This window comes from Stenotrophomonas sp. YJH_SMC_17, from assembly GCF_059371655.1.
In genome coordinates, this window is the sequence record NZ_JCAFUU010000008.1 from 57,263 (window position 1) to 113,141 (window position 55,879).

Sequence of the window (55,879 nt, forward strand, 5' to 3'; positions counted from 1 at the left end):
CGTGACCTGAGTCACATTCCTGGCTTGACAAGGGACGTCGATTCGTCCCGAATGTTCACTTAGCTGAACAGCGAAGGGTTGAGGCCGGAAAAGTTCAGACCGGATTCACTGCCCCAAACCAAGAATTTGCAAAGGAATTGTAAAGCGCCGGGTCCCGAACCCGGTTCCCGGATTTACGACTTTTGAACGAATCGCCGAGCTCGGCTAGGATCGCATCGATGTCTTCCGCTCCCTTCCATCGCCGCATTGCCCTGGCCACCTGCGTGGCGCTGTCGGCTGTGCCGCTGTCGTCGGCGCTGGCGCAGCAGCCGCCGCGCGGCGAGCAGGGGCGGGCGGAAATGCTGGAGCGGGGCGAGCGCGGCAACCGTGGCGACGAGCGTTCGCTGTCCGATGCCGTGCGCCGTGTGCAGCGCACTACCGGCGGCCACATCCTCGGCGCCGAGCGCGTGCCATTCGATGGTCGTGACATCAACCGGGTGAAGTACATGGACGACCGGGGCCGGGTCCGCTACATGGACGACCCCGCCCCGTCGCGTTCACAGCCGCGCACGCCGCGGTCGGATATGTCATCACTACGCGGCGATAACCCCTGAACAGGGATAGTTGTCGCTATCAACCCGTACCCCACAGGCCTCCGGGCCACACCCAGGACACTAGGGAGAGTTCATGCGTATCCTTCTGGTCGAAGACGAAGCCCCGCTGCGTGAGACCCTGGCAGCCCGGCTCAAGCGCGAAGGCTTTGCCGTCGATGCTGCGCAGGACGGCGAGGAAGGCCTCTACATGGGCCGTGAAGTTCCGTTCGATGTCGGCATCATCGACCTCGGCCTGCCCAAGATGTCGGGCATGGAGCTGATCAAGGCCCTGCGTGACGAAGGCAAGAAGTTCCCGGTGCTGATCCTGACCGCGCGTTCGAGCTGGCAGGACAAGGTCGAGGGCCTGAAGCAGGGCGCCGACGATTACCTGGTCAAGCCGTTCCATGTGGAAGAGCTGCTGGCCCGCGTCAACGCGCTGCTGCGCCGCGCCGCCGGCTGGAGCAAGCCGACCCTGGAATGCGGCCCGGTCGCCCTGGACCTCGCCGCGCAGACCGTCAGCGTGGCCGGCAGCAATGTCGACCTCACCAGCTACGAGTACAAAGTGCTGGAGTACCTGATGATGCATGCCGGTGAACTGGTCTCCAAGGCCGACCTCACCGAGCACATCTACCAGCAGGACTTCGACCGCGACTCGAACGTGCTGGAAGTCTTCATTGGCCGCCTGCGCAAGAAGCTGGACCCGGATGGCGAACTGAAGCCGATCGAGACCGTGCGCGGCCGCGGTTACCGTTTCGCGATCCCGCGCAACGAGGGCTGAGCCGGCTCACCCTGGCGATAGCACGATGTCCGGCCGTCTGTGGTTCTTCCGACGCTGGCGGCCGCGCTCACTGCAGGCGCGCCAGATGTTCGCCGCGTCCGTGGGCCTGGTCGCGTTCCTGGCGCTGGCCGGTTACGCGCTCGACGCCGCCTTCGCCGATACGGCGAAGGCGAACCTGCGCGAGCGCCTGAAGAACTACGCCACCGCCTACGCGGCCGGCATCGACTTCACCCGCGACCGCTCGCTGTACATCCGCGAGCAGCCGCCGGATTCGCGCTTCGACGTTCCGGGCAGTGGCCTGTACCTGCAGGTGGTGATGCCGCACGGCAAGGGCAATTCGATGTCCGCCGAAGGCCCGATGCTGCCCACCGTGGGCGGTGGCCTGCTGGCGCCGCGCCAGGAAGTGTTCGAAGGCCCGCTGCCGATGATCCAGATCGACGGCAGCCAAGGCTCGGTGTACCGCTATGGCCTGGGCCTGGTGTGGGACGCCGACGCCGATCCCGCCACCGAATTCCCGTACACCATCTACGTGATGGAAGACTCGCGCGCGCTGGGCGCGCAGCTGCGCGTGTTCCGCAGCCGGGTCTGGTTCTACCTGGGCGGCATCGGCCTGATCCTGCTGCTGCTGCAGACCGTCATCCTGCAGTGGAGCCTGCGCCCGCTGCGCCGCGTGATCACCGAGCTGACCAAGGTGCAGCGCGGCGAGACCGAGCGCATGAGCGAGCGCCACCCGCGCGAGCTGGAACCGCTGACCGACAGCATCAACGCCTTCATTGAAAGCGAGCGCGAGAACCTCGAGCGCCAGCGCAATACCCTGGCCGACCTGGCGCACAGCCTGAAGACGCCCATCGCCGTGCTGCGCACGCAGATGGACAGCGGTGCCGGCGATGGCGCCCTGCGCGAGGAGCTGGACGTGCAGCTGCAGCGCATGAACAACCTGGTTTCGTACCAGCTGGCGCGTGCTGCATCGTCGGGCCACAAACTGTTCTCCGCGCCGCTGCCGATCGAATCCAACGCCGAGGAAATCGTGCGTGGCCTGGAGAAGGTCTACGCCTCGAAGGGTGTGCTGTGCGAATTCGACATCGACCCGGCCGCGCGCTTCCACGGCGAACCGGGTGACCTGCAGGAACTGCTCGGCAACCTGCTGGAGAACGCCTTCAAGTGGGCCAACCGCCGCGTGCTGCTGACCGCGCAGCCGCTGCCGGCACCGAACGCGCGACGTGCCGGCCTGATGCTGGCCGTGGACGACGATGGCCCGGGCATTGCCCCGGACGACATCGGCAAGGTGCTGCAGCGTGGCGTGCGCGGCGACGAGCGCGTGCAGGGCCACGGCATCGGCCTGTCGATCGTGCAGGACCTGATCAAGGATTACCGCGGCGAACTGGCCGTCGGCCGTTCCAGCGAACTGGGCGGCGCCCGCTTCGAAGTGCGCCTGCCGCCGGGGCCGTGATCCACGCCGCCGGGCCATGCCCGGCGGACCCGCGAATCACCCCACCATCTTCGGCGGCTCGCCATACAACCGCCGCAGCTGCTCCGCCACCGCCGGCAACGCCTGCTGCAGCAGGTCCGGCGCCGAGAAGTGGTACTCGCTGGCCACCGCGAAGAATTCTTCCGGCGCCTCGGCCGCATACGGGTCGATCAGCGTTTCCTCGCCCGCGTCCACCTGCACGCAGAACGCATCGTAGGCGCGCTGGAAAATACCCGCCCATTCGCGCTGCCAGTCGCGCGGCAGCGGCGGCGTGCCATCCATTGCACCATCCAGCGCATCCAGCTTGTGCACCATCTCGTGCACCGCCACGCAGTAGCCCTCGTGCGGCGCGGCCAGCTCGGCCTGCACATCGGCCCAGGACAGGATCAACGGACCGCTGTCCCACGACTCGCCGATCAGCTCGTCGTCCCATTCGTGCAGTACGCCGGCCGCATCCATATGGCTGCGGTGCACGCGGAACGCATCGGGGTAGACCACCAGCTGCGACCAGCCTTCCAGCCCCACCTCGCCGAATTCCAGCAGCGGCAGGCAGCACAGCGCGGCCAGCAGCACGCCATCGCCGGTATGCAGCTGCAGATCGCCGATCGGGGTAATGGTCTTCTCGTGCAGGAAGCGCATGGCCAGCACGCGCAGGCGTGCGCGGCGTTCCTCGTCCAAGCCGTGCAGCAAGGCCGCGCGGCGGCAGGCCTCATCCCACAGTGCATCGTCGATCGGCCGCGGCGCAGGCCGCAGCCACTGCAGCAACGACTTGATCAGCGGAACATTCCCGGCAGGTAGCTGTGCCACTTCGGTGCGCGGATGCGTTGCAGCACGTCGTCATCGCTGCCACCGCCGCCAGTGCTGGTGTTGGCCGCCGGGCGGACCGGTGCCGGCTTGGTGGTGGCGGCCGAAGCGGTGGCGGTCGGTGCACGCTGTGAGGCGGCATCACCGTTGGAGGACACGCAGGCCCCACGGTTGTCGTCCAGCGCTGCTGTGGCAGACGCCGCGAAGGGCATCATCAGCAGAATCAGGCAATGGGCATAACGGCGCATTGACGACATCCACGTTAAGGGGAGGTGAGTTCCCGATTCTAGCCCGAACTCGGCGCCCCGTTGGAAGCCCCGGCGGAACCCAGCGTGGCGGGCGTCGCTGGCGGCTTTCCCGCATAATTCCTTCCTGACTTCGTGGAAGCTGCCGTGGACGATCGCCAATTGCTGGCCAAACTCGCTGCCGGTCGCCTGTCCGGCGACGCCCTGGCCCGTGAGCTGGGCCAGACCCGGGCGGCCATTTGGAAGCGTATTCAAGGACTTAGGGCCGCTGGCGTGGACGTCGAGGGCCGTGCCGGTGAGGGCTACGGCCTGACCCGTCCGGTGGACCTGCTGGACCCGGACGCGATCCGGGCCGGCCTGCCGGCCGACGTCCTGCCGCTGCTGCACGACCTGCAGGTGGCTTGGACGGTGGACTCGACCAACGCCGAATTGCTGCGTTGCAGCGCGCCCCAGCGCGGCGTTTGCGTCCTGCTGGCCGAGCGCCAGACCGGTGGCCGCGGCCGCCGGGGCCGCAGCTGGGCCTCACCGCTGGCTGCCCACGTCTACTTGTCGGTGCTGCGCCTGTTCTCCGGTGGCCTCGGCCGTCTGGCCGGGCTGAGCCTGGTGGCCGGCATCGCCGTGGCCGAAGCCCTGCACGACCTGGGCTACACCCAGGCGCAGCTGAAGTGGCCGAACGATCTGCTGGTCGACGGCCGCAAGCTGGTCGGCCTGCTCGCCGAGGGCGGTGGCGAATACGCCGGCCCGGCACGCGCCGTGATCGGCATCGGCATCAACACGCACATGCCGCCGTCGTTCGGCGAGCAGATCACCCAGCCGTGGGTGGACCTGGATACGTTGGCCGGCAAGCCGGTGGATCGCAACGTGGTTGTTGCTGCCGTGCTGACGCGCCTGCTGCCGGCGCTGGAAGAATTCGACCGCGAAGGTCTCGCGCCGTTCCTGCCGCGCTACGCCGCTTTCGACATGCTGGCCGGCCGCGAAGTGCGGGTGGAACTGGACGGGCAGTGGCAGCACGGCACCGCGCTCGGCCTGGCCGATGACGGCGCGCTGCGCGTGCGCATCGATGGCCGCGAGCGCCTGCTGCACGCCGGCGAAGTCAGCGTGAGGGCGGCATGAGCGATTGGTTGTTCGACCTGGGCAACTCGCGCTTCAAGTTCGCGCCGTTGCAGGGTGACCGTGCCGGCGACGTGCAGGCCTGGGCGCATGGCGCCGAAGGCATGGCCGGGCAGCCGCCACACAGCCTGCCCAGCGGCCGCACCGCATTCGTCGCCAGCGTGGCCGCACCGTCGCTGACCAGCGCCATGCTGGACCAGCTGCAGCGCCGCTTCGAAAACGTGCATGTCGTGCGCACCAGCGCCGAATGCGCCGGCGTGCGCATTGCCTATGCCAAGCCGGAAAAATTCGGTGTCGATCGCTTCCTGGCGCTGCTGGCCGCCGCCAAGGCGCAGCGCACGGTGCTGGTGGTTGGCGTGGGCACCGCACTGACGATTGACCTGCTCGACGCCGACGGCCAGCACCACGGCGGCCGCATTTCCGCATCGCCCACCACCATGCGCGAAGCACTGCACGCCCGCGCGGTGCAGCTGCCGGCTACCGGTGGTGACTACAGCGAGTTCGCCAATGACACCGTCGACGCGCTGGCCTCCGGCTGCGATGGTGCGGCCGTATCGCTGATCGAACGCAGCGCCCAGCAGGCGAACGCGCTACTGGGCCTGGCGCCCTCGCTGCTGGTGCATGGCGGTGGCGCACCAGCGCTGATGCCGTTGCTGCCCGGTGCCGATTACCACCCGTCGCTGGTGCTGGATGGTCTCGCCCGCTGGGCGGTGCACCAGCCCGCAGGCTAGTATCCGCGCATGCTGACCCGTGCCCTGATCGTCGTACTGGCCATCCTCAATCTTGGCGTCGCCTGCTGGTGGCTGCTGCGCGATGCACCGCAGAAGCCTGCGCCGCCGCCGCAACCGGCCGGTGTGGCCGAGCTGCGCTGGGTGCCCGGTGGTGGGGATGCCGCTGCGGCTGCCGAAGCCACGGCCGCCGCGCCGACTGCGCCGCTGGTGGAGCGCGAATCGGCCGAGAAGACGGCTGTGGCTTCGACGCCTGCGCCCGTTGCGCCGGCCAAGCCGGAGATCGCCAAGCCGCAGGTGGCCGAGGCTGCGCCGGTTGCTGCCGCCGCCAAGCCGGTGACGCCGCCCGCACCCGTTCCGGCGTCGGAAAAGCCCGCGACCCCGCCCGCAGCAGCCGCCGAGCCGCCGCGATGCGTCGCGTTGGGTCCGTTCGCCGACCGCGCCGCCGCGACCAGTGCGCAGGGCAAGGCCGGCAACGTGATCAGCCAGGTGCGTCTGCGCGAACAGCCCGCCGCCAGCGGCAGTGCCCGCTACCGGGTGATGTTGCCGGCCGCCGCTAACCGCGAAGACGCGCAGGCCACGGTAAAGCGCATCGTCGCCGCCGGCCTGAGCGACTACTACATCATCAGCCAGGGCGAGGACGCCAACGCCGTGGCGCTCGGCCAGTACCGTAACCGCGAAGGCGCCGAGCGGCGCATGGCGGCGGTGCAGGCCGCCGGCTTCCAGCCGCGCCTGGTGGCCAGCGGCGATGCCGGCCAGTGGTGGCTGGAAGGGCAGCTGGCGGCGGGCACGCAGCCGGCCCAGGCCCAGCAGCGCAGCGGCGCGGCACAGGGCCGGTCGCTGGAATGCACGCGGTTGCGCTAGAATCCCCGGACCGCGGCACTGCCGCCGGTGATGCACCCATGCCGCTTTAGCTCAGTTGGTAGAGCAACTGTCTTGTAAACAGTAGGTCATCCGTTCGATTCGGATAAGCGGCACCATCCTCCGATCCACTGGCATCCACGGATGTCCACGGTGCACAATCAACCCGCTGAAATAGCGGGTTTTTTTGTGCTTTTTTGTCCCCGGCCGTCCATGAGCATCCACCCAGACTGGGGGTGCAATTGGGGGTACATGGGGAATCAAGCAAGAGAGATAGGAGGATGTACCCCCAATGGCCCATAAGTCGTTGACGGATATGGCTGCAAGGAACGCAAAGGGCAAAGAGAAGCCCTACAAGCTTGCAGCAGGAGCAGGGCTCTACCTGCAGGTCATGCCCAATGGGAATCGCTACTGGCGAATGAAGTACCGCCATGCGGGCAAGGAGAAGTTGCTCTCCATCGGGGTCTACCCAGAGGTGACCCTGAAGGAGGCGTGTGACAAGCGCGACGCCGCGCGCGCGCAGCTGAGAGACGGCAAGGATCCGTCCGAGGAGAAGCAGCTGGGCAAGCTCAAGGCCCAGCTGTCCGCAGATGGTCGCTTCGGAGCTGTGGCCCTTGAGTGGCTTGAGACAAGAGGTGACCTGGCAGAAAGCACGCGGTCCAAGGCCAAGTGGATGCTTGAGACATACGCATTCCCATGGCTGGGCAAGCGCTCAATCGAGGACATCAGCACTGCAGAGGTTCTGGCAGTTCTGCGCCGGCTTGAAGCCCAGGACAAGATTGAGTCGACCCAACGACTGCGGCAGATCTGCGGCCAGGTGTTTCGATACGCAGTGGCCACCGGTCGGCTTGATCGGGATCCTACTGCCGCCCTGCGAGGGGCTTTGAAGACCGCGAAGAACCGTCACTATGCCTCGATCACGGATCCAGCAAAGATTGGAGAGCTACTGCGGGCGATTGACGGGTATACGGGACAGCTCACTACCCTCTGTGCCCTCAGGTTCGCGCCGTTGGTGTTCGCCCGCCCAGGCGAACTGAGGAAGGCGGAGTGGTCCGAGATTGACTTCGAGACTGGCCAATGGTGTATCCCGGCAGAGAAGATGAAGATGGGCGTTGCACACATCGTCCCTCTATCAAAGCAGGCCATGGCGGTTCTCCGTGAGCTTCACCCGGTGACCAGCAGGAGTCGTTACGTCTTTCCTTCAGTGCGCAGTTTGCGGGATCCCATGAGCGAGAACACTGTCAACGCGGCACTGCGTAGGCTGGGCTACGGTACTGACGACATGACAGGTCATGGATTCCGGAGCATGGCGTCCACCCTCCTGCACGAGATGGGTTGGACCTCAGATGCAATTGAGCGGCAATTGGCTCATGCGGAGCGAAATCCAATCAAAGCAGCCTACAACCGCGCTGAGCATCTTCCAGAACGACGTCGGATGATGCAGGCATGGGCTGACTACTTGGACAAGCTGAAGACTGGAGCGAAGAAGCCGCAGCTGCTCGCGGTTGCGTAAGCCTGACATCTGGTTGATAGCCCTCAGCCAAGAATGTCGATAGTGCATAGCCGCCGCCCTAGCAGCGGCTATGCCAAATCGGAGTTCCGCTTCCGGCCGTAAGCGCACATCCGGCCTACCCTCGATGAACAAATTTAACCTACTTTCCAGTGGATGATTGCCTACGGGCTAATCTCAGTGGTAGGCCGAGCAACGACCCGCGCGAGGGACGGATGTGACTGACGGCGGATATACTGCGCTTATCAGTGGCGCGCGATGTGCTGCCGGCAAATCCACTCGTGCTGGACGCACTCTGTGTTGCTGGCGGGATCTACCTTCCCTATCCAGTCCATTCTCATGGCCTCTAAAGTGCGCAAAAACTCAAGGACGTTTGCCGTTGCAGCTCCCGCAGTGGCACCGGCGGAAGGCGAACGCCGAGCTCTTCGTGGATTTATCGGACAATTCGAGCGCTCTGGGGCTGCAATCTACGCTGCGCTTGAGCGCGACGAGCTACGTTGGATTGGCGTCGCCGATCGCAATGCCGGAATTGCAGACGACCTGGTGCTTGGATTCGACGGATTGGTTGTCGGTCACCAGTTCAAGACGTCCAAGTTCCCTAAAGCTTTCACTGTTGAGACGTTACTTACTGGTGCCAATGGCCTCTTGCAGCCATTGGTCTATGCTTGGCAATCTTTGCGCAATGACAATCTGGGAAGTCGTGTTGAGATTCACTTGGTTGTCAATGACTTTCCATCGACCACTGACAAGCCAGGTGACGGTACCCCATCACACAGCGCGGCATTCCTTGAAGAGTTTCAACTGCATCCAGATCGGTCGCTGTCGGATTGGTGCAAGTCAAAATGGGGACGACTAATCGACCACCTGCGTCGCGAAGCCGGCTTGGACGATGACAACTTCGAAAAGTTCTTGCACAGCCTCCGTGTGGTTTGCGGAGCTGCGGCGAATTTTGTCATGTCCCATAAGCTGAACTCTGAGCAGGCGCGACAGGCATCGGAGATCGCCAGCGTACTGCCAAAGCTAGTCGCCGATGAACGCGACAAGGATAGGTGGACGCGTGACGAGCTACTCCGTGAGCTTGGATGGGGCGATCCCGCCAAGACGCTGCTCATCCATCGTTTCCCAATCGGCGCTTATGTCCAGCGAAACCGTGACACTGAGGTCAAGCTTCTGTCCGCGCTGCATGCCGCCGACCAGGGCTACATCTCACTCATAGGGCCGCCCGGCTCCGGAAAATCCACTCTCCTGCAGGTCGCACTGGCCACTGAGGCAGGTGTACGGCTCGTTCGTTATTTGGCGTACGTGCCGGGCGCTGCTCAAGGCGTGGGCCGTGGGGAGGCCGACTGCTTTCTGGCCGACGTAGGTACCCAACTGCGAAACAGCGGTTTGGTTGGACTTCGTCTTCGCGATGACTCACTGTCAGAGCGTCGCGAACAATTCGGCGTCTTGGTGCGGCAGGCTGGCGAGCGCTTTGCTCGCGACGGGATCCGTACAATCATCGTTGTCGACGGGCTCGACCATGTGCCTCGCGAAGAACGGCCGACCAATTCGTTCCTGGGAGAGCTGCCTCTTCCTGCAGCCATCCCCAATGGGGTTGTGTTCGTACTTGGCACGCAGCGGCTGGATCTCGCGAATCTGAAGCCCGCCGTAAAAGCGCAGGCGGAAAAGACTGAGCGACAGGTCCTGATGGCGCCTCTCGGCCGCGAAGAGATCGCCCGGATGGCAGATGCGCTAGGCGTTCCAGCGGCGATTCCGAGGTTGGATCTGAGCAATCTCACGCACGGCCACCCGCTCGCAACGCGATACCTGATTCAGGCCTTGTTGCACGCTGATGAAGCCGGCCGCAAAGACCTTCTCAGCGGCGGGATGGCATTCGACGGCGATATCGAGACCGTATACGCGGCCGCGTGGCGGGAGATCGCATACGATGCTGATGCAATGGACGTGCTGGGCTTTATCGCTCGGGCCGAGGCACCCATAGACCTGCGACTGCTGGCCATGATAGTCAAGGAGCCCGCGATTGAACGCGCCCTGATCATTGCACGACACCTGCTCGTCAGTTCATCTCAAGGGTGGAGCGTCTTCCACAACAGCTTTAGGCTGTTCGTCATCGCTCAGCCGCGAGCCCGCCTCGGGAGCGTCGATGCCGAATACTCGCAGCGCGTATACCGCGACCTCGCCAAGTTGGCGAAGAGCGCGCCGCCTGAATCGGCGCAGTACTGGCTTGAGCTGCGCTACCGCGCCCGTGCCGGCGACGGTGCCGATGTACTTGCATTGGCGATACCCGCTCGCTTCAGGCAGCAACTAGCTGAAGGGCGCTCCATCGCCGAGATCCACGCCGATATCCACCTGGCCCTGCTGGCAGTGCGTGCAACGCACGACGCGACTGCATTTGTAAGACTGCTGCTGTGTCGTGACGAAGTGGGGCGGCGCGAGTCAGCCCTTGAGTACGCCAACCAGCTTCCGCTGGCAATGCTGGCGGTCGGGAACATTGATGCAGCACTCTCCTTCGTGAAGGACTTCCCCGGCCAGGGCTACGAGGTCGTCGACGCCCTGCTTGCGCGAGGCGACTTCGAGCGAGCGAAGGAGCTGTTCGAAGGCCTCGATCCGCTATCGCAGCTCCATACGCCCAAGTTCCAGAACCACGGGTTGAACCATAACGTTAATGAGTTCGAAAGATGGGCAAGACGCGTCTTCCACTTCCGAGACGCCGAGCAGATCCAGGCAGCGATTGATCACGTCGCCACATATGGGCTGCGCGATACCGAGCCGATGGATCCGGCAACTGTCGCCGCGCTGCGGCTACATCTGAGGAGGGAAGTCGCAAAGGCGATGCTCGTGCAGAAAGCAGACTCCGATCCAGAGGAACTGTGCAGCAAGCTTGGAGTAGCCGACGAAGACAAGCCGTCGGTAATGGTTCACGCGGGGCTCGCGGCCAGTCGGCGCGGCGACATTGCGCAAGCGCTTGCGCTGTTTGATGCTGCCACTGCCCTTCCAGGTTTCGGGGAGGTGCCCAACCACTACCGCCGTCGGATGGCGCTGATTGCATTCGCAGCTGACCGCCGTCACCTAGCCGAGGCCCTGTTCGACAAGCTGGTTGCACCGATGATCTCCATGTCCGATGACAAAGCGGACTTGGCTGGGCTGGGTGGTCTGGTCGGCGCAGTGATGGATCACGCACGGCTTTGTACATTGCTCAATAGGCCGCTGCCGAGTCCGGCACCGTCGAAGTACACCTTCCTTCATCCATTCCAACAGCACGCCGCAACGATAGGTGTGCTCCTGGGCCGCAGCGCCCACGATAACGGCTCCTTGCCTGCAGGCGGCATCCAGGACGCAGCCCGCGCCTGCCTTGGGTATGTCCTACGTCTGGCACCAGAGGACGGCATCGACGCATACCGCATTCAGCAGGCCTTGAAAGCAGCCCCCGTGTTTGTGAAGGCGCTACTGAGGCTTGGCGCCGAGCGAGGCGAGACTGAGTATCGCGCAGTACTACGGGAAACTGAAGCAGCCATTGCCTCATCGACGTTGAGTGGTACTGACTACCTTCGACGCAGATTGGCTGTCGATGCGTATCGGGTTGACGGTGACCGGGCGGCTGCAGTTGTTCGGCTCAACGCGCTCCTAGTGGAGCTTCAGGAGAGTACACCGAGCGAGCAGATCGACGGGTTAGCTAATCTGGCCATCGGATTGGCTTCGGTCGGAGACGTGGAGCGGGCGAAACAGTTGCTGGCGACAGTTCCCGATCAATGCCTTGGCTACGCGCTGGCCCCCAAGAAGGACCCGCAGTACGCAGTCTGGCGAGACATCCTAGTCCTTGCGAATGCAGCTGACCCTGAGGGCCGTGTCAAACGTGTCTCAAACTTGTTGCGCCAGGTCGACGGCATGACGGAAACGGAAGGTTCCTCGGCCGCGCATCGCCTAACAATGTCGCTGATAGAGGAAGCGATGCAGGTCGGGCCCGGCTTCGGCTTCGAGGTGTCAGAGACACTGGCGGATTGGCATTTGATTGGCTGGCCGAACCGCGTCGACCTGCTCATGAAAGGGATGGTCCGGCGAAGCCCTGAACTCGTCCTGGTTTGCGCGACCGTCTGGTGCGGTCTGTGTTTGCCTTTCTATATGGAACCTCACTACCGGGACCCGTACCACGTCGGTGACTTCATCAACGTCGCCGCTGACGCAGCCGGCCCTGATCAGATTGAGGCGCTTGCGCTGATGCTATTGGACGCCGTTGAGGTGACCAGCAGAGCGCATGAACGGGTAGCGCTGCTCCAGCGCATCCGCACGGCTTCCGGAAAGCATGGGTTCTCGTCGGCCGATCTCGAAGCTGCGGTCGCCCGGTGGAAGTCAGAAGCACCGGAACCTCGACACTCGTATACGCCCAGTAAGTACGACGCGGAAGCCACTCTCGAGGACCTTGAGCACGCATTTGAAGCGGATGGCGCCGATCTGAACTACAACGCTCCTTACCGCTTCAGAGAGCTGGCTGACACCGCTCCACTTCATCTAGCGAAGAGGATGTTTGAGCGTTGGCAGAAATTGCAAGACAGTGCGCCCTGCCGCTTCCTGATGGTGAAGCGGTTTGCTGCGGCGGGTGAGGTCGAGTACGCCAGGAAGCTGATGCAAGGCTACGAGACAGGCAAAGACCCTTGGAGCTCGTGGAGCCAGTGGATGGGCGGCGGCAAGTTTTTCTACTTTGAGGCGAAGAAGATTTTGCAGGGAGCATCTACGTGCCCTGCCGCCTTTGAGAACATCGTCGACTCGGTGACAGCGGGCCAGGAAAACACCCAGTCGCTGCTTGCAGAGCTAGACTCGATACTGCCGGTAATCAGCGCGATGCCAGATTGGCCGGCCATCTGGTCGCTGCTTGAGGAGCAGATGACCTACACTCGCGAGTTCCAGTTGGGACGGCCCTTCCAGTCCAGCGAGCTACCGCTCAACGACACCGAGCTTCTGGAGGATTTGCTGCATTTTGCCTACCGGCTTCCGGTTGCAGAACTTCAGCGCCATGCACGCAACACGACGCTGACCCTGGGAGAGCAAGGTGGGCTTGGTCAAACTCTGTTTACGTCTGTCAGTCGGCGACTCATGGACGGTGTGTTGGACGCTCCGTTGCAGGCGCTCGGAACGCTGTTGTCTACTGACAGCGAGCACCTTAAACCCGAGTTGGGCAGCGCCGTAGCTACGCTGGTCAGTCACCCTGACATCGCGGTAGCAGAGTCAGCCGCGCTATTGTCGCATCGGTGGGGGCTGACTGTTTCTGTAGATTCGACTCAGTTGCCGCTCTTCTATCGCCTCGAGCTCGGCCATCTGCCAGAGGGCGACCAGGCATTCACCGATGAGAGAACTGGCGCAATGCGCGTCGAGTCGCTGCTTGGCTGGACCGATATGTTGCGCTCGACGGCACGTCACATTGCGAAGGCAGCTGACATTGAGGAAGTGACTGTCCGCCGCCGGGCCGCGATGTTCATCCAGAACTGGGGAGGGCTTGATGCATTTGGGCCCTCTGGCGTCGATAGGCTTGAAGCTCAGCTTCGCGTCCTTGATATGAAGATCACTTACCTGAAGCCCCATGCCTACATCGCCATTGCTGCCCTCCGCCACGTCGCGGGAGAGCTGCGGCTTGCCGGCAGGCTCAACGACCGCGACAAACTGGTGCTGTTGGAACAGTTGGGCTGCCCGCTTCCGCCGCGACAGTGGACGCTTCCGCGAGTTCGCCCCGAATGGATTCGACTGCCGCTGATTGACCCCAGTGCAGGCTGGTCCGAGCGAGCGCGGAAGTGGGTTGACGAGGTTGAAGGAGACGTTGCCCCTTTCCCAGTCCACCGTGACGGCCAAGTTGTGGCCGAAGTGTCCCGCTTCCATATCCTCAAGGCGCGGCTGTCAGAGCATCGCCTCTACCGCTTTAGAGCGCCCTCGGCAGAAACTGATGGTGAAGACTTCGGCAATTGCTATGCCAAGCTGCCCATAGTTGTTTGGGTAGGCCAGTACGTCGCACTTGACCATGATCTGGCGCCGACGCTGATAAGGCGAGTTGTCTGCTCCGTGGACATGGGGTGCGACACAGCGGCTTACCCATTCGCCCTGTGCCCGAATTGGGCGGAGCGACTTCGCTGGCGCTCTCAAGAAGAGAATCTGAGCGTTTTCCTGGATGCAAACGGAATTGTGGTCGCGAAGCTTTACTGGTGGCGCGATGCGGGTCCGGTTGATATCGATTCGGATTCTTTGTGGGGGGAGGGCTGCTACCTCGTTGTGACGCCGTCAGGCCTCAAACAGCTCAATTCTGCACGTGGCGGGCGGTCCTTGGGAATCAATGTATTCGCAAGCAGGCAGATAAGGGAGCCAGGTGGCTTCGGGCAAACCCTTCTAAGAACAGCGAAGAGCGGATACTCGGTCTAAAGCCATCCGTGTTCCGCTTCGACGTGGGGTGTTCAAGTAACCGCCTCGATCGCCGTTGGCTTTAGTTCTGGGACGAAATTTGAAGGGACTGCTGCGGTAGCGGCAACCGTTTCTCATTCCTGCGACAGAAATGGCTAGCCGCTTACTAGGTTCGATGTCTACCTATGGCGGGTAGACATTGAACATTGGAACTAGGCTGACCAGCAAAGCAGCTTCGGCCTGAACAAATTGCTGGTGACTACTCTGCGGCCAAATACGGAAGGCCCTGGCATAGCACTTCTAGAGGGATGATTGAGCTGGGTATAGATCTAAAGAACTCAGGCTCATTGTTGATGTGGTTTCGAAGCCTGACTGCATCTTTGGTCGTCTGGACGAGAACGGCAATCGGCTTGGATGGAAGTGTAAAGCTGCCCTCGCAGCGCCACTCCCGTTCGTGAACCCAATTTATGCCTGTTCCATCGACGGCTTCAAGTCTTACGACACGCCACAGCTCACTTTTTGGAATGCCAAGGAGGCCTAGTTCCTCGTCTGAAAGGTACAGAACAGGCCTGCAGCCATCTTTGTACGCGCGTCTCTTTGTTATGACCACCCCGTACGCTTCATATCGAGGCTTCTTGGGATCTGTATTGGACTCATTGAGCACATACTTGAGTGAGCCCAGCGGGACATCCATGAAGCAAGCAGCGGATGACCCGCCCTTGATGTAGCCAGACTTGGTTGTGCTACCAAATATCTCACCAGTGCCAAGAATGCTAACCAGATTCTCATAGGCAGTGAATTTGTCGGTCTTTACCGTATTTCTTGTGAGGTGAACCAAAAACGGGGAAAGATCAGGGCGCTCGAAGAATGGAAGATCATTGTCAGCAGTTGCCATACTCTCTCTCGCAGTGTCTAGATATCCAATTGCCAGGGTCCCTGGTCACGGGTATGCGAAATAACCACAGCGGGTCACATGGTGAACGTTTCTCCACCGTGCTGCTCGATTCTACGGCGGTGGGTTTCAGCTCACAAGTCAATGCAAAACAGAGAGGCGCGATATCAAAACCTCTGGCTCTTCTGGGGAGGCAAGTGTTGAGTATCGGTCGGCTACTGCGCTCGTCCATCTCCGATAGAGGGCTCGGCAACAGCAAGGTGCACGGCATCTTGGCCAGCCGAGAAAGCAGCCCGTAGGGCTGAATCACTTTGAGCAATCACCAGCCAAACGTCTTGCCACGGACCTTCGTGCTCAGGCTTGCCTGGTCCAGCAACCAGTTATAGCCCACATCGTTGGGGTCTGGGTCAGACCAAGGATCGATTTAATGGTGCGGTGCATGCTCGCGGACTTGCACGCCAACTCTGAAGGGCGTCCGTCATCCTTCGCGCAGCGCCGGGTTTTGGCTGTCGTAATAGGCTTTATTTTGCCGGCAGAGATGCGCTTGAATCCCCTTCCTTGAAATAGACTCGTGGCCTTGACGACTCTTAAATCAATTGACGCTGAGATCAAGCAGCTCGAAGCGCAGAAGAAGCTTGTTGAGAATCGTGACAGTGAGCTGCCACAGGCAATCGCTGTTCTCCAGAAGTACTCGGGGAGTTCTCACGGCCGCTCAGCGGCGCCAGCTTGCGAAGCTCGTGGGAAGCGCTGGCGATGACGACGCAGCCGCACCCATGCGAGCGGCGAAGCCTTCGAAGTCTTCAGCTAAGGGACGCACGCTCGGCAAGGTAGCCCCGAAGTACCGTTTGCCCAGCGGCGAGACTTGGACGGGCAGGGGGCTGACGCCGAAGGTCTTCACCGCTTGGGCTAAGTCCGCTGAAGGCAAGGCCTGGAGTGCCGCGAACGTCGGCGAGAAGTATCCTGCCGCAAGTTCAACCAAGCCGCAGGCTAAGGTCGGCAAGGCCGTGCTGAAGAAGGCGCGCAAGGTCGGCGCTAAGGGTAAGGCGGCAAGTGCTCCGGCCAAAAAGGGCGCCGAGAAGATCGCTCGAAAGGCCGTTCGCAAGGCAAAGTCTGCCTGATTTGAAGGCGAGGGCCCCTCTCGACTGGAATCAAAGAAATTTCAAACCTGTACTACGACCTTGAGGACGCTACCGAGAGTCCTTGCGGATAGGGCTCCGCTGGCAGCCCTAGAGGAAGTACACGTGATGTCGAACAGCAAGATCGAGTTGATCTACTGCGTGATGGTGGTCGCCACAGCAGTACTGGCGGGGGTGGTGAAGTGCACCGCCCCAAACAACTGCATCAACTGCAGCTTCATGGATCCCTGATCCCAACTAGCGACATACAGAACGCACAAGGCCCGGCTAGTCCGGGCCTTGTGCGCTTCTGCTGCCAATTACAAAGGAAATGACGATGGTGAACTCAGTTGAAGGTCTGGCCCAGCGCATCCGGGGCCTCTGGATGGCGGCCTTTGCCTCAAGGCTTGGCCGTTGCGACACCGCGAAAACTGGCGACACACAATTAGGAAGCGGAAAAGTGAAGATGCCGCGTGAGCCCCTGACGAGGACGACCACCCGTGCGAGGACTGCCGGCGGTCGCAAGACAGGAGACCGGTGATGCAACTCCAGGCCCGAGTGGATCCCCTAGATCGTAGCCAGTGCGCTGCGATGGAGGCAGCCTCGAAGCTTCGCGATGACCGGGCAATCGCCCGAGCCCTGCGGATACTGCAGCGCCGAGCCTGTAAGCCAGGTCAGGCCATGAGTGACGTCGCCACCTGTGGCGCGTTCTTCCGCCTTCGATTGGCTCATGAGACGCGAGAGCACTTTGAAGTGGCCTTTCTTGACGCTCAACACCGGCTGCTGGCGGTTGAACGGCTGTTCTCCGGAACGATAGGCGGTGTCAATGTCTATCCGCGGATCGTGCTTCAACGGGCACTGGTCCTGAACTCAGGAGCTGTGATCCTGGCCCACAACCACCCCAGTGGGAACCCAGACCCGTCGGCTGCAGATCGAGCTATTACGACACGCCTCAAAGAGGCTCTTGGCCTGGTCGATGTCAGGCTGCTGGATCACTTCGTTGTGACAGCGGACAAGGCGCTATCGATGGCTGCGCGGGGAATGCTTTAACGAAGCAGCTGCCGCTTCATTGATACCTGGCAAGAGAACTTGGTGCAGTGGTCCCGCAGTAAGCGTGGCGCGGCAGTTATAGGGCGGTCCCGGAGTTCTCAATCTTGTCTATGAACTCCTGGCGTCTCTCGGGCGGTAGCTTGGCCAGAGAAGCAAGTGCCATAGCAAGTTCTGCCTGCTGCTTCTCGCCGAGTGTTCCCAGGCACAAGATCGCATCAGCCATCGCTGAGCTGCCTGCAACAAGGTAGGCGGGTGGAACCTCAAGGGCAGCTGCCAGCACGAAAAGCGAATCAAGGCTGACGGCCATTGATTCGCTTTCATATCGGCTTACTCGTGCCGACGCTGTGTCTTTATCCAAGCCCATGCGAACTCCAACTTCACGTTGACTAAGCCCCCGTAAAGCACGGGCTTGTCGCAAGCGTGCAGCAACCACGCCGCGAGGAACGGGCGTATGGCTGTTCATGAACGGTTGGAGGGCTTGGGCCGCATGCCAACAGGATGACGCCACTTCTACGCACGGGGTAGACTCTACGTGGCACGTAAGTTCGGCGCAACCTCAAGGCCAATCAATTGATCGCATGCAGCGGCTTACGTGTCGCTAGCTGCGGGAAACAGTCAAACGGGCAATTCAATTAACAAGGAACAACACACCATGGGCGTCATCCTCTACAACCTTCTGATGATCTTCTTCCTGGTCCCCCTGACGATCAGGGCATACCTGAGCCTCAAGAAAAATAGTCTTCCGTTGCCGCACTTCCAGAACAACGTGGTGGTCAACCGAGTCAAGCTGCGGAAGGCAATCGGGATCTGGTCCCCGATTCTCTTTTGGGCCTTCCACGGCGGCTGGCTGATGTTCAACCTGTCCATTGATGCCTGGATCGGCGTACTGGCGACCATTGCCTACATGGTCTCAAGCGCCTTGCTCTCCAGCCAGATCAAGGCCAAGCAGATCGGGGTCATCCCAGAGCAGGCTGCCAGTGGCAACGACCCAGCCTGATCGGCTTCAAACGGCCAGCTATCGGCTGGCCGCTTCGTGTGACCGGAGTACAAATGAAAAAAAACGATAGACGAGCGGAAAGCTACCTGGGCTAGGGAGCGAGCTTCGGAGCTGTGGGCTCGGGCGACAGCGCTTGATGCAAATCCAAGTGGCGGCTGGAGGGATCGTGCCCGCCGGCGGCGGGCTGCCGATAGGCTGATCAGAGAAGCGGCCTACTACGAGCGGCTGGCGTCTCGGCTTGACGGGCTGATCGCCAGTGAGGATTGGCTGCCGTTCTAGCTCACGGTCTGACTCGGGAGATGGACTGGCAGGGGGCCTTGCGCCCCCTGCCCGGACTCGACGTCATTTTTTCTTTGTACCTTGCGCCGGGCCATTGCGCGACCATTCGGCGCAGAAGATCGGCCGCTTAAGGTCAGCGGCCGATCAGGATCTGGTCCGCTAGTTCAGAACCGCATGCCCTGGATCGGGTGCCAGGTCTGAATTCCCAGCTTTTCTTTCTGGTAGTACGCATAGTTAGTCACTGCAAGCGAAGGCGGCTCTGGCATAGCGGATTCTGCGGTAGGCGCTAGCTGGCCTGTCCGCCTTGGAATCTACAATTCTTCGCCCTGATCGTCCTCTGCGCTAACATTTGGGAGTGGCTCTGGAGTGAACGGAGAGCCTGGTGGGCGAATAGTCCATGGCGCTGTTTCCGTCAGAGGGACATGGCGATCTTATCGATCTTCACTGCGGGCACAGTTATAAGGATGAGGATGTCATGCGGAACCCGGATATTGCGTTGACGGATGAAGAGCAAGCTTTGTTCTTGTCCATCAAGTTCGATTGGACAGATCACGATGATTTGCGTGGATCGCTTGAGCCGATGAGGCTACTTGCAAAGAGTGTCCTTGGGCGAGGTGCGGTACCGGAGGTTCGAATCGCCTTCTTTACGGATCCTGACTTCAACCCCGGTGGGCGAGGTAAGTCGCGCAAACAGGTGTTCGAGGGCAACGGTACTTGTGGTGATGAAATTCTTGGTCACCCAAGCTTCCTCAAGCATCTTGAGTATTTCATTTGCGGCCCAGAGCTTCCTGCTGTTGTGATTGAAAGGTTCAAGAGCGAAGCAACTGGCTCCGGCTATCTTACGGGCGGGGACATAAACGACCTAACGCCCTTCGCGAGATCCTGTGTTCGCTCAAACGGCTTGGACCCTCATCGTGCTGCGGAGGAGTTCTTCAAGCTTGCTGTTGAGTGCGGTGCAATGCCGTCTTCCGCAGAGTCCGTGCGAAGTTCGGTTCGTGCGGTGAAGTTGCGATAGCAAATTGCGATGGTGTCGCAAGTATGCCGAAGGGCCATAGCACTAGAGCTCTACCTTTGGATGCTGCGACTCGAAGAGCTGAGAAGGCAAGCGGGCCGCCCTGTTCGGGGCGGCCCGGGCTACGATCAAGTTTGATCAGATTTCATCGTCGCGCCAGGTGTCGTCCGGGCTTGCGCCATCCTCGCACTCTATATAGATCAGGCCGGCACGTCCGGCTTTAAAGAACAGGAGCTTGCCCCAGACGTCCATGGAGTGTCCGTTGTACGTGCGATCACTATCGGGGTCGTACTCGCCGCTCATGGTGCCGGTCGCCTCGATACTCCACTCCGTTGGAGCTTCCCATAGGTCGCCACTGGTCGTTGCCTCGTCTTCCATGTAGGGGCCTTCTTCGAAGGAGGCATTGCTCTCCGCAGTTGCCATCGCTGTTGAATCGCCCTCGGCGATGGCCAGTTCCAGCATCTCTCGCGCGTATCCATCGTAGAGATCGGATATGCCACTGTGAACGGGAACGGTGGCCACTACCTTCAGCGCTTCGACACAACTATGTACGGCTATCTCGGACAGGCCAATGCTACTGGCCCGGACTACCCCAGCGGAATATTCAGTATCAGCCGCTCGGCGTCGTCGAGATGGTAATCCAGGTTCTGGTCAGACTCTTCGACGTATAGAGCGGCCAAGGTCCTGTAGCCGAGCAATGCGGCGACAACTTCTGATAGATGTGAGCGGGAGATGTTCACGCCCCGCCGGCACATAGCTTGAGATGCCGCATATGCGGCGCTACTGACAAGTTTCATAGGAAATGCCTCTTACTGCTCGAGACGTCGGACGTTTTGTCGTCCTCGGGCAGCCGGCTTTCCGGTCGTCGAAAACGGAGGGGTGCGGTCCTGCAGGTCAATCGGCCTGTTTCAAGCTGTCCGAAGCTTAGGCGGGCGCCCAGCCACTACCATAGCCCCGGAACTTGGGAGACGCAACCAACATGACAATCTGGTCAGATCGGGACGTAGAAGTGGCTTACGACGTGGTCGCCCGTTGGAGGACGCAGCCTGCGGGAACACCTCTGCGATCCGTGACATTCTCCGCAGCGCAGAGGTCGAGGTGTCACGAGAATGTTGCGCTCTATGTAGCTGAACACGGGGGTGAAGTGGTCGGAGGGTTCTTGGTCGAACGCGCCGCCAATGCGCCTTGGGTCTACATTCGTGCGCATTCGGTTGTCCATATGGGCGACGAGCTGATTGATCCAACACTGAGCGCTGAGGACCTAGAGGCACAAGCGTTCTTCGTGCACCTCGGGCCGGTGCAAGAGTTTCGCGAGAGAGCTCAGCGTTGGGCGCAGATGCCGGTCCAAATCCCGCAGCCGGAGGCTACGGATGAGTCGTACCTGTAAGAGTGGTTGCCCGCCGTGCGGCATCGATAGGCATACCTTGATCAATGCGATAGAGCAGGGCGCTCAGTCATGCGGTTGCGATTCCGAGACGAGGCCGATTGTCGGGGGCTGATCTAGAGAGCCAGAAGGACTCGATCACTGCGACCTGTTCGCACCGGAATGACTCCAGAACCGAATCCTTGAATTTTTGAGCATGTTGTTCCAGGCCGCACACGGATCAAATGGAACCCGACAGGCACACGGCCTGTCGGGAATCCGGCCGGACTCCTTCACATCAACACCCGAAGGTTTCCAACATGAACACGATCCAGACGCGTTCGGCGCTGATGCCGGACTGTGGCACCGTTTTGCCCGCCGACTCAGCATTCGCTCTTATCCCCGAAGGCCTGCGTGACCGCCCGGCCTTGAGCCTGAAGGAGCTGCTCCGGGTGATCCCGGTTGGCCGCAGCAAGGCCTATATGCTGATGAAGGAGGACCCGACCTTCCCCAGGGGGGTGCCGCTCTACGACGGCGAGAACTCCCCCAAGTTCTACTGGACCCACGAGGCCATCGCCTGGCTGCAGGGCCGTGCCGCCAAGATTGGCGCCAACAAGGGAGGGCTGTGAGCATGAACAGTCTCGCCGACGCCCTGGCTGGCATCCACACTCCTCTGGACCGCCTCCAGCACGCCTTGGATCAGGATCTGAGCCTGGGCAAGAGCAAGCTGGAGATGGATTTCCGCCAGGCTTACCCCGTGCTGGAGCAGTACCTGATGCAGCGGACGCGCAAGCGCTTGGCGATGGAGCGCTTCAATGCCGCCTACGACCACCAGCTGAGTCTGCCCCAGTTCCGTAAGCTGCTGAACGCGGAGCGGGTGCGCCGGCAGGAGACGGGCGACATCGTGGTCTGCTCCGGTTGCGGGCAGCCCGTCCTGAGCTCACCCGCGGCCGAACAGGTGGAGTCCGAATGACCACCACCTTTGGCCGTGTTGCCCCCCGCTATCCACTGAACGCCTTCCTGGTGGTGGCGCGCGAAGCGGGTTACGAGATCTCCCGCAACGTTCAGGCACCGGAGGCGCTGATCGGGATGAGCTTGATCAACGCCATCTCCATGGCGTGCCAGGGACTGATCGACGTCAAGCTGCCCACGGGCCTGATCAGGCCCGTATCGCAGAACCTGCTGATCATTGCCGAATCGGGCGAGCGCAAGTCGACCGTGGCCTCGCTGCTGTTTGCGCCGTTTCGCGACGCTGACACGAAGGCACTGGCAACCCATAAGGAGAAGAAGAGGGCGTACCAGGCCGAACTGGGTGCGTGGGAGGCCAAGCTGAAAGGTCTGCGCAGCGCAGTTGCGCGGGCGGTCAGTCGCGGCCAGGTCAGCGACGAGCTGGAGGCTCGCCTACTGGAACACGGCCGCTGCAAGCCGACCGAACCCCGACTGCGCTACTTCATGCGGCAGGAGATCACCGGCAAAGCAATCACCGAGGCGCTGGTGGGGGACGGGGAGTCGATCGCCATCAGCACCGACGAAGGCCATGTCCTGTTCCGAAGCGAGGCGATGTCTCATCTCGGGCTGTTGAACCGGTTGTGGGATTCCCCGGGCGTGCTGATGCGCGACCGCGCGGACGAGAATCTGCTGGCCATGAATCCCCGGGTGTCGGTCAGCATCATGACCCAGCACGAACCGCTCAAGGCCTTCCTGGATCGAAAGGGGTCGGTTGCAAAAGGCAGCGGCCACTGGGCGCGCTACCTGGTGGGCTGGCCGCAATCGAACATGGGCTTCCGCCAGGTGAGCGGAGAGGAACCGACCTGGGAGCATCTGCCGGCGTTCCAGAAGCGGATTGGGGTGCTGCTGGAGCGTTACCGGACCCAGATCGAATCGGGATCGATCGAGCGCGAACTGATCGAGTTCAGTCTCGATGCGAAGAGCCGCTGGGTTGAACTGGCGCAGGAGACCGAGCGTCTGCTTCGCCAGGGTGAGTACCTGAGCGACATCAACGACTTTGCCGCCAAGGTAATGGAGATCCTGGCACGGCTGGCGGCTGCGATGCACTACTTTGCTGAGGAGGCCGGCCCGATTTCAGTCGATACCCTCAATCGAGCGTTCGAGATCGTCAAGTGGCACGAGAGCGAGTACAAGCACTTGTTCTCGCCTGACTCGGTAGTGCCCCAGGATCTTGTCGATGCCCGGGCCCTGGCGCACTACCTCAAGACCCGGATCTGGCGCGGCCCCTTCTCTGATACCTGGGTTCCGCGTAACCACGTGCTTCGCAATGGTCCCGTCAGGAACCGTAGCCGTCTTACTGCAGCTTTGGACCTGCTCCAGGCGCGTGGTGCTCTATGGATCATGACCGGGGCGATGGACCGGAAGTGCTACCTGCGGCTGGCCGACAACTTCTTTGGCCAGATGCAGATGTCCCTGTAGGATGGGGCAGGGATCGGTGAAGGCGAGGGCGTTGGCCTTCACTCGATCCCTGCTAAGGCCGCTTCTTCCTCTGCAGGCCGGCTGAGGCCCGAGCGACTCTGCGACAAAATCGCAAAGTCGCCCTTGTTCAACAGGGCGCCAGCGGGGTGGCGGCATCATGGCCAGCCCGATACGCCACGTACTGGGCCTTCTCCCCGTCGGCCATCCCCTTGACCAACAACGGACCCAAGTGGCGCTCTGCCCGTCGTTCCAGTCCCTGGTCCCGAAGGCTGCGGTGGTCCACCCTGGCACTGTAGCCGCACTCGGCCAGCATCTCGTTCTGAGTATCGGCCACCAGCTGGCGTCTGGCCGTGACGTCCTGCCGCAGTTCCAACGGACTCTTGCCCCCGCTGTCCTTCCTGCAGCCGCCTTCACTCGGACGGGTCGGGTTGTAGCGCGAGAAGGTTCGATCTGGAGTACGTTCGATTCCATCCGGAACGCGGTCCGAGCACATCAAGTGGACGTGGGGGTTCTCGATACCGCCAAGCGCGCCCTCTGGCGCATGGAGTGCGTACTGGTACGGTTTGGTTCCGGCCAAACGCTGAGCGAGTCGCTCAGCCAGCTCAATCAGTTGGGGTTGGGTCAGCTCGCTGGGCAGTGCGATCTCATGCTCGCGATAGGCCGCGCCGTTGGCACGCTCATGGCGGTCGGCCATGCTCCAGAATGCTTTGGGATCCTCCTGGGCCCATGCCGGTAGGTTGCCGTGACTGGCGTGGACCAAATCCTCTCGCTCGCTGTGCGAGCCCTCCCGCTGGATGTAGCTGCTGTGTCTGCGAGCGGTGCCCCTCTTGCCGCTCTTGATGCTGTAATGGAAGCTTGCCATTGCTGTATCACCCTTTCTCTATGCGTAAACAAAAAAGGCCGACAAGATTGCTCTTGTCGGCCTGTGTGGAGTGGAGTGATTCGTTGTCGAATGCGGTGTGATCAAGAAACGGTAAGTGCGCGTGCTACCGCCCCCTGTATGCATCGCTATGTGGAGGCCTGCCGCACCCTCAAGTACCAGTTCGTAAGCAGAGGCGCTGCTCTACAGCGCCTTCTACTACCTGCGTCGCTCTATCCTGCCGGCTACGAACCCATCACTTCCATATACATAGAGCTGGTGGTGTAAAAAATTACTGATCCAGTAGGTAGTGGTCGGTGACCACTGCATGAGGGAGGGCAAGAGGCCATATCATCGTTCATTGCGGGGTGATCGTGGAATGCACTTGTGGTGTTGATAGGCACACCTTTTCACGGTTCCATCCACCAATAGCTCCGTACCGGCTCGGAATTGGCGGACACGTCAATTACTCTAATTTCCTCGCCGGTCAAAACGATGGCGCGACGATCCATTAGTCGAACTCGTGCCATAGAAGGCTCTGAACCAATCAGCTTGCAGCCTGGAATGAGTGCTCCTCAGCGCCAGCGGAACAACGAGGATAGACAAGTGAAGTTGAATAGTTCCGAGTTGCTTTGGGACAAGTAGCGTGCACCGAAGTCGTTCTTCAGATCGTGGGAGGCTTGACGGGTTGTGAAAGACTTCGGAGGGCTTCGCTCGCCGGCATGGCTCCTCAAGCTATGGCGACGCACTGGTCATCGCATGCACCTCGTGTTTGATCACTAGTGCACATAGCTCCTGCATCCTCGAGAAAGTCAACTTCTCGTCGTGGGTGAGAATGCTGGCGCCTGCATGAACAATTCGACCGCGAATTCGGTATCCCATCTGCATGTCGTTGATAATTTTTTCGCGATCGCGAGCATCGTTACCGATCATGTAGGCGCAGCGATTGGCCATAAGGGTTCCGATTCCTGTGTCTTTGGACATTTTCTCATCGCCCAGGAGTATCTCGAATGCGATTACGACCTGCACAAACTTGACCTGAGCATTGTTGCCTGTGTGGCTATCTAAGAACCAACGCGCTGCGCTCTGCAGTCGGCTGGCTACCCCACTGCTCAAGGCGCTCCGTATCCTCTCTAGTATGATGCTGAGCCTGTCCTCCGAATCAATCTTCCCCAAGAACTCTTCCGAGTAGCCGAGTTCGTTGAAGAAGCCCTGATAGTGGACGTCAAGATCGGAGGTGAAATGCAGGAGTACTTGAACGCCGCCGCTTCGAACTGTGGATATCCTTGTTACACCACTTGTCCCGTATAGCCATGCATTTTTGGCATCTACCACATTGAATGCCAGGAATAGTCCAACAAGCGAATAAAACTGTTCTGTCGCACGTAGAAAGCTGTCCGATTGAAGATCTCGCGATACGTATCCGGCGACTTTTATCTGCGCGTAAACGCGTCTGTCGAATAATTCAGCAGGGGTATCGTGCATCAGGTCAGCGGCGGCCACTCGGTGGTCAGTGTGGTCGCGTAGAGTGGCTCCGGTTATGAGCTGCGTGCAACTGGAAAGATCGATTATGCCATCAACACGGGATAGCGCGTTTGGCCCCAGGCCAGGCATCTGAATCGTGAACTTGTAGTCCCAGGGAAGTGTGCCCAGCAGGTCTATCAGGTGCCGTGATAGCTCCTGAGCTTCCGTTGGAGTGAAAAGCTCGCTAAATGAAGTTGGCCGACGCCACTTGCTCTGCTCTGCAAGTAAAATCGACTCAATTTCACTCCTGATGAAGACAGTAACATGCTGCTCACCTAGGAAGGAGGTCAGCATCTTGTCCAGAGGTGAGCCCCGCGCGATGCAGGCTTGAACGTCATCGAGCCGTAGTGAGGCCGGATCGATTCGATGGCCTCCAAGGACCCGAGATGAGTAGATCGCTGTTGACAGCGTATCGATCAAACTGTCCTTCGTTCCGGATGGTAGTGGGAGTACGACTGGCCTATCCTTTGCGTCTCGGAGATCCTGCAAGTTTTAGTCCTCTATCCGAATTACTCGGGCGCGCCGAGTTGAGTGTGAGCTACGTACTGAGTAATCTGGTGTCGGTGGTATCGCCCAGCGCGTACTGCTTCAATCGCCATCGATCTACGAGCCACAGTTGGGAGCAGGCATCTCAAATGGCGAGCGCAGCTCTGGCGAAAGGATGGCTCGTTCAGGGGCTTGGTTTAGATGCCAGGTTTGATGTAATCGCAGACCAAAGGCACTGGCTGCTCCTTCCAGTCGTACTCATACTCCAGCTGATCCAGGTCGCTGCACTTCAGGAGCATTTGGCTTCCAGTTGGGTTGGTCACAACCTTTCGTGCGAAGTAGCGCCACTTCCAGCTGTTCTCGCCAGGAACCATTCGGGAAACATTGATAAGCCCACAATCCCCCGAAGGTGTGCTGTCCGCAACGATCCACGATTGGAAGATGCCCTGCGAGTACTGTGCCTTGAAAGTTTGCTTGAACGGATTTGTGCCTATGCGGCAGGTCCGTTCCTCTTGTCCGAGGCTCAGCGCAACTGCCTCCTTTAGTCCATCCAGTGTACGGCTAGCGCAGGACCGGCCCAAGGCCGCAGCCCATAGGTGCATGTCCTCCCTCTGCCGCGAACTCATTCTGGACATCGAGCGCACAGCTTCTGGCGGGGTGTCAGCTCCGGGCCTTCCGTTGGCAAGGTCGGTGATCTGGCTGCCGAGCGCACAAAGCTCCTGCCATTTGGTGGAATCAAAAATCCCCGCAGGACGAGTTCCATAGTCTTTGGCAAGTGAGGCTGCCAAGTCAGCAGTCTCTCTGGTAAGGCGAGCTTGGGTGTCGGCAGGTTTGAGCTGCTGTCTAATGCTAGTTTGAACGAACGAGCAGGTCAGTAAACCTTGGGTAGGCGGGTCACATTCATACGTCAGCCAGCCATTATCGACCGTGTTGTAGACCATGCCGCTCGTTGGGACAGGGGCCTCTGCTGATTGGGCTTGGCCGGCAGCTACCCCAAGAACTAGGACCGACGCATATACGCCCCTCATCACCTTTTCCATTGCCGTCCCCTGTCTGACGGCCGAACGCTAGCAGCCTCTTTCAGTTGCCGCAAGGACGCAGCTCTGCCTCGCCCGATGGACATGAGCCTGGTCTAGCTCTCCTAGATAGGCCCGGCAATCTACGGACCAGTGACGTCAGCTACCTTGGCGAGTTTCGCTTCCTTACGCGTGGGCATGACGAAACCACCTTTGGGAAGCCATGTCCCCCCCCAATGCCATTACAGCTTGGAGGCATTGCTCCAGCCTTCATCGGCGTCGTCTGGTTTGCAGCAGATGCTGTGACGCCGCGCATGAGGCTTTCACTTTCCGGAGCAGTCGCCGAGCATTGCCCGGCGCTGCTTTGTGGCTTGGCGTTCCGCAGGACAGCGGATGCCCGCATCAGTGCAGTCGGTTGCTATTATCCACCAGTTCGTTGTAGGCCTTCATGAAGTCCCCCTGCGGACGTATTCCACTGACCTTAGGAGTAGCGCCAAGTGGCTCGCACATAAAGGTTGGGCGCACGGCTCCCATTCGCGATGTGCTGTGCTGGACGGTCGCGGGCAGTAAGATTCACCGACGACATGCCTAATGGCAGGGCAGCACACTGCCACTGCCTGGATCCTTCGATGGGGAGGAGGTCGTTGGTTACACGTTTTCAACAGCCCTGCTCCCGCCGTCACAACAGGCTTTTGATGAACCGACGAAAAAGGCCGACAAGACTGCTCTTGCCGACCTCAATGTGTCAGGACGATTCGTTGGCTAGCGCGGTGCGATGGAGTAAGACCAAACGACAGCAGTTGATCCTACGTGGAGTTCACGATTCACGGGCTAGCGTTCCATCTGGTAGTGTTTGATGGCCACGTCCCTGGCCAGGTTCACACTGTAGAAGTTCAGCGTGTTCAGCCCAGTCGTGATCGCCGTGATGCTCTTCAGATCCAGCACTGAGCGGTACGCGCCCAGTACCGCGATCTGGTATCGCATCCATGCCTAATGGGAACTGGGTAGTGACGGGCTTGAGAGCGCCCAGGTAGAGCATGGTGGGAAGTGGGCGCCAGTCAAGATCCATAGAAAGGTCTTCTCAGGAATGACCGGATCCAACTGGGCGCTTCAGGCCAGCATGATGCGACGGGCAAATGAGCCACCGGCAACTACGCCGATGCGCGCAGTAATTATCGTCACCTTGCGCTCGCACGATGAGAACGCTGACATCTATAACGAGGGGGCTCGAGCGCTCGCGACAGCCAACTGGGTCACACAGACGCTGCCCCTCACTGTACCGATCAACGTTTCCACCTGACCAGGATAGGGCGCCAACTCCTCAGCAAGTAGCAGGGGCTCTGGACTTCTGTCCCCGCATTGTCGATCCGGTGAAGTTGCTGGACTCTCCTTGGTTCACCTTTTAGAAAGATCGAGGTTTAGAACTAATGATAAATATGGAAGTTGCTCTGGAGATCCTCACGGTCTCTGGCGTTGCCGCTGTTGGCGGCGGATTCTTGGTTAGAACTCTTGTGAAGAGCGGGATTGAGGAGGCGGTGAAGCTGAACTTCTCGCGCCACCTTGAAGACTACAAGTCTGAGCTCAGCAGTGAGTTGGAGAAGTTGAAGGTCTCTCTTAGGAATTCCGAGACGTTCTTCTCTCATCAATTGGCAGCTCTGACGGATCTGCGAAGTCTTTTCCGGAGGATCATGCCCAAAAAGTCTGTGCCGGATATGGACTGGCATGAGGCATGTGAGGAGATGGCGCACTCGTTCTCAAAGCATGCTGACGCAATTGGCGAATTTCTATGCAAACATGAGGCGGTTCTGCCCAGCGATGTAATAAAAAAGCTGGATAGCGCTGCGTCTATCGCCACCGACGGGACTTTCGAGTTCACATGGAATCGCCATGACGGTCTTGAGACTACGAAGGATGCCCCTGACATGGCGAACGAGATGTGGCATCTGATCAAGGAGTCAGTGAATCTTCTGCAGACTGCTGTCGATGCTCAGGTGGATCGTCGGGGAGTCTAGCTATCTTCAGGGCCTAGCTTTGGTGGTGTTGCCGGATGTGTGGAGGGGCGTTGGGTGATCCTTCGCGTTCCGGTGTCCGGCGGCACCTTCTCGTGGTTCCTGATACTGCGGGGTGTCCGGATGAGTCCAGTGGCATCCACACTCGCTGGGGGTGCAAATGGGGGTATATTCAGCAATAATTTCTGAATAAAAGCTTTTGTTTCAGTGTTATGAATGATCTTTGTGGTTCGGATAAGCCCATCCCTCCATGTGTCGGCGCCTCTTTGCGCTGCCCGAGGTGCTTGCCCGGTGGTTCGAAAGAAGGTCCAGCCGACGCCTCGGCAGTCTCACCTTGAGAACGATGGCCCGTCCTGTGCATGAACCTGCTGCGCTGGCGGCTGTTCAAGATGTGCTGCCAACGCTTCAGCGCGATGAAGGGACTCTGCTTCAGGCGCGCGAAGCGCGTCCATCGTATTCATGGTTCCACGGCGTTGGGCAGGATCGTCCATCGCTCCCTCGACGATGAATACTTTCTCGCCACGTGCAAGGGACTCTGTCGGGTTGTTCAATACAACGTGGTCAATTCTTGAAAGCCCTTGCGCCTTCGCGAGCACCAACAGACTCGCAGACATGCGCTGGCTCGACTCATCCCACTGCTTCCCGCTCTCGGCGTCCAGGCGTTCCACACCCGCTCTTATCTGCATGTAGAGGGAGCGGTCAGCGTCGCCGAGTTCAGCTACTGAGGAAGCTGTTCGGTGCACTGAGAGTGAGTCGTCGGCGACCACGGCCACTCTTCCCGCAGCCGAAGTGCGCTCGGCGTCAAATTCCGGCTCGGGCCTACGTCGACGCTGCGTGGGTGCTATGTGCTGATCATAGTGCGCGCCATAGTAAAGCTCGTATGTCGCATGAGGACCAACAGAAGGTGCCTCCGTTTTGAACACCTCAGCGATCTGTCCAAGCGCCTGGTTTCGATTGATCCGCCCGGCCTGGAGTTCAACGGCAATGGCTCCATACTGTTGCGGTCGATTACCCGTACCCGACACGCCAATGTCCGGTCCACCGGCCGCAATGATTTCACGCTGGACCTGGACATTACTGAGCGTCGCAGCCGCTTCTCCGCGTAGCAGGGTGTTTACATAGGATTGCTTCGACGTCGGATCGGGACGTTCGGTAAAGAGATGGTGCCCCAGCTCGTGCGAAAGAGAGCGCGCGATTCTGGAGCCTTGCCCAACCGCGTTCTCGTCAATAACGATCTTCTCACCGGGAACAAGATAGGTGCCCCTACCGGCTTGTCCCCAGACAACATCCAGATCGTCGCGCTCGGCCTGTGCAAGACCCGCCCGAAGTGTCGGGGATTTCGCTAGAAGCGGCGCCAACGAAGGGTCAGTCAACGGGGAGTCCGGCCGACGTACGGGTCCTGGGCGAGCCCCCCCCTGCGGCTGCGGCAGTACAGAGTCTTCAGTACGTTCCATGTTGGAGCTCCCGCCCTGGGGGTCAACGCTGACTGATCAATACGTGGGTCAATGTCGCATTGTCAGGGGCGAGAGTGAGTACAACCTCAGCACCGTTCACTGGCGCGGTCCAGTAAGGGCGGGAGTCAGGGGCATCAGGCCGAGGTGGATATTGCGCCGTTCCCTCCCAGATGACTTCTTTGAGCGCGATGCTCGGTGGGGCGATATCAAAGGTCAGCTTCGCCTGCGCAGGATTATCGACGGCACTTCTCAGCGTGATGTTCCGAACTTCAAGGCCACCCAACATTCCACGTTCCGCGGTTCGCTCGTCTCTCAGGCCCTGCCGAGTCGGTTTTCCAAGATGCGTGTGAAGATGTTCGTTCAATGCATCCACATCGCCAAAACGCACACTGGACAATCGCTCGATGCTGTTCTTGAATCGCTCCATACCAATTTCACTCCCTGATTCGACGGGTTGTCTTTGATTCAGATGAACTGATGGGTTCAGCGGCGCGGCACTTGAACATGCTGTCAGTAAAAGCGCCGGAATAGCGATCGCGAGGCGACGACGCGCAGCGATGGGCAGCGCGACCATGAAAAAGCGTGGCCAGGCGGTGTTGATGAAGGGCGACATCGCAATCTTCCATGAAGGGCGGTTGGGTCTGCGCGGCATCATGCCATGCCAATGCCCTGCTGCACCGCCGCGAGTGGTGTCACACAGCTCTGGCTAGACTGTGCTTCTTTTTCCGCGCAGGAGGCACCCATGGCCCATCCCATCTCCGTATCCCTGATTGGCGTTCCCACCGATGTCGGTGCGGGCCATCGCGGTGCCCGGCTGGGGCCGGAGGCGCTGCGTGTGGCGGGCCTGCCGGAGGCGCTGGAAGCGCGCGGCGTGGACGTGCGCGATCTGGGCAACCTGGATGGCCCGCGCAACCCGTGGACCGCACCGGTGGAGGGCTATCGCCACCTCGATGAAGTGGTGGCGTGGAACCATGCACTGATGGAAGCCAGCTATGCCGAACTGCAGGCCGGGCGCATGCCGATCATGCTCGGCGGCGACCACTGCCTGGGCATCGGTTCGATCACCGCCGTGGCGCGCTGGTGCCGCGAGCAGGGCAAGACCCTGCGCGTGCTGTGGCTGGACGCGCATTCGGATTTCAACACCAGCGATGTCACGCCGTCGGGCAACATCCACGGTATGCCGGTGGCCTGCCTGTGCGGCCTCGGCCCGGATGCGCTGACCCGGCTGGGCGGCACGTCGCCCGCGATCACCCCGGCGCAGATGCACCAGATCGGCATCCGCTCGGTGGACCCGGAAGAGAAGCGCCTGATCAAGACCCACAAGGTGGATGTCTATGACATGCGCTACATCGACGAGAACGGCATGAAGCGTGCGGTGGAAGCGGCACTGGCCGGCATCGACGGGAACACCCACCTGCATGTCAGCTTCGATGTCGACTTCCTCGACCCGAGCATCGCGCCGGGCGTCGGCACCACCGTGCCGGGTGGGGTGAACTACCGCGAGGCGCAGCTGGTGATGGAAATGATCGCCGACACCGGGCGCATGGGATCGCTGGACATCGTGGAGCTCAACCCCTTGCTGGACAAGCAGAATGCCACCGCCGAGCTGGCCGTGGACCTGGTCGAAAGCCTGTTCGGCAAGTCCACCCTGATGCGCGATTGAAGGCTTCCCCTGAACGGAATCTCGAACCGTTCACATCCGCTCCACGCCCCTGCCGCCAGATTGCACTTCACGCGGCGGCAGTGGGCATTGGTGCCCTCCCGCCGAGCGAAAGAATCCCATCCGCGAATGAAGCGGTATAGCGGCGAACCCAAGGAGAAGCCCATGAAGCGCGTAGTTGCCCTGATGCTGTTGTCGATGTTCTCGGTGGCCCTGCTGGCCGGTTGCAACACCGTGGCCGGTGCTGGCAAGGACGTGCAGAAGGCCGGTGAAAAGGTTGAGGACGCCGCCAAGGGCAAGTGAGCCCGGCGCGGAACGGAAAGAGAAAGGGCCGGGGACATCCCCGGCCTTTTTTGAGCCTGCTTTTCACTGCCTGCTGTCGAAGCGTAGTGAACCATTCAAGCAGGTGAGCATTGTTTTCATTGTCGGTTGACCGGCACTCAACAGCCGCTGCGCGAAGCTGGAGCCACGGTAAGAACGCCGTTGCAACCAAGGACTCCCAGCAATGAACAAAGACATCATTTCCGGCAAGTGGTCGCAGCTGAAGGGCAAGGCCCAGGCCAAGTGGGGCGATCTGACCAACGACGATTTCGATGTGGCCGAAGGCAATGCCGAGTATCTGGCCGGTCGCCTGCAGGAACGTTATGGCTGGGCCAAGGACCGCGCCGAGAAGGAAGTCCGTGACTTCCAGGATGCGGTGAGCAAGGACTACCCGGACTACAAGTAAGCGCGACTAAGCGCGACAGTTTCCCCCACAGCACAACGCCCGCACCGAGAGGTTGCGGGCGTTGTGTTGTCTGCGCTCAGCGCGCCGGCGGGTCCGGCACGTAGCGGTTCGGGAACGCCTGCGGCTCGCGCGGCAGGCGCGATGGCGAATCCATCAGGATGCCGCGCGCACGCAGGTTGCGGGCGCTGTCGTAGCGCAGCTGCAGCACCTGCGCGGGGCTGCGGCTGGCGCGTTCGAAGTCGGTATCGCGCACGGACGACTGTTCGCGTGCACCGTGGCCGGTGCCCAGCGCGGGGGCCTGCGACTTGCTGGCGTAGCCCTCGATGCGGCTGGCGCTGGCGCTGGCATCAGCGGCAGCCTCTGCCTGCGCGGCCGGAGCGGGCAGCGGCAGGCCACGGCGCAGGATCGGCTCGGGGCGCCAGCGACGCGCCTCTTCGAATACGGCCACGCCGACCACGCCGATGTTGTCCGGGCGCCCGGTGCGGCTGGCGTAGCTGCCGCTGGGGCTGCTGAACACGAACTGTGCCACTTCGTCCTGGCTCTTGCGCCAGCCGGTGATGTCGGCGCGCTGGCCGGGGTTGAGTACGTAACCGGTCTGCGAGGGATCGGCATCCTCGCCGGAAATGGCGTTGATGCCGTCCACCGACAGCACCACCAGCACCCGGCGCGGGCTGTCGTTGTACAGGCGCACCGCATAGCGGTGCCCGCGCTCGCCGGCCACCCAACGCTGGCCTTCGGCGGGGTAGCTGCGCAGTTCAGTGCCACGGTCGCGGTCGACCAGGGCCATGCGCACAGGGCCGCCTTCATACACCGGCGGCGGGGGCGGGACGGGGCGGAAGCCGGCCAGGGGCAGGATCAGCAGCAGGGGCAGCAGGCGTTTCATCGGGCATCTCCAGCGGGGTTGCGTGAATGAACGCGCCGCAGGCCCTGACGGGGTTGGCCGCCGGCACGGTAAACTGGACCCGTTCATCGAAGGTTTCCCCACGCAGTCATGACGACCCGAGTCCTTACCGGCATCACCCCCTCCGGCACGCCCCACCTGGGCAACTACGTTGGCGCCATCCGTCCGGCGATCGCGGCCAGCCGCGCCCCGGGGATCGAGAGCTTCTTCTTCCTGGCCGACCTGCACAGCCTGATCAAGTCGCAGGACCCGCAGCGCACCCAGCGCGCGACCCTGGAAATCGCAGCCAGCTGGCTGGCCTGCGGCCTGGACCCGGAACATGTGTGGTTCTACCGCCAGAGCGACATCCGCGAGACCACCGAGCTGATGTGGTTCCTCACGGCCATCGCCAGCAAGGGCATCCTCAACCGTGCGCACGCTTACAAGGCGGCGGTGGACAAGAACCGCGAGGAAGGCGTGGACGAGGACGCGGGCGTCAGCGCTGGCCTGTTCATGTACCCGGTGCTGATGGCCGCCGATATCCTGATCTTCAAGGCCAACCAGGTGCCGGTGGGCCGCGACCAGATCCAGCACATCGAGATGGCGCGCGACTTCGCCCAGCGCTTCAACCACGTGTACGGCAAGGAATACTTCCCGCTGCCGGACGTGGTGATCGACGAGCAGGTGGCGACGTTGGCCGGCCTGGATGGCCGCAAGATGAGCAAGAGCTACCACAACACCATTCCGCTGTTCGTGCCGCGCGAGGAGCTGAAGAAGCTGGTGTTCTCGATCCTGACTGACTCGCGCGTACCGGGCGAGCCGAAGGACACCGAGGGCTCGGCGCTGTTCCAGATGTACCAGGCGTTCGCTACCCCGGAACAGACCGCCGAATTCGCCAAGGCCTTTGCCGCCGGCATCAGCTGGGGCGATGCCAAGCAGCAGCTGTTCGAGCGCATCGACAGCGAGCTGTCGCCGCTGCGCGAGCGCTACAACGCGCTGATGGCCGAGCCGGAAAAGATTGAAGCGCTGCTCAAGCGCCGTGGCCAGCAGCTGCGCGAGCAGCTGGCGGCTCCGTTGCTGGATGAACTGCGCCATGCCGTGGGCCTGCGCGACCTGTCCACTGCCGGCGACATCGCCAGTGAAGACGCAGGCGTGGCCCGCGTGGCACCGCCGCTGTTCAAGCAGTACCGCGAAAAGGACGGCCGTTTCTACTTCAAGCTGACTGCCGGTGACGGCACGCTGCTGATCCAGAGCGAAGGCTTCGACTCGCCGCGCGATGCGGGCCAGTTGATCGCGGTGATCAAGCAGGCCGAGCAGGGCGACCAGCTGCAGAGCGAGCTGTTCAAGCTGGAATCCGAAGTGGATGCGGTGCTGGCTGCGCTGGCGGCGCTGCGCGAAGCGGCCTGACCTGCTCGCCCTTGTAGAGCCGAGCCCACGCTCGGCTTGGCGGAAAAGCAGCCGAGCATCGGCTCGGCTCTACACGGCATTGCACCCATGGCATGATGCCCACGCGCCCCCGGCGCGATGACATGGAGTCTGTGATGGCCTGGTTGTCGCTGCTGCTGTTCCTGCCCTGGTTCCTGCTGCTGGGCAGCCTGTACTGGCTGTTCCCGCGCCAGCCGCGCACTGCGCGGCGGCGCCTGTTTGACAGCGCCACTCTGATGCTGGCTTTCGCCCTGAGTATCGTCTCAATGCTGTGGGGGTACCGCCTGGGCATGGCGCAGCCCGGCGCTGGCCCGATCTGGCCGCAGGTACTGGCGGTGCTGTACGCCTACGGCGCGTTCCTGGCGGTGCTGGTGCTGGCCCTGCTGCTGCGGCCGAGGTACCTGGCCCGGTAACCATGCTCAACTGCACGCGCCCTCTGTAGAGCCGAGCCCATGCTCGGCTGAGGTCTGGCAGAAAGGCAGCCGAGCGTGGGCTCGGCTCTACAGAATTGCCCACTCCGACCAAAGCCGCATCGAACCAGCCCCACGCCCACACCTACCATGGGCATCTGTTCCCGATCCTGCCAGGTGCGTGCCGATGACCGCCGACCCCAGCATCCATACCATCGATACCGGCTTCCAACGCCCCGGCTTCGATGCGGCCTACCTGATCGTTGAACGCGGCCGCGCGGCCTTCGTCGATTGCGGCACCGGCCTTTCCGTGCCGGCGATGCTGCAGGCGCTGGCCAACGCCGGCCTGGGCGCTGACGCGGTGGACTGGCTGCTGCTGACCCACGTGCACCTGGACCACGCCGGTGGCGCAGGCCTGCTGATGCAACAGCTGCCCAACGCAAAGGCGGTGCTGCACCCGCGCGGTGCACCGCACATGATCGACCCGACCCGGCTGATTGCCGGTGCCACGGCGGTGTACGGTGCTGAAGAGATCGCGCGCAGCTACGGTCGTATCGAGCCGATTCCCGAACACCGTGTGGTGGTGGCCGAAGACGGGCACCGCATCGATCTCGCTGGCCGCGAGCTGCTGCTGCTGCACACGCCGGGCCACGCGCTGCACCACTACTGCGTGTGGGATGCGCGCAGCCGCAGCTGGTTCACCGGCGATACGTTCGGCATCTCCTACCGCGAACTGGACAGTGCGCAGGGCGCTTTCATCTTCCCCACCTCGTCGCCCGTGCAGTTCGATCCCGAGGCGATGAAGATGTCGATACAGCGCATGCTGGGCTACGCGCCGCAGGCGATGTACCTGACCCACTATGGCCGCGTCGAGCAGGTGCAGAAACTGGCCGACGACTTGTTCGAACAGATCGATGCGATGGCCACCATCGGCCGCCAGTGCGATGGCCGCCCGGACCGTCACCGCTGCCTGCTGGCCGCGTTGCAGGCGTTGTATCTGGAACGTGCCCAGCTGCATGGCTGTGCGCTGGACGATGCGGCGGTGACCGCCGTGCTGGCAATGGACATCGAACTCAACGCGCAGGGGCTGGCGTGCTGGCTGGACCGCATCAGCAGGTAGATCCACGCCACGCGTGGATGACGTGGGCCCAGGCTGCGCCGTGATGTCACGACCACGTTACACTCTGGTGACTTCCAAGCTAGCCGTGGTACTGCCGTGAATCCGATGCGCGTGTTGCTGCTGTCGTCCTGCCTGTTCGTCGGGGGCCTGGCCCATGCGGCCAATGACCTGCCCGGCGGCGGCATCGATCCGCAGGCACTGTCGCGTCACGTGCGTGTGCTGGCGTCGGACGAGTTCGAGGGCCGCGCGCCGGCCACCGAAGGCGAAGAGCGCACCGTGCAGTACCTGATCGAGCAGTTCCGCAGCTATGGCCTGCAGCCGGGCGGTGTGGACGGCAGCTGGGTGCAGCCGGTGCCGCTGGTGCGCGCGCAGCTGGATGGCCCGGCCAAGGCCAGCCTGTCGCTGAAGCAGGGCAAGCGCGCGCTGGCCAATGGCGTGGACGTGACCCTGCAGAGCCTGCAGCCGCGCAAGCGCGTGCAGATCAAGGATGCACCGCTGGTGTTCGTCGGCTACGGCATCGACGCGCCGGAACGCCACTGGAATGACTACAAGGACGTGGACCTGCACGGCAAGATCGCCGTGGTGCTGATCAACGACGCCGATTTCGAGGCCGATGCGCCGGGGGCGTTCGATGGCAAGGCCGTGACCTATTACGGCCGCTGGACCTACAAGTTCGAGGAAGCCGCACGCCGCGGCGCCGAAGGCGTGCTGATCGTGCACGAGACCGCGCCGGCCGCTTACGGTTGGGCGACAGTGAAGAGCTCAGGCACTTCGCCGCTGTTCGACATCGAGCGCGGCCAGGCCGAAGCCATGGCCCAGCACACGCCGCTGCGCGGCTGGATGCAGCGCGAACTGGCCGAGGCGATCTTCGCCGACGCCGGCCTCGATTTCGACGCCGAGAAGCGCAAGGCGATGCGCGCCGACTTCCGGCCGGTGGCGCTGGACAATGCCAGGCTGAGCGTGGATTTCGCGCTGAAGCGCGAACAGGTGGTGACCCGCAACGTGGTGGCCAAGCTGCCCGGCGGTGCGCATGGCGACGAGGCGGTGATCTTCTCCGCGCACTGGGATGCGTTCGGCATCGGCCAGCCGGACGCCAAGGGTGACCGCATCCGCCGCGGCGCGATCGACAACGCCACCGGCGTGGCCACCGTGCTGGAGCTGGGCCGCGTATTTGCCGCCGGCCCGCAGCCGCAGCGTACGCTGTACTTCGTGGCGCTCACTGCCGAAGAGAAGGGCCTGCTGGGCGCCAGCTACTACGCCGCGCACCCGCTGGCGCCGCTGGACAAGACCGCCGCGGTGCTCAACATCGAGATGTTCAGCCCGGATGGCCCGACCCGCGATATCGCCTCGTGGGGCAAGGGCCGTGTCTCGCTGGAAAGGGACCTGGAGCGCGTGGCCAAGGCCCGTGGCCGCAGCTACAGCCCGGACCCGAACCTGGAAGCCGGCTTCTTCTACCGCGCCGACCACTTCGCCTTCGCCCGTCTGGGCGTGCCGGCGATCACCATCGGCCCGGGCCTGGACAAGCTGGACGGCGGTGTCGAGGCCGGCCGCGCGCTGCGCGAGAAGTACTTCGCTGATTGCTACCACCAGGCCTGCGATGCCTGGACCCCGAGCTGGGACCCGAGCGGCCACGCCGCCGACACCCTGCTGGTCTACGACCTGGGCGCCGAGCTGGCCAACAGCCGCCGCTGGCCGACGTGGGAAAAGGAATCGGAGTTCCGCGGCGCGCGCGACAAGAGCGAAGCGGCCCGCCGTTGAGGATCGGAATCGGCGGAGTGTCATGTCATTTCGCCGGGGGTAGAGTCGACTGATAGTCGACTATCGCGCGCAGCGCGGGTTTTTCGGTGCCGACAGAGAGAGCAGTCGACTAACAGTCGACTCTACCGATTACCGATTACCGATTACCGATTACCGATTGCCGATTGCCGATCAGCGGCCGGCACTACCCGCGCTGGCGCAGCAGCGTCCATGCGCCCCAGCCGCCGGCGGCTAGCGCTGCCAGATAGCATGCCACCATCGTACGCAGGCCAACCGATGATCCTGCATTGATGCCCCGATGCAGGCGCAGTTGCAGCGAGCTGTGGCCGCTGCCCAGGTCCACCGCCAGCTGCAGCGCCAGTGCGCCGCAGAACACCAGCAGGGCGATCCCGAATCCGATGCGTGGCCACGCGGCCTGTGCGTTGGGGCGACGAAGCAGCCAGGCCAGTGCCGTGGCTGCAGCCAGCGTCGCCGCGATCCACATCAGTGGCGTGGTGGGAGACGCAGCGGCCACCGGCAGTGCACCGGTGGCCGCGATCACTACAGCGCCCTTATTTGCGGGTGCCGTCGAGCCAGTTCGGGCCCTTGTTGGTGAGGAAGAACACATAGACCACCAACGATACCGCGATCGTGGCGGTGACGTAGATGGCGAACCAGTCCACATGACCCGTCTTCAGTGCGCCCTGGTACAGCAGCGGGGCGGTGCCGCCGAACAGCGAGTTGGCCAGCGCATAGCCCAGGCCCACGCCCAGTGCACGCACGTGGGTGGGGAACAGTTCGGCCTTCACTACCGCGTTGATCGAGGTGTAGCCGGTGAGGATGACGAAGCCCAGGGCCAGGGTCAGGAAGGCCAGGGTGGCGTCATGCTGGTGCGGAAGCTGGGTGATCAGGTACCAGCTGTACAGCACGCCGCCCGCGCCGAAGAACACCAGCAGGGTCTTGCGGCCGATGATGTCCGACAGCCAGCCGCCGACCGGCTGCAGCACCATCAGGAAGGCCAGCACGCCCAGGTTGATCAGGGTGCCGGTCATCGGGTCGTTACCCGCGAAGGCGCTCTGGATCATCTTCGGGCCGTTCACCGAATAGGTGTAGAAGGCCACAGTGCCACCGGCGGTGATCAGGAAGCACAGCAGCAGCGGCCGCCACTGGTGCACGAACAGCTCGTACATCGAGCCGGACTTCTGTGCCTTGCCCTCGCGGGCGGCTTCGATCGACGACTCCGACAGCGACTCGTCCATGCCCCGGCGCAGCCAGAACACCACCACTGCGGCGATGCCACCGATGCCAAAGGCGATGCGCCAACCCCATTCGGAGATTTCCGGCTTGCCCCAGAAGGTCAGCATCAGCAGCAGGGTCAGTTGGGCCAGCACGTGGCCGCCGACCAGGGTGACGTAGTGGAACGAGGACAGGAAGCCGCGGCGGCCGGGAATGGCGGCCTCGGACATGTAGGTGGCGCTGGCACCGTATTCGCCACCGGTCGCGAAGCCCTGCAGCAGGCGCGCGAACAGCAGGATGACCGCGGCCCAGATGCCGATGCTGGCCGCCGTGGGCGTGATGGCGATCAGGAACGAGCACAGCGCCATCACCGTGACCGAGACGGTCAGGGCCAGGCGGCGGCCGTGGCGGTCGGCGAAGCGGCCGAAGAACCAGGCACCGATCGGGCGCATCAGGAACGTGGCGGCGAAGATCGCCCATACATACAGGGTGGAGTTCTTGTCATCGGGCGAGAAGAACTGCGATTCGAAGTACACGGCGAACACCGAGTACACGTAGACGTCATACCACTCCACCAGGTTGCCGGCGGAGCCTTTGAGGGTATTGGAGATCGAGCGGCGCAGCGCGGCGCCGTCGTTCGCGGGTACGGCAGGTTGGGACGTGATGCTCATCTGGGTGTGGATCCTCGATGCGGCGCTTCCCTGCGGGAAATATCGGGTACCCGGCGCGCGAAGGGCGCCGCGGCCAGCCTCCTAGGTACTGCATCCCACGTCAACGCCAGGTGCCGGGCAGGGCATGGGGACCGCACAGGGTGACAGCAGCCCGGGGCGGCGGACCATAACTAAAACGTCGTATGCCGGTTCACGGCCCGTCGCAAACCGGAGTGATTTCCCGCAGGCGAAGGCTCTAGAATCGGCGTTCCCCCGCCTGCTGGTGCGTCATGTCGGCTCCTCTCTCTTCGTCTGCGGCTGCCCCACGGGGTGGCCTTGTCGCGCTGGCATTGCTGCTGGTTTACGTGGTCTGGGGCTCGACCTACCTGGGCATCGCCAAGGCCCTGCACGGCGGCGCACTGCCACTGACGATGGTCTCCGGCAGCCGGTTCATCATTGCCGGCGGCCTGATGTTCCTTGCCCTGCGCCTGTTCTGGAAGATGCCGAATCCGACCCTGCGGCAATGGCGCAACCTGGTGGTGATGGGGGTCACCATGCTGGTGCTGGGCAACGGCATGGTGGTGCTGGCCGAGCGCGAGGTCTCCTCCGGCCTGGCTGCGACCGCGGTGGCCTCGGTACCGCTGTGGATGGCGCTGTTCTCGGCGCTGCGTGGCCAGCATGCCAGCCGCGGCGAGTGGCTGGGCATTGCCATCGGCTTCCTGGGCGTGGTCTGGCTCAATGCCGGCAGCAGCCTGACCGCCTCGCCGACCGGGCTGGTGCTGTTGCTGATCGCGCCGGTCGGCTGGGCCTTCGGTTCGGTATGGGCGCGCGGGCTGGACCTGCCGGGCCCATTCATGACCGCGGCCGGGCAGATGATCTGCGGTGGCGTGCTGCTGGTGCTGATCGGCCTGGTGGTCGGCGAGCGCCCGACCACGCTGCCCGATACCGGCGGCCTGCTGGCGATGGCGTACCTGTGCGTGTTCGGTTCCATCGTCGCCTTCACCGCCTACGTGTGGCTGCTGCAGAACGTGCGCCCGGCGCTGGCCGGCAGCTATGCCTACGTCAATCCGGTGATCGCGGTGCTGCTGGGCGCACTGCTCAACGGCGAGCGCTTCGGCTGGCGCGACCTGCTGGCGATGGTGGTGATTCTTCTGGGCGTGGTGGTGTTGGCGATGGCAAGGACACGAAGGAAATGAGCATGGACGAGAAGGAACAACGCCGGGGCCTGCTGGTCACCGCCTCCACCTTCGTGATCTGGGGCCTGGTGCCGGTGTACTGGCACCTGCTCAACGAGGTGCCCTCGTTCCAGATCATCGCCCACCGCATCATCTGGAGCACCGTGCTGGTGCTGGGCTGGCTGGTGCTCAGTGCGCGCCTGGGCTGGTGGGAAAAGATCGCCGCGCAGCCGCGCGCGCTGCCGATCCTGCTGGTGTCGAGCCTGACCATCGCCTTCAACTGGGGCCTGTACATCTGGGCGGTCAACGCCGGCCACGTCATCGAGACCAGCCTGGGCTACTTCATCAACCCGCTGGTGAACGTGCTGCTGGGCGTGCTGGTGCTGAAGGAGCGCCTGCGCCGCCTGCAGTGGGTGGCGGTGGCGATGGCGGCGGTGGGCGTGGCCTGGCTGACCATCGATGCCGGCACACCGCCGTGGATCGCGTTGGGCCTGGCCTGTTCGTTCGGGTTGTATGGCCTGCTGCGCAAGCTGGTCTCGGTCGATCCGGTGGCCGGCCTGGGCGTGGAAAGCATGTACCTGTTCCTGCCGGCGCTGGCGTTTGCGATCTGGGCCGAGAATGGTCACGGCGGCGCGTTCCTGCATGGCTGGGGCTGGCGCAATGACCTGTTGCTGATCTTTGGTGGCGTGGTCACGGCGGTGCCGCTGATCGGCTTCGCCTACGGCGTGAAGCGCATTCCGCTGTCGCTGGTCGGCATCCTGCAGTACATCGCGCCGAGTCTGCAGCTGCTGCTGGGCGTGTTTTTCTTCCATGAGGCGTTCGACACCGCCAAGGCGATCGGGTTCGCGGCGATCTGGGCCGGCCTGATCCTGTTTGTCGGCGACAATGTGCGCACGATGCGTAAGCGATAACGGAGCCGGGGTCGGATCCCTTCGCCGGGCGGAGGGATCCGACCCCGGCTTCCCCGAAGAAAAAAGAACGGCGCCCCGAGGGGCGCCGTTCTGCTTCCATCCACCGCCAGGAGAGAGAGATGGCGGTGGCGGGAACGCGGTTGCAGGCTTAGAAGCGCTGCTGGTACTTCATGTACATGAAACGACCGATGTCGAAGCCACCGTAGTAGGTGAAGCTACTGTTCGGCTGGCTGTACATGATCGGACCCTGATGGTCGAACACGTTGTTCAGGCCCAGCGAAACGGTGCCGTCCCACGGCAGGGCGTAACGCACCTGCAGGTCGTGGAAGGTGTTCGAACCCACCTTGTTGGTCGGCGAGGCATCGGTGTAGGCCGAGCTGAAGCCCGGCATGTTGCACTCGTCCATGTAGGAGCACTTTTCCTTCATGCTGGAGTAGTAGCGCGCGGTCCAGCCGATGCCCAGGTTGCCGTACTGCCAGTCCAGGTTGAAGGTCGAACGCACGCGGAAGTTGCCGCCCCAGCTGGTCAGCTGCTCCACCGGCGTGGTGGCGGCGTTGTCGTTGCGCTGCTCCAGGTAGTCGGTGTAGGTGGTGTTCCAGGTAACGGCGAACTTGCCGAACGCGGTTTCCGGCAGGCGGTAGCGCGCGCTGATGTCATAGCCGGCGGTTTCGCGGTAGCCAGCGTTGACCAGAGAACGGTCCAGCGCGTTGACCTGACCGTTGCTGCCACGGGTGAAGCGGCCGCAGGCGGCGTCCGAGCCCTGCACGTAGCACTGTTCCAGGATGTTGGTGGCCGACTCGCCAACGATGGCGTTGTCGATGCGGATCTTCCACCAGTCCAGGCTGACGTCCAGGCCCTGCACGAAGTCGGGGCTGTAGACCAGGCCCACGGTCCAGGTCTTGGCGGTTTCCGGCTTCAGGTCCGGGTTGGAACCGGAGTTGAAATCGGTGGTGGCCTGCTGGCCCGGCTTGCTGGCCACGGTGCCGTCGCTGTTGAGCTGGCGGAAGTTGGCCGGCACCTTCAGGGCCTTGCAGCGGGCAGCCACGGCGGCGCTGCTTGCAGCGGTGCCGAACGAGGTATCGCACGGATCGGTGAACGAATCACGGGTGCTGACAGTGCCGCCGTACAGGTCGTCCACGGTCGGTGCACGGAAGCCGGTGCCATAGGTGGCGCGCACCAGCAGGCTGTCGATCGGCTTCCACTTCACGCCGAACTTGCTGTTGGTGGTGGAACCGAAGTTGTTGTAGTCCGAATAGCGACCCGCGACATCCAGCGACAGTTCGCGGGCGAACGCCATGTCGGCCAGCAGCGGCACCTGCATTTCCAGGTAGACCTCGTTGAGCGAGTAGTCGCCCTGGGTCGGCTTGCCGGTGGTGCCGGCGATCTGGCCGTTCTGCACCATCAGGTCCGGGGTGTAGCGTGCTTCTTCGGTGCGGTGCTCGAAGCCCATCGCAGCCATGATGTCGCCGGCCGGCAGCGAGAACAGCGAACCGGAGATGTTGGCGCTGGCCACCTTGGTGGTGGTCTGGCTCTTGTCCACGTAGCGGGCGAACAGGTAGTCCTGCACGTCCTGGTTGCTCAGCGAGCCCGGGCCGGTGTAGCCCATCGGCGCGGCCGGGTTCCACGGCACGCAGCCGGCGATCACCGCATCGCGGGTGCCGCAGTAGGCCACGCCGTTCTCGATGAAGGACGGGCCGACGGCCAGGTTGACGTTCGGCTGGTACATGCTGCCGGTACCAACGCGCTCGCCTTCATTGCGGTTGTAGGTGTAGCTGACGTTCCAGTCCCAGTAGCGCGAGCCGGTTTCGAAGCTGCCTTCCAGGCCCAGGCTGCCGCGCTTGGTTTCCAGGGTGTTCTCGGTGCCACGCAGCATTTCTTCGGTGCGGTGCGAGAACAGCACGTCCTGCTGCCACAGGTTGAACGCGCTGTCCTTTGACAGGGCGGCGCGGCTGCCGTTGCGCGCCTGTGTGGCGGTGACCGAGTACGGGTAGCCGGCCAGGTGCTTGGTCGATTCGCGCTTGCTGTACATGGCATCGGCAACGATGCGCAGGTCGTCGGTGATCGAGAAGCCGCCGTTGGCGAACACCGAGGTGCGCTCCAGGCCGGTCAGCAGGCTCATGTTGGTCTTGGTGTTGGCACCATCGGCCGGGTTCGGCGCGTGGAAGTTGCTGGCGCTGGTCGGGTCGCCGCCCGGGCCGACGGTCAGCGGCTTGCCGCCGACGGTGACGCTGCCCCACGGCGTGTTGCCGTTCAGACCATCGTTCGGGTGGCGCGGACCGTTGACGTAGCGGCTGAATTCGCGCGCGCCGCCCATCACTTCGTCTTCCTTGGTGCGCTCGGCACCGACGCTGAACCAGCCGCGGTCGAAGGTCTTGCCGAAGGTGGCACTGTAGGAGCGCTTCTGGCCGTCGCCTTCGCCGTACTGGCCGACGTAGACGCTGGCTTCGCCGCCATCGAAGTTCTTGCGGGTGATGATGTTGACCACACCGGCGATGGCGTCCGAGCCGTACAGGGCCGAAGCACCGTCAGTCAGCACTTCCACGCGCTCGACGATGGCCGACGGGATCGAGGCCAGGTCGGAATAACCGCCGGCGCTGACGCCCATGCGGCGGCCGTCGATCAGCACCAGGCTGCGTTCCGGGCCCAGGTTGCGCAGGCTGACATACATGCCGCCGAAATCGCGCGAGGAGGTCAGCGAGGACGCGCGGCTCATGCTCGGCGAGCCGGCAGCGGTGACATCCTGCAGGATATCGGCGACGTTGACGTAGCCCTTCTTCTCGATCTCGGCGCGGTTGAGCGCGACCACCGGCTGGGCAGTTTCGACACTGGCCTGGCGGATGCGCGAGCCGGTGATTTCGATGCGGTCGAGGTTGGTCGGGGTATCGCCGGCGCTCTGTGCGAAGGCGGGGGTGGTGCAGCTGGCGGCCAGCGCGATGACGATCGCGTTGCGCAGCGGGGTGGTCTTCAGGGACATCCGTGAAATCTCGTGTTTCAGAAAAAACATGCGCCCGTTCTGTGGGCGCGTGGGGTGCTGCAAACCAACGTGGGGGCGGGATTCTAGAATGTTTCCATTCGTAACTGTTTGCTTCCGTGCCGCTGAATGAGTGCGAACATGAATCGCAACCAACAATCCACAGATGCGCTGTGCGCAGCGTCACACGCGTTGCATCGGGGATGGGCAGAGGCATCCATAGCGGCAGATTTCCGGATATCTGTAGCCGCGCGTGTGCGCATGCTTCCCTCCACGCATGGCGTGGATCTACTGGATCCAGAGTGGGGTCAGATCCCTTCGCGCAGCGAAGGAATCTGACCCCACCAATGAAAAAGGGACGAAGCTTCCGCTTCGTCCCCCTGCAATGTGCGCGTTGTACCAGTGCGAAATGCTCAGGTTTCGCGCAACGCCGTGGTGATCGGCAACCGGGCCGCGCGCAGCGCCGGGAACAGGCCACCGACCAGGCCGATGCCCAGTGCCCATTTCAGGCCGGTCCACAGCAGTTCCGGCGACACATGGAACTTGAACACCACCGCGCTGAAGTTGCTGCCGATGGTGGACACGCTGTAGCCATTGAACAGCAGCCACGCCACCGCGCACCCCAGCAGACCGCCCAGCAGCGCCAGCAGCATCGTCTCCAGCATCACCGCGGTGACCACCGGCAGGCCACGGAAGCCGATCGCGCGCATGGTGGCGATCTCGCGCGCACGCGTGGCAACAGCCGCATACATGGTGTTGAGTGCGCCGAACACCGCACCCACCGCCATGATCGTGCCGATCACCTTGCCGAGGATGTCGATCAGCTTGGTCAGCCCGCCGCCCTGCTTGCTGTAGTAGACACGGGTGGTTTCCACGTCCAGCTTCAGGCGCGGGTCGGCGGCGACCGCCGCCTTGAACTGCTCGAAGCCGGCCTTGCCATCGGTACGCACGCTGATCGACTGCCAGGCACTGCGCTGGTAGGTGGTGGCCAGCGTATCGGCGTCTGTCCACAGTTCCGAATCATGCGCATCGCCGGTGGCGAACACGCCGACCACGGTCCAGGTCTGGTTGCCCAGGGTCAGCGTCTTGCCCACGTCCATGCCGCGGAACTGGCCCTTGGCGCCCTGGCCGACCACGATCTCGCGCAGGCCGGTGGCGAACTTGCGGCCTTCGATGATCTTGACCTTGTCATGCACGGCCCAGGCCTGCGGGCCGACGCCGCGGAACTGCGCGTTGACGTCGGTGCCATCGGCCTTCGACACCAGGTTGACCACCTGCGACAGCTCCGGCGACAGCAGAGGCCTGCCTTCGCCATCGCGGCTGATGCCGGGAAGGGTGGACAGCGTCGGCACCTGCTCGCGGGTGATGACCGAATTGGTCTCGGCCTGCGAGCCGCCGCGCAGCACGATGGCGGTGGTGTCGTCGCCGGTGTTGTTGAGCGTGGCCTGGAAGCCTTCGCCCATGGCCAGCATCGCCACCAGCACGCCGACCACGCCGGCAATGCCGACCACGATCACCGAGGAGGCGCCCCAGCGCTGCGGCAGACTGGCCACGCCGATGCGGGTGGCGGCCAGTGCCAGCCGTCCGCCACGGGTCAGCAGCAGCCACAGGGCCACCAGCACGGCCACGGCCAGCACGCCGATCCACGGCAGGCTGATCCACAGCACCAGGCCGATGACCAGCAGCAGTACGGTCAACGCGTTGCCGGCCCACTTCTTGAACTTTTTCATCTGCAGGTCTCCTCAGCGGCCGGCCAGTGCGTCGACGATCTTCAGGCGCTTGGCACGCAGCGCCGGCAGCAGGCCGACGATGATGCCGATCACCACGATCAGGCCCAGCCCCATCAGCCAGGTGGGCGTGGGCACGTGTGGCGGCAGCAGGCCCATGCTCTTCGGGCCGATCGCCGGCAGGATCAACGCGGCCAGGCCCATGCCGATCAGTCCGCCCAGGCCGATCAGCAGCACCGACTCCACCATCACCAGGGTCAGCACGGTGCTGTCCTTGAAGCCCAGCGTCTTCAACGTGGCCAGCTCCGGCACGCGCTCGCGCACCGCCTGCGCCATGGTGTTGCCGGTCAGCAGCAGCAGGGTGAAGAACACCGCGCCCATGATCGAAGTGACGATCATGCCGATGTCGGCGAACTGCTTGACGAAGGCCTGCTGGAACGCTGATTCGGTCTGGGTCTTGGTCTCGTGGTCGGAGTTGGCCGAGATCGCATCGATCGCCTGCGCCACCCGCGAGGAATGGTCCGGATTGTCCAGCGTCACCGTGTACCAGCTCACCTGGTTCTTGATGTAGTCGTTGGATTCATCGAAGTACTTCCAGTTCATCATCAACTGGCGTTCTTCGTTGGCGGCCAGCGCGCGGTCCTTGGAACGGTAGATGCCCTTCAGTTCCAGCGGCCAGTCGTTGCTGCCGCCACGCGGGAAGATCGTGGCCTGCAGCGGGATGGTGTCGCCGATCTTCCAGCCGAACTGCTTGGCCAGCGATTCGCCGACGATGGCGCCGGTGCGGGTCTGCTTCCAGTCTTCCAGCTGCGCCGGGTCGATCTGCAGCTCGCGGTAGACATCGAAGTAGTTGGGCGACACCGAGAAGTTCGGGAAGAAATTCTTCGGGTCCTGGTAGATGCCACCAAACCACATGCCATAGGCCACGTCGCGCACGCCGGCTACCTGGCGGATCTGGGTTTCCAGGCGGATCGGCAACGACTGGGTGATCGACAGCCGCGAGGCCACCACCAGGCGGTTGGCGCCTTCCACGCTGCCGCCGGACGAGAACGCCACGCGCACCGAGTCGAGCATGCCGAACAACAGGAACGCGGCCACCACCGACAGCAGGGTCAACAAGGTGCGCGTACGGCTGCGGAACAGCTGCGCCCACACCAACGAGAAGTATTTCATCGCGGTGGCCTCCGTCAGTGGGCCAGCGGCGCGTCGGCCAGCTCGCCCTTGTCCAGGTGCACCGTGTGCGTGGCGTACTCGGCGGCCTTCGGATCATGGGTGACCATGATGATGGTCTTGCCGTGTTCGCGGTTGAGCTGCTGCAGCAGGCCCAGGATCTCCTCGGCCGATTGGCGGTCGAGGTCGCCGGTCGGTTCGTCGCAGATCAGGAAGGTCGGGTCGGAGACGATCGCGCGGGCGATCGCCACGCGCTGCTGCTGGCCGCCGGACAGTTCATTCGGGCGGTGGCTGCGGCGGTCGGCCAGGCCAACCAGAGTCAGTGCGATCTCCGCATTGCGGCGGCGCTGCGCCGCATTGAGGTGGGTCAGCAGCAGCGGCAGCTCCACGTTCTTCTGGGCGGTCAGCATCGGCATCAGGTTGTAGAACTGGAACACGAAGCCGACGTGGTGGCTGCGCCAGGTCGACAGCTGGCCGCCGCTCATCTGGTCGATGCGCTCGCCTTCGATGCTGATTTCACCGCCACTGGGGTTGTCCAGGCCGCCGATCAGGTTGAGCAGGGTGGTCTTGCCCGAACCGGACGGGCCCATCAGCGCCACGAAGTCGCCACTGGCGATGTTCAGGTCGATGCCGTGCAGCACCTGTACTTTCTCGGGGCCACGCTGATAGGTCTTGGTGATGTTGCGCAGTGAAACCAGGGTCGACATGGATGGTTCTCCACGAAAGGCGGGAAACGGGGAAGCACACCTGCGGTCGCCGCAGGCGTGCGTCGAGCGGTGTTGCCGGCGGCGCACGTTGGCGCCAGGCCGTTACTGCGCTTGTTTCTGTTGCACCTTGGCGCCATCGCGCAGGGTGTCCGGCGGGTTCACCACCACCGATTCACCTGCGCTCACGCCCTTGAGGATCTGGCGGTCCTTGCCCATCGCCTGGCCGGCCTCGACCGTGCGCTGCTGCACGCGGCTCTCGTCACCCAGTACGAAGGCCACCGGCGCGCCGTCGCGCTGGACCACGGCACCGCCCGGCACGCGTACGCCCTGCGGCTTGGTGGCGGTCTGCGGCTGGGCTTGTTCCAGGAAGCTGACCCGCACGCCCATCTCCGGCACGATGCGCGGGTCCTTCACCTTCAGCGCCACGCGCACCTTCACCGTGGCCTTGCCGCGGTCGGCAGTAGGAATGATGGCGATCACTTCGCCCGGAATCTTCCACTCCGGGTAGGCATTGAGCGTGGCTTCCACCGGCATCTTCGGCTGCACGCGGCCGATGAAGGCTTCGCCGACCTCGACCTCGATCTCCAGCGAATCCATATCGACGATGGTGCCGATACCGGTCCGGGTGAAGCCACCGCCGGCCGACAGCGGCGAGACGATTTCACCCGGCTGCGCCGCCTTGGCGGTGACCACGCCGGAGAACGGTGCGCGTACCACGTTGTTGTCCACGCCCAGGTCGGCGATGGCCAGCTGGTCGCGTGCCACCCTGACGTTGCGCTGCGCAGTATCCAGCTGCGCACGCAGGCTGTCGCGCTGGGCCACGGCCTGGTCGTACTGCGAGCGCGACACCAGTTGCTGGCCGACCAGCGCCTGCAGGCGGCTGGCTTCGGCGGCGGCCTGCTTCTGCTGTGCCTCCAGCCCTGCCACCTGGCTGCGTGCGGCCTGCAGCTGCGAGGCATACAGGCTGCGCTGCGCATCGGCATCGATCGGGTCCAGGGTGGCCATCACCTGGCCGGCCTCGACCCGCATGCCTTCCTCGATCATCACCTCGCGCACCTTGCCGGTGATCTTGGCCGACACCGTGGCCATGCGCCGGGCGACCACGTAGCCGCTGGCGTCGAGCACCGAACTGCTGGCGCTGCCCTGCTGGATGGCCACCGCAGGGGCGGTTTCCACTTCCACGGCCGGTGCACGGCCGAACAGGAAGGCGACGGCGGCGGCGGCCAGCAGCACGATCACGATGATCGCGATCCACAGCCAGCGGCGGCCACCTCCACTGCCACCGGAGGCGGGCGGCGGCGACTTGCGGTCGATACGGAGTTCCTTCAACAGCTCGGCAGAAGCGTTCATTCGTTCCATCACAGGCGTTCGGGCGGGTGTGGCCGGAAGAGCGGACGGCAGCGGTTCCGGCGGTGAAGCGTGCGGCACAGCATGAAGGCAGGCACAGCGATGATGGCAGTGACAGCTGTCATCCGATGACATTGACGGCGGCAACTGCGAAATGTGACCACGGCGGCACAGGATGGCAACGTCCCCGCTACCGGTACCGCCCATGGATCCGATCGCCCCGTCGCTGGCCCGCCTGCAGCAGGTGCAGGTGCGCTATCGCGACCATACCGCCCTGCATGGCATCGACCTGCAGGTCCGCGCTGGCCAGGTGCTGGCATTGCTGGGCCGCAACGGTGCCGGCAAGAGTACCGCGATCAGCGTGCTGTTGGGCCTGCGCCGCGCCGATGCCGGCCAGGTCGAGCTGCTCGGCGGCGACCCGCAGCAGCGGGCCAGTCGATTGGGGCTGGGCGTGATGCTGCAGAGCACGAACCTGCCGCCGATGCTGCAGGTGGACGAGCTGGTGGCCCAGGCCAGTGCCTGTTACCCCGACCCGATGCCGTTGCAGGAGGTACTGCAGCGCGCCGGACTGCAGGCGCTGGCGCGCCGCCGCTACGGCCAGCTGTCCGGTGGCCAGCAGCGCGCCGTGCAGTTCGCCATTGCGCTGTGCGGCCGTCCGCGGGTGCTGTTCCTGGACGAGCCCACCACCGGGCTGGACATCCAGGCGCGGCAGGCGATGTGGCAGGCGATCCGGCAACTGGTGGCCGAAGGCTGCGGCGTGTTGCTGACCACCCACTACCTGGAAGAGGCCGAAGCATTGGCGCAGCAGGTGGTAGTGCTCGAACGCGGCCGGGTTCTGGCCGACGCGCCGCTGGGCGAACTGCGCCTGGCCGACCGGCCGCGCCGCATCCGTTGCCGCAGCGTGCTGCCTGCTGAAGACGTGCAGCAGTGGCCGGGCGTGCAGCAGGTGCAGCGCGACGGCGAGCACCTGCAGCTGCTGGCCAGCCCGGCCGAACCGGTGGTGGCCCGCCTGCTGGCGGCCGACGCGCAGTTGCGTGAGCTGGAAGTACAGGGCGCGGCGCTGGCCGACGCCTTCCTCGACCTGACCCGGGAGGCCGCATGAACACGATGACCCGTACCGGCACCGCACCGGCGCCGTCGTCTGCCTGGCGCCAGGCCCTGCGTCCGTACCGCGCTGAGCTGGTGGCCGAACTGCGCCGCGCCTGGCGTACACCCGCCTTCGCCGTACCTTCGCTGCTGTTCCCGGTGTTGTTCTACCTGCTGTTCGGCGTGCTGTTGGGCCGTGGCCACGCTCCGCTGTACCTGCTGGCCACCTACTGCGTGTTCGGCGCGATGGCTCCGGCCCTGTTCGGCTTCGGCGTGCAGCTGGCCCTGGACCGAGAAGGCGGGCTGCTCACGCTCAAGCGGGCGCTGCCGATGCCGCCGGCGGCGCCGCTGCTGGCGCGACTTGCGATGGCCGTGATCTTCGCGCTGCTGGTGGCCTCGTTGTTGATCGGCGTGGCATCTGTGCTGGGGGGGGTGCAGCTGCACGCCCTGCAGGTGCTGCAGCTGCTGGCGGTGGCGGGCCTGGCTGCGCTGCCGCTGGGGGCGATCGGCCTGCTGATCGGCAGCCATGTCAGTGCCAGCGCAGCGCCGGCGATGGTCAACCTGGTCTACCTGCCGCTGGCGTTGCTGTCTGGCCTGTGGCTGCCGCTGTCGGCGCTGCCCAAGGTGTTTTCGATGATGGCACCGCTGTGGCCAACCTGGCACCTGGCCCAGCTGGCGCTGCCGGTGGTCGGGTTGCCGTCTGCGGGCAGGGTCGCCGGCCATCTGCTGGTGCTGCTGGCGGTGACCCTCGTGGCGTTGCTGCTGGCACGGCGCCGCCTGCGCCGGATCGGCTGAACTGGCATGATCGGCAGCGATCGTCCCCGCCTGGATCCTCCCGTGCCACCGAGCTGGCTTGCCTCACTGCTGCGTCCCGCGCCGGATTCGGCGGTGGCCGACAACCTGCGCCGCGGCAAGCCGGCCTGGGCCGATGCCATCCACCTGCTGTGGACGGTGTGGGTGTTCATGACGCCGCTGTTTTCAGGGGGGTACACGCTGCGCTGGCTGTGGTTCACCCTGGCCAGCTATCCGCTGTTCCTGCTGTTGTATGCGCGCCTGCTGCTGTCGCCGCGGCACCATGCGCCCCGCTATGCGCTGGCGATGACCGCGCTGGCGATCGTGCTGGTGCCCTGGTACCCATCGGGCATCAGCTACTTCATTTTCGGCTGCGTGATGCTGCGGGTCTGCGGTCGCAGCAGCTGGTGGCGTTATCTGTTGCTGCTGGCCGTACTCAACGCGGTGTTCTACCTGGTGGCCCACTTGGCACACTACCCGTGGCAGAGCCTGGTCTGGGTGCCTGCGGTGTCGTTCATCATCGGCATGGTGGTGAACGTGGAGACGGTGAACAAGGAAAAGGATGCCGCATTGCAGCTTTCGCAGGAGGAAGTGCGGCGGCTGGCCACCACCGCCGAGCGCGAGCGCATCGGCCGCGATCTGCATGATCTGCTCGGCCATACCCTGTCATTGATCACGTTGAAGCTGGAACTGGCGCGCAAGCTGCACGACCGTGGCGATGCCCGTGCGCGGCAGGAGATCGGCGAAGCCGAGGACATCGCCCGCGAAGCACTGGCCCAGGTACGCAGTGCGGTCACCGGCATCCGCGCCAGTGACCTGGCCGGCGAACTGGCCTCGGCGCGCCTGCTGCTGGAATGCCAGCAGGTGCACCTGCAGTACGCACCTCCACCGCCGATGCCGGTGGACGTGGAGCGCGGACTGGCGCTGGTGCTGCGCGAGGCGGCAACCAATATCGTTCGCCACGCGCAGGCGACGCAGGCGCGGGTGGAATTCATGCTGGAAGGGCGAATGCTGGCGATGCAGATCTGCGACGATGGACGTGGCGGGATACAGGCTGAAGGCAATGGCCTGTGCGGCATGCGTGAGCGTGTGGCGGCACTGGGCGGGCAGTTGGCGCTGCAATCGGTACGGGGCGACGGCACCGTGCTGACCGTGCGTGTGCCCTTGGTCGCAGCGACCACGCCGCTGCCGCCGGCTGCACCACCGTCTCTGGCTCAGGACGGTGCCGCATGATCCGCATCCTGCTGGCCGAAGACCAGGCGATGGTGCGCGGCGCGTTGTCGGCATTGCTGGGCCTGGAGCCGGATATCGAAGTGCTGGGCAGCGCCGCCGACGGTGAGGCTGCGTGGCGCATGCTGCAGCAGCTGCAGCCGGACATCCTGGTCACCGACATCGAGATGCCGGGCCTGTCCGGGCTGGAGCTGGCCCAGCGCATTGCCCGCCATGAACTGCCGATCAAGGTGGTGATCGTGACCACGTTCGCCCGTGCCGGTTTCCTGCGCCGCGCGCTGGAAGCTGGCGTGCTGGGGTACCTGTTGAAGGACGCGCCGGCGGAGAACCTGGCCGATGCACTGCGCAAGGTGAAGCAGGGCATCCGCGCGATCGACCCGCAGCTGGCACTCGATGCCTGGTCGCAGGCCGACCCGCTGACCGACCGCGAACGCCGCGTGCTGCGCCTGGCAGGCGAGGGCCGTACCGCCAGCGAGATCGCCGAACAGCTGGGGCTGTCGCACGGCACGGTGCGCAACTACCTGTCCGAGTGCATCGGCAAGCTGGGCGTGGCCAATCGCATTGAGGCGTACCGGCTGGCGCGGCAGAAGGGGTGGTTGTAGCGGATCATTTCCGCGCCTGCGGAGAGGTGTCACTTTCTTTGCTCGTGCAAAGAAAGTAACCAAAGAAACACGCCGCCAGAGCGCGAGCCGTCGCTCCGCGCCGGTTCCCTGCGCTTCTCGGTGAATCAGGGGACGGCGCCGAACTCGCTGCGCTCAGACATCGGCGCCTCTGCGCCCCTGATTCCCCTGCGATGCTCGGCTCGCTCAAGGCGGACCCAAGAGCAAAAGCCGCAGCTGCACCCATTAGATCCACGCCATGCGTGGATGCTCTAGCCGTTGATCTTGCCCTTCCAGTCCGCCTTCAAGCGAGCCGAGCACCGCAGGTCCGGCGAGGGCGAAGAGGCGCGGGTGTTTGAGCGCAGCGAGTTCCCGCGCCGTCCCTCGACGGGCCGAGGAGCACAGGGCACCGGCGTGCGCAGCACGTCGGCTCGCGGCCGGCGGAGCGTTTCTTTGGTTACTTTCTTTGCGCGCAAAGAAAGTGACACCCCTCCGCGGGCGCGGAAACGATCCGCCGGGAACTCCCGGCGAATCCTTTCAATCCTTCCCGCGCGCCATCGCCTGGAACACGCCATCGCGCCGCACCCACAGGTGGAACAGCGCCGCACCCACGTGCATCAGCACCGTGGCGAACAACACATACGCCAGCAGGCTGTGCGCATTACGCAACGCGGCATACAGCGCCGGAGTGTGCGGCACGATCGGCGGCAGGTGCAGGCCGCCCCCCAGCACGATCGGGTAACCGCCGGCCGACAGCATCGCCCAGCCGATCAACGGCATCGCCAGCATCAGCGCATACAGCATCCAGTGCGAGGCCTTGGCGGCCATCACCTGCCACACCGGCAGGTCCGCTGGCAGGGGCGGTGGGCGATGGCGCAGCCGGTTGTACAGACGCAGCAGCACCAGTGCGCCGATGGCGATGCCCAGCGGTCGGTGCAGGTCGATCAGCATCGGCCGCAGGTGCAGCGAGGCGACCATGGTCACGCCGATGAACAGCATGGCGATGATCATCAGCGCCATGGACCAGTGCAGCACGCGCGCCAGCAGGTTGAAGTGGCCGTTGCCGGTGTTCATCGCGCGGCCTCCTTCGGTTGCTCGACATTGCCGCTGGCGCGCTCGCGCTCGCGACGGTTGAACGACTGCGAGTACACCGCCGAGCGGGCGGCCAGGATCGGATCATCGCTGCCGCGCACGCCACTGGGCAGGAGCAGCGGATCGAAGTTGATCTGGCCGCAGGCACCTTCCTCCTGCGACTGCATGCGGTCCAGGCTGAGCACGCCGGCCACCACCTGATCGCGCGATGCGGGCCACGGCACCGACGGATCATCGATGGCATCGCCAGGCGCGGCGGTGGTGACGACCAGGTTCCAGCGCACCGGGCC

52 protein-coding genes and 1 tRNA gene (2 of these 53 cut by a window edge) are annotated in these 55,879 nt (G+C 63.3%); 32 read left to right on the forward strand and 21 right to left on the reverse strand.

Going from position 1 to position 55,879, the window contains the following annotated elements; genetic code table 11:
• From dusA to AC5P8Z_RS17440, 4 genes are all read left to right on the forward strand, one after another.
• A protein-coding gene (gene dusA / locus AC5P8Z_RS17425) for a tRNA dihydrouridine(20/20a) synthase DusA (RefSeq protein ID WP_286070643.1) crosses the window boundary here: on the forward strand, positions 1-5 show its final stretch. 1,027 nt of this gene lie to the left of the window's left edge; 5 of the gene's 1,032 nt are visible here — the last part of the coding sequence; its start codon lies beyond the left edge, outside the window; it ends in the stop codon at positions 3-5.
• 213 nt (positions 6-218) lie between these two features.
• A complete protein-coding gene (locus AC5P8Z_RS17430) occupies positions 219-593 on the forward strand; it encodes a hypothetical protein (protein WP_286070644.1) in 375 nt (124 codons plus the stop codon).
• A gap of 73 nt (positions 594-666) precedes the next feature.
• Positions 667-1,350: a response regulator transcription factor gene (locus AC5P8Z_RS17435; protein ID WP_004136763.1), complete on the forward strand. Its 684-nt coding sequence runs from the start codon at positions 667-669 to the stop codon at positions 1,348-1,350.
• A gap of 25 nt (positions 1,351-1,375) precedes the next feature.
• Positions 1,376-2,800 carry an ATP-binding protein gene (locus AC5P8Z_RS17440; protein WP_286070645.1) on the forward strand — a complete coding sequence of 475 codons (1,425 nt, stop codon included), beginning with the start codon at positions 1,376-1,378 and terminating at the stop codon, positions 2,798-2,800.
• A 36-nt stretch (positions 2,801-2,836) separates the two neighbouring features.
• Here the strand turns inward: AC5P8Z_RS17440 and AC5P8Z_RS17445 are convergent, their stop codons facing one another.
• Positions 2,837-3,625 (reverse strand): M90 family metallopeptidase, encoded by a 789-nt coding sequence (locus AC5P8Z_RS17445; RefSeq protein ID WP_495229613.1) that lies wholly within the window; start codon positions 3,623-3,625, stop codon positions 2,837-2,839.
• On the reverse strand, positions 3,592-3,870 hold the full coding sequence (locus AC5P8Z_RS17450; protein ID WP_495229614.1) for a hypothetical protein: 279 nt from the start codon (positions 3,868-3,870) through the stop codon (positions 3,592-3,594). The genes AC5P8Z_RS17445 and AC5P8Z_RS17450 overlap by 34 nt, the downstream gene beginning before the upstream one ends.
• Positions 3,871-4,014: 144 nt before the next feature.
• Between AC5P8Z_RS17450 and birA the strand changes: the two genes are divergently transcribed.
• From birA to AC5P8Z_RS17480, 6 genes are all read left to right on the forward strand, one after another.
• A complete protein-coding gene (birA, locus tag AC5P8Z_RS17455) occupies positions 4,015-4,980 on the forward strand; it encodes a bifunctional biotin--[acetyl-CoA-carboxylase] ligase/biotin operon repressor BirA (protein ID WP_495229615.1) in 966 nt (321 codons plus the stop codon).
• Positions 4,977-5,708, forward strand: coding sequence for a type III pantothenate kinase (locus AC5P8Z_RS17460; RefSeq protein WP_495229616.1), 732 nt, complete (start codon positions 4,977-4,979; stop codon positions 5,706-5,708). The genes birA and AC5P8Z_RS17460 overlap by 4 nt, the downstream gene beginning before the upstream one ends.
• A gap of 9 nt (positions 5,709-5,717) precedes the next feature.
• Positions 5,718-6,569 (forward strand): SPOR domain-containing protein, encoded by an 852-nt coding sequence (locus AC5P8Z_RS17465; protein ID WP_286070650.1) that lies wholly within the window; start codon positions 5,718-5,720, stop codon positions 6,567-6,569.
• A 40-nt stretch (positions 6,570-6,609) separates the two neighbouring features.
• Positions 6,610-6,685, forward strand: a tRNA-Thr gene (locus tag AC5P8Z_RS17470).
• A gap of 173 nt (positions 6,686-6,858) precedes the next feature.
• Positions 6,859-8,079: a tyrosine-type recombinase/integrase gene (locus AC5P8Z_RS17475; protein ID WP_495229617.1), complete on the forward strand. Its 1,221-nt coding sequence runs from the start codon at positions 6,859-6,861 to the stop codon at positions 8,077-8,079.
• 336 nt (positions 8,080-8,415) lie between these two features.
• On the forward strand, positions 8,416-14,475 hold the full coding sequence (locus AC5P8Z_RS17480; protein WP_495229618.1) for an ATP-binding protein: 6,060 nt from the start codon (positions 8,416-8,418) through the stop codon (positions 14,473-14,475).
• Between the two features lie 238 nt (positions 14,476-14,713).
• On the opposite strand, the gene AC5P8Z_RS17485 is transcribed toward AC5P8Z_RS17480, so the two are convergent.
• The gene (locus tag AC5P8Z_RS17485; RefSeq protein WP_180877561.1) at positions 14,714-15,349 is read right to left on the reverse strand and encodes a DUF2971 domain-containing protein; all 636 of its coding nucleotides are present in this window, start codon (positions 15,347-15,349) and stop codon (positions 14,714-14,716) included.
• A 770-nt stretch (positions 15,350-16,119) separates the two neighbouring features.
• On the opposite strand from AC5P8Z_RS17485, the gene AC5P8Z_RS17490 reads away from it, so the two are divergent.
• The 3 genes from AC5P8Z_RS17490 to AC5P8Z_RS17500 all read left to right on the forward strand — a co-directional run bounded on the left by AC5P8Z_RS17490 (position 16,120) and on the right by AC5P8Z_RS17500 (position 17,511).
• Entirely contained in the window at positions 16,120-16,464 is a 345-nt protein-coding gene (locus AC5P8Z_RS17490) for an H-NS family nucleoid-associated regulatory protein (RefSeq protein ID WP_279945737.1), read from the forward strand.
• A 126-nt stretch (positions 16,465-16,590) separates the two neighbouring features.
• A complete protein-coding gene (locus tag AC5P8Z_RS17495) occupies positions 16,591-16,713 on the forward strand; it encodes a hypothetical protein (protein ID WP_258010005.1) in 123 nt (40 codons plus the stop codon).
• Positions 16,714-17,142: 429 nt separating this feature from the next.
• On the forward strand, positions 17,143-17,511 hold the full coding sequence (locus tag AC5P8Z_RS17500) for a JAB domain-containing protein (protein WP_495229619.1): 369 nt from the start codon (positions 17,143-17,145) through the stop codon (positions 17,509-17,511).
• Positions 17,512-17,587: 76 nt separating this feature from the next.
• Here the strand turns inward: AC5P8Z_RS17500 and AC5P8Z_RS17505 are convergent, their stop codons facing one another.
• Positions 17,588-17,875, reverse strand: a complete 288-nt coding sequence (locus AC5P8Z_RS17505) for a helix-turn-helix domain-containing protein (protein WP_495229651.1) — start codon at positions 17,873-17,875, stop codon at positions 17,588-17,590.
• Positions 17,876-18,163: 288 nt separating this feature from the next.
• Between AC5P8Z_RS17505 and AC5P8Z_RS17510 the strand changes: the two genes are divergently transcribed.
• On the forward strand, positions 18,164-18,508 hold the full coding sequence (locus AC5P8Z_RS17510) for a hypothetical protein (RefSeq protein WP_279945735.1): 345 nt from the start codon (positions 18,164-18,166) through the stop codon (positions 18,506-18,508).
• A 676-nt stretch (positions 18,509-19,184) separates the two neighbouring features.
• Positions 19,185-19,802 (forward strand): hypothetical protein, encoded by a 618-nt coding sequence (locus tag AC5P8Z_RS17515; protein ID WP_180877565.1) that lies wholly within the window; start codon positions 19,185-19,187, stop codon positions 19,800-19,802.
• Positions 19,803-19,937: 135 nt separating this feature from the next.
• Here the strand turns inward: AC5P8Z_RS17515 and AC5P8Z_RS17520 are convergent, their stop codons facing one another.
• Positions 19,938-20,261 (reverse strand): hypothetical protein, encoded by a 324-nt coding sequence (locus tag AC5P8Z_RS17520; RefSeq protein WP_495229620.1) that lies wholly within the window; start codon positions 20,259-20,261, stop codon positions 19,938-19,940.
• 1,221 nt (positions 20,262-21,482) lie between these two features.
• Here AC5P8Z_RS17520 and AC5P8Z_RS17525 point away from each other — a divergent pair.
• Genes AC5P8Z_RS17525 through AC5P8Z_RS17535 form a run of 3 tightly spaced genes read left to right on the forward strand, consistent with a single transcriptional unit; the run spans position 21,483 to position 23,589 of the window.
• Positions 21,483-21,791: a helix-turn-helix transcriptional regulator gene (locus tag AC5P8Z_RS17525; RefSeq protein WP_279945731.1), complete on the forward strand. Its 309-nt coding sequence runs from the start codon at positions 21,483-21,485 to the stop codon at positions 21,789-21,791.
• A 2-nt stretch (positions 21,792-21,793) separates the two neighbouring features.
• Complete coding sequence (locus tag AC5P8Z_RS17530; RefSeq protein WP_495229621.1) at positions 21,794-22,135, forward strand: hypothetical protein; 342 nt, start codon at positions 21,794-21,796, stop codon at positions 22,133-22,135.
• The gene (locus tag AC5P8Z_RS17535) at positions 22,132-23,589 is read left to right on the forward strand and encodes a YfjI family protein (RefSeq protein ID WP_279945729.1); all 1,458 of its coding nucleotides are present in this window, start codon (positions 22,132-22,134) and stop codon (positions 23,587-23,589) included. The genes AC5P8Z_RS17530 and AC5P8Z_RS17535 overlap by 4 nt, the downstream gene beginning before the upstream one ends.
• A 127-nt stretch (positions 23,590-23,716) precedes the next feature.
• On the opposite strand, the gene AC5P8Z_RS17540 is transcribed toward AC5P8Z_RS17535, so the two are convergent.
• The 4 genes from AC5P8Z_RS17540 to AC5P8Z_RS17555 form a co-directional block, all read right to left on the reverse strand.
• On the reverse strand, positions 23,717-24,451 hold the full coding sequence (locus AC5P8Z_RS17540; RefSeq protein ID WP_495229622.1) for a MobA/MobL family protein: 735 nt from the start codon (positions 24,449-24,451) through the stop codon (positions 23,717-23,719).
• 732 nt (positions 24,452-25,183) lie between these two features.
• Positions 25,184-26,392 (reverse strand): hypothetical protein, encoded by a 1,209-nt coding sequence (locus AC5P8Z_RS17545; RefSeq protein ID WP_495229623.1) that lies wholly within the window; start codon positions 26,390-26,392, stop codon positions 25,184-25,186.
• A gap of 263 nt (positions 26,393-26,655) precedes the next feature.
• A complete protein-coding gene (locus tag AC5P8Z_RS17550) occupies positions 26,656-27,399 on the reverse strand; it encodes a hypothetical protein (RefSeq protein WP_495229624.1) in 744 nt (247 codons plus the stop codon).
• A 906-nt stretch (positions 27,400-28,305) separates the two neighbouring features.
• A complete protein-coding gene (locus AC5P8Z_RS17555; protein ID WP_495229625.1) occupies positions 28,306-28,458 on the reverse strand; it encodes a hypothetical protein in 153 nt (50 codons plus the stop codon).
• A 452-nt stretch (positions 28,459-28,910) separates the two neighbouring features.
• Between AC5P8Z_RS17555 and AC5P8Z_RS17560 the strand changes: the two genes are divergently transcribed.
• Positions 28,911-29,486 carry a hypothetical protein gene (locus AC5P8Z_RS17560; protein ID WP_180877579.1) on the forward strand — a complete coding sequence of 192 codons (576 nt, stop codon included), beginning with the start codon at positions 28,911-28,913 and terminating at the stop codon, positions 29,484-29,486.
• A 326-nt stretch (positions 29,487-29,812) separates the two neighbouring features.
• Here the strand turns inward: AC5P8Z_RS17560 and AC5P8Z_RS17565 are convergent, their stop codons facing one another.
• The gene (locus AC5P8Z_RS17565; RefSeq protein WP_295566260.1) at positions 29,813-30,856 is read right to left on the reverse strand and encodes an XVIPCD domain-containing protein; all 1,044 of its coding nucleotides are present in this window, start codon (positions 30,854-30,856) and stop codon (positions 29,813-29,815) included.
• Positions 30,857-30,959: 103 nt separating this feature from the next.
• Positions 30,960-31,550, reverse strand: a complete 591-nt coding sequence (locus AC5P8Z_RS17570; RefSeq protein ID WP_286070652.1) for a hypothetical protein — start codon at positions 31,548-31,550, stop codon at positions 30,960-30,962.
• Between the two features lie 129 nt (positions 31,551-31,679).
• Here AC5P8Z_RS17570 and rocF point away from each other — a divergent pair, with 129 nt between their 5' ends.
• The 3 genes from rocF (at position 31,680) to AC5P8Z_RS17585 (ending at position 33,324) form a co-directional block, all read left to right on the forward strand.
• Positions 31,680-32,600 carry an arginase gene (gene rocF / locus AC5P8Z_RS17575; protein WP_286070653.1) on the forward strand — a complete coding sequence of 307 codons (921 nt, stop codon included), beginning with the start codon at positions 31,680-31,682 and terminating at the stop codon, positions 32,598-32,600.
• Positions 32,601-32,762: 162 nt separating this feature from the next.
• Positions 32,763-32,900, forward strand: a complete 138-nt coding sequence (locus AC5P8Z_RS17580; protein WP_014035659.1) for an entericidin A/B family lipoprotein — start codon at positions 32,763-32,765, stop codon at positions 32,898-32,900.
• Positions 32,901-33,102: 202 nt separating this feature from the next.
• Complete coding sequence (locus tag AC5P8Z_RS17585; protein ID WP_010486972.1) at positions 33,103-33,324, forward strand: CsbD family protein; 222 nt, start codon at positions 33,103-33,105, stop codon at positions 33,322-33,324.
• 76 nt (positions 33,325-33,400) lie between these two features.
• Here AC5P8Z_RS17585 and AC5P8Z_RS17590 read toward each other — a convergent pair whose 3' ends face one another.
• Entirely contained in the window at positions 33,401-34,207 is an 807-nt protein-coding gene (locus AC5P8Z_RS17590) for a hypothetical protein (protein WP_295566268.1), read from the reverse strand.
• Between the two features lie 108 nt (positions 34,208-34,315).
• Between AC5P8Z_RS17590 and AC5P8Z_RS17595 the strand changes: the two genes are divergently transcribed.
• From AC5P8Z_RS17595 to AC5P8Z_RS17610, 4 genes are all read left to right on the forward strand, one after another.
• On the forward strand, positions 34,316-35,611 hold the full coding sequence (locus tag AC5P8Z_RS17595) for a tryptophan--tRNA ligase (protein ID WP_295566270.1): 1,296 nt from the start codon (positions 34,316-34,318) through the stop codon (positions 35,609-35,611).
• Positions 35,612-35,745: 134 nt separating this feature from the next.
• Positions 35,746-36,042 carry a hypothetical protein gene (locus AC5P8Z_RS17600; RefSeq protein ID WP_295566272.1) on the forward strand — a complete coding sequence of 99 codons (297 nt, stop codon included), beginning with the start codon at positions 35,746-35,748 and terminating at the stop codon, positions 36,040-36,042.
• A gap of 184 nt (positions 36,043-36,226) precedes the next feature.
• The gene (locus AC5P8Z_RS17605) at positions 36,227-37,159 is read left to right on the forward strand and encodes an MBL fold metallo-hydrolase (RefSeq protein WP_295566274.1); all 933 of its coding nucleotides are present in this window, start codon (positions 36,227-36,229) and stop codon (positions 37,157-37,159) included.
• Positions 37,160-37,264: 105 nt separating this feature from the next.
• Positions 37,265-38,917 (forward strand): M28 family metallopeptidase, encoded by a 1,653-nt coding sequence (locus AC5P8Z_RS17610; protein ID WP_295566346.1) that lies wholly within the window; start codon positions 37,265-37,267, stop codon positions 38,915-38,917.
• A gap of 184 nt (positions 38,918-39,101) precedes the next feature.
• Here AC5P8Z_RS17610 and AC5P8Z_RS17615 read toward each other — a convergent pair whose 3' ends face one another.
• Complete coding sequence (locus tag AC5P8Z_RS17615) at positions 39,102-39,401, reverse strand: hypothetical protein (protein ID WP_295566348.1); 300 nt, start codon at positions 39,399-39,401, stop codon at positions 39,102-39,104.
• A 67-nt stretch (positions 39,402-39,468) separates the two neighbouring features.
• Positions 39,469-40,803, reverse strand: a complete 1,335-nt coding sequence (locus tag AC5P8Z_RS17620) for an MFS transporter (protein ID WP_295566275.1) — start codon at positions 40,801-40,803, stop codon at positions 39,469-39,471.
• Positions 40,804-41,072: 269 nt separating this feature from the next.
• On the opposite strand from AC5P8Z_RS17620, the gene yedA reads away from it, so the two are divergent.
• Positions 41,073-41,978 carry a drug/metabolite exporter YedA gene (gene yedA, locus AC5P8Z_RS17625; protein ID WP_495229626.1) on the forward strand — a complete coding sequence of 302 codons (906 nt, stop codon included), beginning with the start codon at positions 41,073-41,075 and terminating at the stop codon, positions 41,976-41,978.
• A complete protein-coding gene (gene rarD, locus AC5P8Z_RS17630) occupies positions 41,975-42,868 on the forward strand; it encodes an EamA family transporter RarD (RefSeq protein ID WP_495229627.1) in 894 nt (297 codons plus the stop codon). The genes yedA and rarD overlap by 4 nt, the downstream gene beginning before the upstream one ends.
• A gap of 148 nt (positions 42,869-43,016) precedes the next feature.
• Here the strand turns inward: rarD and AC5P8Z_RS17635 are convergent, their stop codons facing one another.
• The 5 genes from AC5P8Z_RS17635 to AC5P8Z_RS17655 all read right to left on the reverse strand — a co-directional run bounded on the left by AC5P8Z_RS17635 (position 43,017) and on the right by AC5P8Z_RS17655 (position 50,793).
• Entirely contained in the window at positions 43,017-45,842 is a 2,826-nt protein-coding gene (locus AC5P8Z_RS17635) for a TonB-dependent receptor plug domain-containing protein (protein ID WP_295566281.1), read from the reverse strand.
• Positions 45,843-46,252: 410 nt separating this feature from the next.
• Entirely contained in the window at positions 46,253-47,569 is a 1,317-nt protein-coding gene (locus AC5P8Z_RS17640; RefSeq protein WP_295566283.1) for an ABC transporter permease, read from the reverse strand.
• 12 nt (positions 47,570-47,581) lie between these two features.
• On the reverse strand, positions 47,582-48,739 hold the full coding sequence (locus tag AC5P8Z_RS17645; protein WP_286070663.1) for an ABC transporter permease: 1,158 nt from the start codon (positions 48,737-48,739) through the stop codon (positions 47,582-47,584).
• A 14-nt stretch (positions 48,740-48,753) separates the two neighbouring features.
• Positions 48,754-49,443 (reverse strand): ABC transporter ATP-binding protein, encoded by a 690-nt coding sequence (locus AC5P8Z_RS17650; protein WP_495229628.1) that lies wholly within the window; start codon positions 49,441-49,443, stop codon positions 48,754-48,756.
• Positions 49,444-49,545: 102 nt separating this feature from the next.
• Positions 49,546-50,793 (reverse strand): efflux RND transporter periplasmic adaptor subunit, encoded by a 1,248-nt coding sequence (locus tag AC5P8Z_RS17655; RefSeq protein WP_495229629.1) that lies wholly within the window; start codon positions 50,791-50,793, stop codon positions 49,546-49,548.
• A gap of 202 nt (positions 50,794-50,995) precedes the next feature.
• Here AC5P8Z_RS17655 and AC5P8Z_RS17660 point away from each other — a divergent pair, with 202 nt between their 5' ends.
• Genes AC5P8Z_RS17660 through AC5P8Z_RS17675 form a run of 4 tightly spaced genes read left to right on the forward strand, consistent with a single transcriptional unit; the run spans position 50,996 to position 54,500 of the window.
• Positions 50,996-51,892 (forward strand): ABC transporter ATP-binding protein, encoded by an 897-nt coding sequence (locus tag AC5P8Z_RS17660; protein WP_286070666.1) that lies wholly within the window; start codon positions 50,996-50,998, stop codon positions 51,890-51,892.
• A complete protein-coding gene (locus tag AC5P8Z_RS17665) occupies positions 51,889-52,671 on the forward strand; it encodes an ABC transporter permease (RefSeq protein WP_495229630.1) in 783 nt (260 codons plus the stop codon). The genes AC5P8Z_RS17660 and AC5P8Z_RS17665 overlap by 4 nt, the downstream gene beginning before the upstream one ends.
• A gap of 6 nt (positions 52,672-52,677) precedes the next feature.
• Entirely contained in the window at positions 52,678-53,901 is a 1,224-nt protein-coding gene (locus AC5P8Z_RS17670) for a sensor histidine kinase (RefSeq protein WP_495229631.1), read from the forward strand.
• Positions 53,898-54,500 (forward strand): response regulator transcription factor, encoded by a 603-nt coding sequence (locus AC5P8Z_RS17675; protein WP_005407733.1) that lies wholly within the window; start codon positions 53,898-53,900, stop codon positions 54,498-54,500. Before AC5P8Z_RS17670 ends, AC5P8Z_RS17675 begins: the two co-directional genes overlap by 4 nt.
• A gap of 534 nt (positions 54,501-55,034) precedes the next feature.
• On the opposite strand, the gene AC5P8Z_RS17680 is transcribed toward AC5P8Z_RS17675, so the two are convergent.
• Together AC5P8Z_RS17680 and AC5P8Z_RS17685 are read right to left on the reverse strand one after the other, a co-directional pair.
• Positions 55,035-55,571 (reverse strand): cytochrome b, encoded by a 537-nt coding sequence (locus AC5P8Z_RS17680; RefSeq protein WP_286070670.1) that lies wholly within the window; start codon positions 55,569-55,571, stop codon positions 55,035-55,037.
• Positions 55,568-55,879: the end of a catalase family peroxidase gene (locus tag AC5P8Z_RS17685; RefSeq protein WP_495229632.1), read on the reverse strand. The gene runs 792 nt beyond the window's last position; the window shows 312 of its 1,104 coding nt (coding positions 793-1,104); its start codon lies off the right edge, out of view — the gene reads right to left on this strand; it ends in the stop codon at positions 55,568-55,570. The genes AC5P8Z_RS17680 and AC5P8Z_RS17685 overlap by 4 nt, the downstream gene beginning before the upstream one ends.

Bases quoted from the DNA above. Each gene is read 5' to 3' on its own strand.
- AC5P8Z_RS17485 (WP_180877561.1), bottom strand. From the start codon at position 15,349: ATGGCAACTGCTGACAATGATCTTCCATTCTTCGAGCGCCCTGATCTT.
- AC5P8Z_RS17560 (WP_180877579.1), top strand. From the start codon at position 28,911: ATGGAAGTTGCTCTGGAGATCCTCACGGTCTCTGGCGTTGCCGCTGTT.
- AC5P8Z_RS17610 (WP_295566346.1), top strand. From the start codon at position 37,265: ATGCGCGTGTTGCTGCTGTCGTCCTGCCTGTTCGTCGGGGGCCTGGCC.
- AC5P8Z_RS17580 (WP_014035659.1), top strand. From the start codon at position 32,763: ATGAAGCGCGTAGTTGCCCTGATGCTGTTGTCGATGTTCTCGGTGGCC.
- AC5P8Z_RS17515 (WP_180877565.1), top strand. From the start codon at position 19,185: ATGGCGCTGTTTCCGTCAGAGGGACATGGCGATCTTATCGATCTTCAC.
- AC5P8Z_RS17595 (WP_295566270.1), top strand. From the start codon at position 34,316: ATGACGACCCGAGTCCTTACCGGCATCACCCCCTCCGGCACGCCCCAC.
- AC5P8Z_RS17555 (WP_495229625.1), bottom strand. From the start codon at position 28,458: ATGCGATACCAGATCGCGGTACTGGGCGCGTACCGCTCAGTGCTGGAT.
- AC5P8Z_RS17660 (WP_286070666.1), top strand. From the start codon at position 50,996: ATGGATCCGATCGCCCCGTCGCTGGCCCGCCTGCAGCAGGTGCAGGTG.
- AC5P8Z_RS17505 (WP_495229651.1), bottom strand. From the start codon at position 17,875: ATGGGCTTGGATAAAGACACAGCGTCGGCACGAGTAAGCCGATATGAA.
- AC5P8Z_RS17460 (WP_495229616.1), top strand. From the start codon at position 4,977: ATGAGCGATTGGTTGTTCGACCTGGGCAACTCGCGCTTCAAGTTCGCG.
- AC5P8Z_RS17640 (WP_295566283.1), bottom strand. From the start codon at position 47,569: ATGAAAAAGTTCAAGAAGTGGGCCGGCAACGCGTTGACCGTACTGCTG.
- rarD (WP_495229627.1), top strand. From the start codon at position 41,975: ATGAGCATGGACGAGAAGGAACAACGCCGGGGCCTGCTGGTCACCGCC.
- AC5P8Z_RS17525 (WP_279945731.1), top strand. From the start codon at position 21,483: ATGAACACGATCCAGACGCGTTCGGCGCTGATGCCGGACTGTGGCACC.
- AC5P8Z_RS17605 (WP_295566274.1), top strand. From the start codon at position 36,227: ATGACCGCCGACCCCAGCATCCATACCATCGATACCGGCTTCCAACGC.
- AC5P8Z_RS17450 (WP_495229614.1), bottom strand. From the start codon at position 3,870: ATGCGCCGTTATGCCCATTGCCTGATTCTGCTGATGATGCCCTTCGCG.
- AC5P8Z_RS17650 (WP_495229628.1), bottom strand. From the start codon at position 49,443: ATGTCGACCCTGGTTTCACTGCGCAACATCACCAAGACCTATCAGCGT.
- AC5P8Z_RS17645 (WP_286070663.1), bottom strand. From the start codon at position 48,739: ATGAAATACTTCTCGTTGGTGTGGGCGCAGCTGTTCCGCAGCCGTACG.
- AC5P8Z_RS17670 (WP_495229631.1), top strand. From the start codon at position 52,678: ATGATCGGCAGCGATCGTCCCCGCCTGGATCCTCCCGTGCCACCGAGC.
- AC5P8Z_RS17435 (WP_004136763.1), top strand. From the start codon at position 667: ATGCGTATCCTTCTGGTCGAAGACGAAGCCCCGCTGCGTGAGACCCTG.
- AC5P8Z_RS17530 (WP_495229621.1), top strand. From the start codon at position 21,794: ATGAACAGTCTCGCCGACGCCCTGGCTGGCATCCACACTCCTCTGGAC.
- AC5P8Z_RS17635 (WP_295566281.1), bottom strand. From the start codon at position 45,842: ATGTCCCTGAAGACCACCCCGCTGCGCAACGCGATCGTCATCGCGCTG.
- AC5P8Z_RS17430 (WP_286070644.1), top strand. From the start codon at position 219: ATGTCTTCCGCTCCCTTCCATCGCCGCATTGCCCTGGCCACCTGCGTG.
- AC5P8Z_RS17655 (WP_495229629.1), bottom strand. From the start codon at position 50,793: ATGAACGCTTCTGCCGAGCTGTTGAAGGAACTCCGTATCGACCGCAAG.
- yedA (WP_495229626.1), top strand. From the start codon at position 41,073: ATGTCGGCTCCTCTCTCTTCGTCTGCGGCTGCCCCACGGGGTGGCCTT.
- AC5P8Z_RS17510 (WP_279945735.1), top strand. From the start codon at position 18,164: ATGGGCGTCATCCTCTACAACCTTCTGATGATCTTCTTCCTGGTCCCC.
- AC5P8Z_RS17520 (WP_495229620.1), bottom strand. From the start codon at position 20,261: ATGCTGGAACTGGCCATCGCCGAGGGCGATTCAACAGCGATGGCAACT.
- AC5P8Z_RS17585 (WP_010486972.1), top strand. From the start codon at position 33,103: ATGAACAAAGACATCATTTCCGGCAAGTGGTCGCAGCTGAAGGGCAAG.
- AC5P8Z_RS17480 (WP_495229618.1), top strand. From the start codon at position 8,416: ATGGCCTCTAAAGTGCGCAAAAACTCAAGGACGTTTGCCGTTGCAGCT.
- AC5P8Z_RS17440 (WP_286070645.1), top strand. From the start codon at position 1,376: ATGTCCGGCCGTCTGTGGTTCTTCCGACGCTGGCGGCCGCGCTCACTG.
- AC5P8Z_RS17680 (WP_286070670.1), bottom strand. From the start codon at position 55,571: ATGAACACCGGCAACGGCCACTTCAACCTGCTGGCGCGCGTGCTGCAC.
- AC5P8Z_RS17665 (WP_495229630.1), top strand. From the start codon at position 51,889: ATGAACACGATGACCCGTACCGGCACCGCACCGGCGCCGTCGTCTGCC.
- AC5P8Z_RS17590 (WP_295566268.1), bottom strand. From the start codon at position 34,207: ATGAAACGCCTGCTGCCCCTGCTGCTGATCCTGCCCCTGGCCGGCTTC.
- AC5P8Z_RS17500 (WP_495229619.1), top strand. From the start codon at position 17,143: ATGAGTGACGTCGCCACCTGTGGCGCGTTCTTCCGCCTTCGATTGGCT.
- AC5P8Z_RS17570 (WP_286070652.1), bottom strand. From the start codon at position 31,550: ATGTCGCCCTTCATCAACACCGCCTGGCCACGCTTTTTCATGGTCGCG.
- AC5P8Z_RS17490 (WP_279945737.1), top strand. From the start codon at position 16,120: ATGCGAGCGGCGAAGCCTTCGAAGTCTTCAGCTAAGGGACGCACGCTC.
- AC5P8Z_RS17475 (WP_495229617.1), top strand. From the start codon at position 6,859: ATGGCCCATAAGTCGTTGACGGATATGGCTGCAAGGAACGCAAAGGGC.
- AC5P8Z_RS17600 (WP_295566272.1), top strand. From the start codon at position 35,746: ATGGCCTGGTTGTCGCTGCTGCTGTTCCTGCCCTGGTTCCTGCTGCTG.
- rocF (WP_286070653.1), top strand. From the start codon at position 31,680: ATGGCCCATCCCATCTCCGTATCCCTGATTGGCGTTCCCACCGATGTC.
- AC5P8Z_RS17535 (WP_279945729.1), top strand. From the start codon at position 22,132: ATGACCACCACCTTTGGCCGTGTTGCCCCCCGCTATCCACTGAACGCC.
- AC5P8Z_RS17620 (WP_295566275.1), bottom strand. From the start codon at position 40,803: ATGAGCATCACGTCCCAACCTGCCGTACCCGCGAACGACGGCGCCGCG.
- AC5P8Z_RS17540 (WP_495229622.1), bottom strand. From the start codon at position 24,451: ATGGCAAGCTTCCATTACAGCATCAAGAGCGGCAAGAGGGGCACCGCT.
- AC5P8Z_RS17550 (WP_495229624.1), bottom strand. From the start codon at position 27,399: ATGGTCTACAACACGGTCGATAATGGCTGGCTGACGTATGAATGTGAC.
- AC5P8Z_RS17465 (WP_286070650.1), top strand. From the start codon at position 5,718: ATGCTGACCCGTGCCCTGATCGTCGTACTGGCCATCCTCAATCTTGGC.
- AC5P8Z_RS17495 (WP_258010005.1), top strand. From the start codon at position 16,591: ATGTCGAACAGCAAGATCGAGTTGATCTACTGCGTGATGGTGGTCGCC.
- AC5P8Z_RS17675 (WP_005407733.1), top strand. From the start codon at position 53,898: ATGATCCGCATCCTGCTGGCCGAAGACCAGGCGATGGTGCGCGGCGCG.
- AC5P8Z_RS17615 (WP_295566348.1), bottom strand. From the start codon at position 39,401: ATGTGGATCGCGGCGACGCTGGCTGCAGCCACGGCACTGGCCTGGCTG.